The organism is Mucilaginibacter sp. (assembly GCF_028288225.1).
GTDB lineage: Bacteria > Bacteroidota > Bacteroidia > Sphingobacteriales > Sphingobacteriaceae > Mucilaginibacter.
In genome coordinates this window covers 1-57,671 of the sequence record NZ_JAQBOC010000039.1, presented here as the reverse complement: position 1 = coordinate 57,671, position 57,671 = coordinate 1, and the positions used below count along the sequence as shown (strand labels likewise).

The 57,671-nt window shown below is 40.5% G+C and carries 50 protein-coding genes and 2 pseudogenes (1 of these 52 running past the window's edge); 29 read left to right on the top strand and 23 right to left on the bottom strand.

The features are described from left to right. The 3 genes from JWQ54_RS12070 to JWQ54_RS12060 form a co-directional block, all read right to left on the bottom strand. Positions 1 to 353 carry the beginning of a TolC family protein gene (locus tag JWQ54_RS12070; RefSeq protein ID WP_299584981.1) on the bottom strand. The gene continues 880 nt to the left of window position 1, outside the view, so the window shows 353 of its 1,233 coding nt (coding positions 1-353); the start codon lies at positions 351 to 353; the stop codon falls past the left edge of the window. 148 nt (positions 354 to 501) lie between these two features. Beyond that, positions 502 to 1,800 (bottom strand): HAMP domain-containing sensor histidine kinase, encoded by a 1,299-nt coding sequence (locus JWQ54_RS12065; RefSeq protein ID WP_299584979.1) that lies wholly within the window; start codon positions 1,798 to 1,800, stop codon positions 502 to 504. Further along, positions 1,800 to 2,474: a response regulator transcription factor gene (locus JWQ54_RS12060; protein WP_299584977.1), complete on the bottom strand. Its 675-nt coding sequence runs from the start codon at positions 2,472 to 2,474 to the stop codon at positions 1,800 to 1,802. The genes JWQ54_RS12065 and JWQ54_RS12060 overlap by 1 nt, the downstream gene beginning before the upstream one ends. 195 nt (positions 2,475 to 2,669) lie before the next feature. On the opposite strand from JWQ54_RS12060, the gene JWQ54_RS12055 reads away from it, so the two are divergent. From JWQ54_RS12055 to JWQ54_RS12010, 10 genes are all read left to right on the top strand, one after another. After that, a complete protein-coding gene (locus JWQ54_RS12055) occupies positions 2,670 to 3,086 on the top strand; it encodes an EamA family transporter (RefSeq protein WP_299584975.1) in 417 nt (138 codons plus the stop codon). Positions 3,087 to 3,277: 191 nt separating this feature from the next. Next, entirely contained in the window at positions 3,278 to 3,868 is a 591-nt protein-coding gene (locus tag JWQ54_RS12050) for a C40 family peptidase (RefSeq protein WP_299584973.1), read from the top strand. 152 nt (positions 3,869 to 4,020) lie between these two features. After that, on the top strand, positions 4,021 to 6,486 hold the full coding sequence (locus JWQ54_RS12045; protein WP_299584971.1) for an outer membrane beta-barrel family protein: 2,466 nt from the start codon (positions 4,021 to 4,023) through the stop codon (positions 6,484 to 6,486). A 68-nt stretch (positions 6,487 to 6,554) separates the two neighbouring features. Beyond that, positions 6,555 to 7,589 carry a YncE family protein gene (locus tag JWQ54_RS12040; protein WP_299584970.1) on the top strand — a complete coding sequence of 345 codons (1,035 nt, stop codon included), beginning with the start codon at positions 6,555 to 6,557 and terminating at the stop codon, positions 7,587 to 7,589. Positions 7,590 to 7,857: 268 nt separating this feature from the next. After that, a complete protein-coding gene (locus JWQ54_RS12035) occupies positions 7,858 to 9,054 on the top strand; it encodes an MFS transporter (protein WP_299584969.1) in 1,197 nt (398 codons plus the stop codon). A 47-nt stretch (positions 9,055 to 9,101) separates the two neighbouring features. Continuing rightward, positions 9,102 to 9,404 (top strand): hypothetical protein, encoded by a 303-nt coding sequence (locus tag JWQ54_RS12030; protein ID WP_299584967.1) that lies wholly within the window; start codon positions 9,102 to 9,104, stop codon positions 9,402 to 9,404. Between the two features lie 122 nt (positions 9,405 to 9,526). Then, the gene (locus tag JWQ54_RS12025; RefSeq protein WP_299584965.1) at positions 9,527 to 10,189 is read left to right on the top strand and encodes an ATP-binding cassette domain-containing protein; all 663 of its coding nucleotides are present in this window, start codon (positions 9,527 to 9,529) and stop codon (positions 10,187 to 10,189) included. 182 nt (positions 10,190 to 10,371) lie between these two features. Then, entirely contained in the window at positions 10,372 to 11,961 is a 1,590-nt protein-coding gene (locus JWQ54_RS12020) for a vitamin K epoxide reductase family protein (protein WP_299584964.1), read from the top strand. Between the two features lie 103 nt (positions 11,962 to 12,064). Further along, on the top strand, positions 12,065 to 12,271 hold the full coding sequence (locus JWQ54_RS12015; RefSeq protein ID WP_299584962.1) for a hypothetical protein: 207 nt from the start codon (positions 12,065 to 12,067) through the stop codon (positions 12,269 to 12,271). Positions 12,272 to 12,611: 340 nt separating this feature from the next. Continuing rightward, positions 12,612 to 15,071, top strand: coding sequence for a carboxypeptidase regulatory-like domain-containing protein (locus JWQ54_RS12010; protein ID WP_299584960.1), 2,460 nt, complete (start codon positions 12,612 to 12,614; stop codon positions 15,069 to 15,071). A 3-nt stretch (positions 15,072 to 15,074) separates the two neighbouring features. Here the strand turns inward: JWQ54_RS12010 and JWQ54_RS12005 are convergent, their stop codons facing one another. Next, positions 15,075 to 16,748, bottom strand: coding sequence for a glycosyltransferase family 39 protein (locus JWQ54_RS12005; protein ID WP_299584958.1), 1,674 nt, complete (start codon positions 16,746 to 16,748; stop codon positions 15,075 to 15,077). Positions 16,749 to 17,300: 552 nt separating this feature from the next. On the opposite strand from JWQ54_RS12005, the gene JWQ54_RS12000 reads away from it, so the two are divergent. After that, positions 17,301 to 17,819, top strand: a complete 519-nt coding sequence (locus JWQ54_RS12000; protein ID WP_299584956.1) for a DUF2911 domain-containing protein — start codon at positions 17,301 to 17,303, stop codon at positions 17,817 to 17,819. Positions 17,820 to 17,915: 96 nt separating this feature from the next. Then, complete coding sequence (locus JWQ54_RS11995; RefSeq protein ID WP_299584954.1) at positions 17,916 to 19,013, top strand: DUF3810 domain-containing protein; 1,098 nt, start codon at positions 17,916 to 17,918, stop codon at positions 19,011 to 19,013. A 55-nt stretch (positions 19,014 to 19,068) separates the two neighbouring features. On the opposite strand, the gene JWQ54_RS11990 is transcribed toward JWQ54_RS11995, so the two are convergent. Continuing rightward, a complete protein-coding gene (locus tag JWQ54_RS11990) occupies positions 19,069 to 19,590 on the bottom strand; it encodes a hypothetical protein (RefSeq protein ID WP_299584952.1) in 522 nt (173 codons plus the stop codon). 456 nt (positions 19,591 to 20,046) lie between these two features. Between JWQ54_RS11990 and JWQ54_RS11985 the strand changes: the two genes are divergently transcribed. Both JWQ54_RS11985 and JWQ54_RS11980 read left to right on the top strand, forming a co-directional pair. Continuing rightward, positions 20,047 to 22,230 (top strand): penicillin acylase family protein, encoded by a 2,184-nt coding sequence (locus JWQ54_RS11985; RefSeq protein ID WP_299584950.1) that lies wholly within the window; start codon positions 20,047 to 20,049, stop codon positions 22,228 to 22,230. Between the two features lie 185 nt (positions 22,231 to 22,415). Then, positions 22,416 to 22,907 (top strand): hypothetical protein, encoded by a 492-nt coding sequence (locus tag JWQ54_RS11980; RefSeq protein WP_299584948.1) that lies wholly within the window; start codon positions 22,416 to 22,418, stop codon positions 22,905 to 22,907. Between the two features lie 236 nt (positions 22,908 to 23,143). Here JWQ54_RS11980 and JWQ54_RS11975 read toward each other — a convergent pair whose 3' ends face one another. The 3 genes from JWQ54_RS11975 to JWQ54_RS11965 all read right to left on the bottom strand — a co-directional run bounded on the left by JWQ54_RS11975 (position 23,144) and on the right by JWQ54_RS11965 (position 25,047). After that, on the bottom strand, positions 23,144 to 23,602 hold the full coding sequence (locus JWQ54_RS11975) for a nuclear transport factor 2 family protein (RefSeq protein ID WP_299584945.1): 459 nt from the start codon (positions 23,600 to 23,602) through the stop codon (positions 23,144 to 23,146). 65 nt (positions 23,603 to 23,667) lie between these two features. Then, entirely contained in the window at positions 23,668 to 24,009 is a 342-nt protein-coding gene (locus JWQ54_RS11970; protein WP_299584943.1) for a TfoX/Sxy family protein, read from the bottom strand. Between the two features lie 126 nt (positions 24,010 to 24,135). Beyond that, positions 24,136 to 25,047, bottom strand: a complete 912-nt coding sequence (locus tag JWQ54_RS11965; RefSeq protein WP_299584941.1) for a hypothetical protein — start codon at positions 25,045 to 25,047, stop codon at positions 24,136 to 24,138. A gap of 113 nt (positions 25,048 to 25,160) precedes the next feature. Here JWQ54_RS11965 and JWQ54_RS11960 point away from each other — a divergent pair, with 113 nt between their 5' ends. The 4 genes from JWQ54_RS11960 to JWQ54_RS11945 all read left to right on the top strand — a co-directional run bounded on the left by JWQ54_RS11960 (position 25,161) and on the right by JWQ54_RS11945 (position 26,762). Continuing rightward, a complete protein-coding gene (locus tag JWQ54_RS11960) occupies positions 25,161 to 25,742 on the top strand; it encodes an RNA polymerase sigma factor (RefSeq protein WP_299584939.1) in 582 nt (193 codons plus the stop codon). Positions 25,743 to 25,753: 11 nt separating this feature from the next. Then, positions 25,754 to 26,140, top strand: coding sequence for a hypothetical protein (locus tag JWQ54_RS11955; RefSeq protein ID WP_299584937.1), 387 nt, complete (start codon positions 25,754 to 25,756; stop codon positions 26,138 to 26,140). A gap of 194 nt (positions 26,141 to 26,334) precedes the next feature. Continuing rightward, positions 26,335 to 26,553, top strand: coding sequence for a hypothetical protein (locus JWQ54_RS11950; RefSeq protein WP_299584935.1), 219 nt, complete (start codon positions 26,335 to 26,337; stop codon positions 26,551 to 26,553). 11 nt (positions 26,554 to 26,564) lie between these two features. Beyond that, positions 26,565 to 26,762, top strand: coding sequence for a hypothetical protein (locus JWQ54_RS11945; RefSeq protein WP_299584933.1), 198 nt, complete (start codon positions 26,565 to 26,567; stop codon positions 26,760 to 26,762). Between the two features lie 203 nt (positions 26,763 to 26,965). Here JWQ54_RS11945 and JWQ54_RS11940 read toward each other — a convergent pair whose 3' ends face one another. Continuing rightward, the gene (locus JWQ54_RS11940; protein WP_299584931.1) at positions 26,966 to 27,406 is read right to left on the bottom strand and encodes a DUF1572 family protein; all 441 of its coding nucleotides are present in this window, start codon (positions 27,404 to 27,406) and stop codon (positions 26,966 to 26,968) included. Between the two features lie 290 nt (positions 27,407 to 27,696). Here JWQ54_RS11940 and JWQ54_RS11935 point away from each other — a divergent pair, with 290 nt between their 5' ends. Continuing rightward, positions 27,697 to 30,102: an ABC transporter permease gene (locus JWQ54_RS11935; protein ID WP_299584929.1), complete on the top strand. Its 2,406-nt coding sequence runs from the start codon at positions 27,697 to 27,699 to the stop codon at positions 30,100 to 30,102. Positions 30,103 to 30,216: 114 nt separating this feature from the next. Here JWQ54_RS11935 and JWQ54_RS11930 read toward each other — a convergent pair. Both JWQ54_RS11930 and JWQ54_RS11925 read right to left on the bottom strand, forming a co-directional pair. Beyond that, positions 30,217 to 31,305: pseudogene (locus JWQ54_RS11930) on the bottom strand (serpin family protein). Positions 31,306 to 31,632: 327 nt separating this feature from the next. Next, the gene (locus JWQ54_RS11925; protein WP_299584927.1) at positions 31,633 to 33,300 is read right to left on the bottom strand and encodes a glycosyltransferase family 39 protein; all 1,668 of its coding nucleotides are present in this window, start codon (positions 33,298 to 33,300) and stop codon (positions 31,633 to 31,635) included. Between the two features lie 304 nt (positions 33,301 to 33,604). On the opposite strand from JWQ54_RS11925, the gene JWQ54_RS11920 reads away from it, so the two are divergent. From JWQ54_RS11920 to JWQ54_RS11910, 3 genes are all read left to right on the top strand, one after another. Next, positions 33,605 to 34,471, top strand: a complete 867-nt coding sequence (locus JWQ54_RS11920) for an alpha/beta hydrolase-fold protein (RefSeq protein ID WP_299584925.1) — start codon at positions 33,605 to 33,607, stop codon at positions 34,469 to 34,471. Between the two features lie 106 nt (positions 34,472 to 34,577). Beyond that, positions 34,578 to 35,477, top strand: a complete 900-nt coding sequence (locus JWQ54_RS11915; RefSeq protein ID WP_299584923.1) for an MBL fold metallo-hydrolase — start codon at positions 34,578 to 34,580, stop codon at positions 35,475 to 35,477. Positions 35,478 to 35,758: 281 nt separating this feature from the next. Beyond that, positions 35,759 to 36,475: a hypothetical protein gene (locus JWQ54_RS11910; RefSeq protein WP_299584921.1), complete on the top strand. Its 717-nt coding sequence runs from the start codon at positions 35,759 to 35,761 to the stop codon at positions 36,473 to 36,475. A gap of 103 nt (positions 36,476 to 36,578) precedes the next feature. On the opposite strand, the gene JWQ54_RS11905 is transcribed toward JWQ54_RS11910, so the two are convergent. After that, positions 36,579 to 37,826 carry an alkaline phosphatase family protein gene (locus JWQ54_RS11905; protein ID WP_299584919.1) on the bottom strand — a complete coding sequence of 416 codons (1,248 nt, stop codon included), beginning with the start codon at positions 37,824 to 37,826 and terminating at the stop codon, positions 36,579 to 36,581. Between the two features lie 371 nt (positions 37,827 to 38,197). On the opposite strand from JWQ54_RS11905, the gene JWQ54_RS11900 reads away from it, so the two are divergent. Further along, entirely contained in the window at positions 38,198 to 38,557 is a 360-nt protein-coding gene (locus tag JWQ54_RS11900) for a hypothetical protein (RefSeq protein WP_299584917.1), read from the top strand. A gap of 152 nt (positions 38,558 to 38,709) precedes the next feature. Here JWQ54_RS11900 and JWQ54_RS11895 read toward each other — a convergent pair whose 3' ends face one another. From JWQ54_RS11895 to JWQ54_RS11875, 5 genes are all read right to left on the bottom strand, one after another. Beyond that, on the bottom strand, positions 38,710 to 40,116 hold the full coding sequence (locus JWQ54_RS11895; protein WP_299584915.1) for an efflux transporter outer membrane subunit: 1,407 nt from the start codon (positions 40,114 to 40,116) through the stop codon (positions 38,710 to 38,712). A 211-nt stretch (positions 40,117 to 40,327) separates the two neighbouring features. Continuing rightward, the gene (locus JWQ54_RS11890) at positions 40,328 to 43,489 is read right to left on the bottom strand and encodes an efflux RND transporter permease subunit (protein ID WP_299584913.1); all 3,162 of its coding nucleotides are present in this window, start codon (positions 43,487 to 43,489) and stop codon (positions 40,328 to 40,330) included. Positions 43,490 to 43,600: 111 nt separating this feature from the next. Further along, a complete protein-coding gene (locus JWQ54_RS11885) occupies positions 43,601 to 44,806 on the bottom strand; it encodes an efflux RND transporter periplasmic adaptor subunit (RefSeq protein WP_299584911.1) in 1,206 nt (401 codons plus the stop codon). Between the two features lie 451 nt (positions 44,807 to 45,257). Then, positions 45,258 to 46,016, bottom strand: a complete 759-nt coding sequence (locus JWQ54_RS11880) for a LytTR family DNA-binding domain-containing protein (RefSeq protein ID WP_299584909.1) — start codon at positions 46,014 to 46,016, stop codon at positions 45,258 to 45,260. After that, complete coding sequence (locus tag JWQ54_RS11875) at positions 46,013 to 47,086, bottom strand: sensor histidine kinase (protein WP_299584907.1); 1,074 nt, start codon at positions 47,084 to 47,086, stop codon at positions 46,013 to 46,015. Before JWQ54_RS11875 ends, JWQ54_RS11880 begins: the two co-directional genes overlap by 4 nt. Positions 47,087 to 47,369: 283 nt before the next feature. On the opposite strand from JWQ54_RS11875, the gene JWQ54_RS11870 reads away from it, so the two are divergent. Together JWQ54_RS11870 and JWQ54_RS11865 are read left to right on the top strand one after the other, a co-directional pair. Beyond that, positions 47,370 to 50,222: an outer membrane beta-barrel protein gene (locus JWQ54_RS11870; protein WP_299584905.1), complete on the top strand. Its 2,853-nt coding sequence runs from the start codon at positions 47,370 to 47,372 to the stop codon at positions 50,220 to 50,222. A 95-nt stretch (positions 50,223 to 50,317) separates the two neighbouring features. Beyond that, entirely contained in the window at positions 50,318 to 50,887 is a 570-nt protein-coding gene (locus tag JWQ54_RS11865) for a YceI family protein (protein WP_299584903.1), read from the top strand. A 311-nt stretch (positions 50,888 to 51,198) separates the two neighbouring features. On the opposite strand, the gene JWQ54_RS11860 is transcribed toward JWQ54_RS11865, so the two are convergent. Next, positions 51,199 to 51,483 carry a DUF1905 domain-containing protein gene (locus JWQ54_RS11860; RefSeq protein WP_299584901.1) on the bottom strand — a complete coding sequence of 95 codons (285 nt, stop codon included), beginning with the start codon at positions 51,481 to 51,483 and terminating at the stop codon, positions 51,199 to 51,201. A gap of 34 nt (positions 51,484 to 51,517) precedes the next feature. On the opposite strand from JWQ54_RS11860, the gene JWQ54_RS11855 reads away from it, so the two are divergent. After that, complete coding sequence (locus JWQ54_RS11855; RefSeq protein WP_299584899.1) at positions 51,518 to 51,676, top strand: hypothetical protein; 159 nt, start codon at positions 51,518 to 51,520, stop codon at positions 51,674 to 51,676. A 167-nt stretch (positions 51,677 to 51,843) separates the two neighbouring features. Here the strand turns inward: JWQ54_RS11855 and JWQ54_RS11850 are convergent, their stop codons facing one another. Then, the gene (locus tag JWQ54_RS11850) at positions 51,844 to 53,244 is read right to left on the bottom strand and encodes an ATP-binding protein (protein WP_299584897.1); all 1,401 of its coding nucleotides are present in this window, start codon (positions 53,242 to 53,244) and stop codon (positions 51,844 to 51,846) included. A 167-nt stretch (positions 53,245 to 53,411) separates the two neighbouring features. Here JWQ54_RS11850 and JWQ54_RS11845 point away from each other — a divergent pair, with 167 nt between their 5' ends. Both JWQ54_RS11845 and JWQ54_RS11840 read left to right on the top strand, forming a co-directional pair. Then, a complete protein-coding gene (locus tag JWQ54_RS11845) occupies positions 53,412 to 53,693 on the top strand; it encodes a GNAT family N-acetyltransferase (protein ID WP_299584895.1) in 282 nt (93 codons plus the stop codon). 81 nt (positions 53,694 to 53,774) lie between these two features. Next, on the top strand, positions 53,775 to 54,413 hold the full coding sequence (locus JWQ54_RS11840) for a (4Fe-4S)-binding protein (RefSeq protein WP_299584893.1): 639 nt from the start codon (positions 53,775 to 53,777) through the stop codon (positions 54,411 to 54,413). Positions 54,414 to 54,456: 43 nt separating this feature from the next. Here the strand turns inward: JWQ54_RS11840 and JWQ54_RS11835 are convergent, their stop codons facing one another. The 3 genes from JWQ54_RS11835 to JWQ54_RS11825 all read right to left on the bottom strand — a co-directional run bounded on the left by JWQ54_RS11835 (position 54,457) and on the right by JWQ54_RS11825 (position 55,400). Beyond that, the gene (locus JWQ54_RS11835) at positions 54,457 to 54,618 is read right to left on the bottom strand and encodes a hypothetical protein (RefSeq protein ID WP_299584891.1); all 162 of its coding nucleotides are present in this window, start codon (positions 54,616 to 54,618) and stop codon (positions 54,457 to 54,459) included. An 89-nt stretch (positions 54,619 to 54,707) separates the two neighbouring features. Beyond that, positions 54,708 to 55,085: a hypothetical protein gene (locus tag JWQ54_RS11830; RefSeq protein WP_299584889.1), complete on the bottom strand. Its 378-nt coding sequence runs from the start codon at positions 55,083 to 55,085 to the stop codon at positions 54,708 to 54,710. Next, positions 55,086 to 55,400, bottom strand: coding sequence for a hypothetical protein (locus JWQ54_RS11825; protein ID WP_299584887.1), 315 nt, complete (start codon positions 55,398 to 55,400; stop codon positions 55,086 to 55,088). 69 nt (positions 55,401 to 55,469) lie between these two features. Here JWQ54_RS11825 and JWQ54_RS11820 point away from each other — a divergent pair, with 69 nt between their 5' ends. Beyond that, a complete protein-coding gene (locus JWQ54_RS11820; RefSeq protein WP_299584885.1) occupies positions 55,470 to 55,805 on the top strand; it encodes a hypothetical protein in 336 nt (111 codons plus the stop codon). Positions 55,806 to 56,477: 672 nt separating this feature from the next. Here the strand turns inward: JWQ54_RS11820 and JWQ54_RS11815 are convergent. Beyond that, positions 56,478 to 57,602, bottom strand: a pseudogene (locus JWQ54_RS11815) (translational GTPase TypA); the annotation flags it as partial. Positions 57,603 to 57,671 lie beyond the last annotated feature (69 nt).

Here is a 57,671-nt window from a genome sequence, read left to right as displayed (position 1 = left end):
TCGCGCTGAAAAGCTATTGATGCCAGTTGGGCATTAAGATAACCTTTGCCTATAATTTGTTGATTAACACCTAACAGCGCGTTAAAAGTTTGAACGTTAGTTATGGCCCCGGCATAGCCAAATCCTTTAACAACGGGTGCAAAATAACCGCCGCTGTTCAAGTTTACCTGAGGCTTATAACCAGCGCGCAATCTAAGACTATCGAGCTGCCCTGATGATACCTGGTTTTTCAGATCTTTTAACAACGGGCTATTACTTTTCGCGGTTTCCAGAAAATGATCAAGCGTGTAGGTTTGCGCAAACGAAACAGAACAAATAAATACGAATAAAACAATGCTGAAAAATAATCTCATCCGGTAGTTTAATAATGCCTTTAAGGTAGCTAAATTATGACATAATTCTGAATTAATTTGGGATGCAACAACAGTGATACATACTATCACGAAGGGTTTTATATAGTGTGTGCTCAATAATTACCTTACTTCAGGCCCATCGGCATGATTAAACAAAATGTACAATGAAAGCGTGATACCGGTCTCTAAATTCGTAATCCAATGTAAATCCAAAATTCTCACAGATCTGCCTTGAAATGGTTAATCCCAAACCGCTGCCTTCCGAGCCGGACGACTTATGAAAGCGGGTAAAGATCTTTTCATCGGGCAGGGGTTCATTATCACTCGTGTTTTGAATGGTAAGGCTTTCAGCATTTAAATTAATAATCACCTCGCCCCCATGCTTATTGTGCCTGATAGCATTACTGATGAGGTTGCTTAATAAGATCTCAACCAAATACCGGCTTGCATAAATTTCTTTATCATCAAGCTCATAGGTTAGCTTTAAGTCCTTATCATTAAAGATCTCTTCAAACTGAATGATCATCTCATCAACAAGTTCTCTTAGGTTTATCTGCTGCTTATCATGTAAGAGCTTATTCTCAATTTTTACCAATAATAACAGCGATTGATTTAAACGGTTCAGTCTTGAAACTGCGCTGTACAGGTCGTTTAATAATTTACTTTGCCTGTCGCTAAAATTTTCGGTTTGGATCAGGGTATCAAGCTTTGAGTTGATAACGGCAATAGGGGTAAGCAGTTCGTGCGAGGCATTTTCAGTAAATACTTTAAGATCCTGGTAGTCATTTTTAGCCCTTGCAGCCATATCAATTACCACATTGTTCAACTCCTTAAACTCATCAATGTTATTACCCAGTTTTGGAATTTGCTTGCTGTCAGCAATATTAAAAAGCCGCAATTCGCTCATTATATTATAAAAAGGTTGCCACAGCCTGTTTAAAATCAAGCGGTTTATTACTACTAAAATCAATAATAAAAGCAGGATAACACCTATAGTAATCGCGAAGATAATCCGGATCAGGTCCTCTGTTTCAACCTTCGACTCTATGATCAGTATTTTATAATATTTATTACCAGCGGTAACCGAACTTATTAATCCCCTGGCCGATTCATATTCTCCTTCGAGCCTGTGTTTGTGCTTTTTAAATTTATATTTATCGTCCTGCCCCCACTTTTTAAAATATATTGTATTTATAAACTCTCTTTTTACCGAGCCGGGACTGGCCGGTGTAAAAGAGATCTGCTGATCGTTTGATTCAAATGTTTGCGGTAAATGGTGGTTTAGTTTTACGTAGTCAAAAATCTCCTGCTCTTCTACCACGAGGTCCTTATCATTTTGGCCGGTTAAGATATAGCTGATAGCCTGGTAATAAATAATGCCGGTTATCAGCATTACTATTATTATGGTAATAAGGTTTACCCGGTTATATTTGGTTAAAAGTTTCATTAAGCGGTAAACTTATATCCCATACCATAAGCAGCCTGGATGTAATCATTACAACCGGCTTCCATCAATTTTTTACGGATATTTTTAATGTGCGAGTAAATAAAATCAAAGTTATTGGCCATATCAATCCCATCGCCCCATAAATGCTCGGCAATAGCATTTTTTGAAACCACTTTACCTTTGTTGGCTATAAAATAAAGCAGCAGGGCATATTCTTTACGGGTTAATTTTACAGGCGTTGTTCCAACCTTTACATCTTTTGCCAGCAAGTCAATTGTAATCTCGTTAAATACAAGCAGGTTACTGCCATTAAAGCTTTTACGCCTGATGATAGCAGATACCCGCGCTTTTAATTCTGATAAATGAAATGGTTTTACCAGGTAATCATCGGCGCCAATGTTTAATCCTTCCAGGCGGTCATCCAGCGAGTTTTTGGCGGAGATGATCAGCACCCCATCGGGATGATTGTTTTCCTTTAAGCTTTTCAGAATATCGAGACCATTACCGCCGGGCAGCGTGATATCCAGCAGGATACAATCATATCTGTAAAGGCTTACCTTGCCTAATGCATTTTGATAGCTATTTGCAGTTTCGCAAATATTGCCCGCTTCTGTAAAATATTCTTCAATACTTTCACGCAGGCCTTCTTCATCTTCAATTACCAGTATTTTCAAAACTTTTTTTTGTTAAAGTTAACCCGTGATTTTGGATGATTGTTGGATTTTGTTGATTTTTTTTGCCGCAAGTCAATTTTTGTACAGGTTTGGTAATTAGTTTCGCATTAATCAGGCTTGATAGTTGTGGTTTCGTTGATGCAATTATATTAACGAACTTTAATCCTGATAATTGAAATTCTTAAATTGTGTTATATGTGGTGGATCTATGCATTACTTTCAGCATTTTTTGCGGCCTTAACTGCAATATTTGCAAAGGTTGGTATTAAAGGGGTTGATACTGACCTGGCAACAGCAATACGTACAGTTGTAATTTTGTTAATTGCCTGGGCAATTGTAATTTTTAAAGGTGGCGCAAGTTCAATCGGCGGCTTAACCCGCCAAAACTGGACCTTCCTGGTGCTTTCGGGCTGTGCCACCGGTTTATCATGGATCTGTTATTTTAAGGCTTTACAATTAGGCAAAGTTTCACAGGTTGCACCTATTGATAAGCTGAGCGTAGCGCTGGCTATTATACTCGCGGTTGTTTTTTTAAAAGAAACAGTGAGCATTGCACAGGCTATTGGCGCTTTAATGATCATAGGCGGAAGTGTAGTTTTGATATTTGCCTGAATGTGAAGTCAGCAGTCTTGAGTCGAAAGTCTTAAGTCAAGTTTTGTCTTTTTCTGACTTAGGACTTTCGACTCAAGACTTAGCCACTACACTGGTTAAAAGGTTTTTGCACAGAAATTTAAAACTATTGTTTTACATTTCTGACAAAAGATTGACATATGTAAATAAAAACGATAAATTGCGACTTGTAAATGAGGAAAAATTTATCAACCCTAATTATCCTTTTATCACTAACTGCAGCATTGCCTTGTACTGCGCGCGCCAAAAAATCCGGCAAAAGCCATAAGGCAAATCACCATAAAATAGCTCACGAAATATTCTATAAACCGGTTTATCAAACTTCTTTTGATACTGATAGCGTTACAGCAGATACCCTTTTAAATTTTGCTCAAAGTTTAATAGGAACACGTTACCGCTCCGCAACATCCGACCCTTCACGCGGTTTTGATTGCTCCGGTTTTGTAAGTTATGTTTTTAAAAATTTTAATTTTAATGTACCCCGGTCATCCTGCGAATTTATAAATGCAGGCGAAAAAGTAAGCCTTGAAGATGCCCGGCCCGGCGATATCATATTGTTCACCAGCCCTACAAAACGCAGCCGCCGAATTGGGCATATTGGCATTGTGTTTAGCAATACGGGCGATGAATTTAAATTTATCCATTCAACCTCCGGTAAAGAATATGGCGTTACCATAACAGCCATGGATGCCACCTATAAACGTCGTTTTGTTCAGGTAGTTCGCCTGCTGAAACAAAATGATGTGATGCTGGCAAGCCAATAATTATTTCTTAATTCTTTTTATTGAATATAATAGTGCTGAAATTGCAATACGTTTCATTTCTTATTGTAACAATTATACAGTCTTTTTCAAAATTCAGTATTAATACAAAGTTAACATACAATTTTACCAATATTAATTATTGAATGCGCTTAATGAAGAACACCGGACTATTTTTACTACTGATTATTTGCTCTTTATATGTTAATGCTCAAAGTGGCAGCTCAACTGATAAAGGTAAAATAAGCGGCAAGGTTACTGATGCCGTTACAAAAGCCGCGGTTGATTATGCAACTGTGAGTATTTACAAACAAGGCAATACATCGCCATTTAACGGAGCAAGTACAGATACTAAAGGGAACTTTAAAATTGATAATATCGCACCCGGTGAGTATACAATTACAGTTGATTTTTTAGGGTATAAACGGCTTACAACTGAACATCTTGTTATTAGCAATACTGTTAAGAGTTTAACACTAGGTAACATTGTTCTGTCACCGGTTCAAAGCCAATTAAAAGGCGTGGTTATTACTGCCAGTGCCCCTGCGGTTGAAAATAAAATAGATAAGCTGGTTTATAATCCTGCAAATGACCTTACTGCACAGGGTGGAGCTGCTATAGATGTATTAAGAAAAGTACCAATGGTAACCGTTGATATTGACGGTAATGTAGAGTTGCAGGGAAATGCAAATATCCGTTTTTTAATTAACGGGAAGCCATCAAGCGTGTTTGGAGCAAGTTTAACAGATGCACTGCAAACGATCCCGGCCAGCGAGATTAAAAGCATAGAAGTGGTTACCAGTCCGGGTGCAAAGTACGATGCTAATGGTACAGGAGGAATTATCAACATTATTTTAAAGGACAGTAAAGTACAGGGTGTAAATGGAACTGTTAATCTTTCAGCAGGAACCCGCCGTGAGAATGGTTCAGTTAATTTAAACATCCGTAAGGGTAATTTTGGTGTGAACGCGTCTTTTAGCGGCAACGACCAGATCAATAGTACTACAATTAATACTAATGATAACCTATCCTATAATAATACCCGTGATACTTCAAATCATTTAATTCAAAAAGGTAGGAGCGCTTTTACAAGGGGAGGCTACAGAACGGGCTTAAGCTTTAACTGGAGCATTACCAAAAAAGATGAATTAACCGCCTCATTCGGGTATAATCATTTTGCTAACCATAATAGCGGGATTACCAACCAGGACCAAACCATAACCGCGCTGGGTACCAACAGCGTAGTATCTGATCTTCTTAGCACCCGGAACTCTGATAGCCGTTTTAGCGGGAAATATTTTGATTATAGTGTTGATTATAAAAAAACCTTTAATAAAGAAAACCAGGAACTGGATATATTATACACATCAAGTTATGGAAATAACAATTCAACGTTTTTTCAAAGACAGGATTTCCAGGGCGGGCAGCCTTCATCAGGATCCCTTGGAAATAACCCCGGGAAAGATCATGAAACAGATATCTCTATTGATTACACACAGCCTGTGAGCAAAGATTTTACAATTGAAACCGGAGCAAAAGCCGTGTTGGAAAATATTAATAATACGGTGGTGACAGATACGCTTTCAAACGGGGTTTTTGTACCGAATGCAAACCAAACCTATGGTTTTAACTATAACCGTAAAGTTTATGCCTATTACCTTTCAGCATCCTTCTCTTTATTCAATAAGTTTATTGACGGTAAAGCTGGCCTTAGGGATGAGTATACTTCAACTACTGCAGACTTTCCGGGTGCTAAAATCCCGGGCTATAATATTCTTGCGCCTTCGGCTGTGCTGTCTCATAAAATTGATGAAACACAATCTATTAAGCTAAGCTACACCTATCGCATCGAACGGCCGGATTACGGTGATCTGAATCCATTTTATAATATAAGTGACCCTCACAACATAAGTACCGGAAATCCTAACTTAAGGCCCGAGGTTGGCCATAATTATGAGCTTGGCTATAATAAATCATTTACAAAGGGAGGCAGTTTGTATGTAGCTGCATTCTATCGTTACAATACCAATGATCTGCAATCCTACACTACTTATTATGATACCTTGACCATACAGGGTACCAAATATTCAAATGTTTATTTAAACCAGCGTTTTAACATCGGAACAGAGGTTACTGAAGGTGTTAGCCTGTTCGGTTCAATACCTATTACCAAAGAACTAAACCTTCGTTCAAATGTAATGCTGGGCGACAGAATAACTACTAACCCGGGTAATCCCACGGTCAGTGGCTTTACTTACCGTATTAATTTAAATGCTTCTTACGAATTCGGTAATGACTTTACAGCTGAAGCATTTGGAAACTACAATTCTTCACAACGAACTATACAGGGTACCAGGCCTGCATTTGTATTTTATAACCTGGCTGTGCGTAAACAATTTATGGATAAAAAGATAAGCTTAGGCTTAACTGCTGCCGATCCCTTTACCCCATATGTTAACTTAACTTCAACAACCTCGGGCACTTTATTTAACCAGACAAGTATCAGGCAAGTTCCGTTCCGTTCGTTCGGTATTACCTTTAGTTATAAATTTGGTAAACTTGAATTTAAAAAGGATAAAGAAAGAGATGATAATAATGTACCTACCGATAACGGCGGATAATTAGGATAATGAATATTTATACAACATATTTACAGAATCTTAGTGTAACTATATAAAAAATTATAGCCATGAAACCAATTTTGAGATCGCTTTGCATTGTACTGATCAGTACAGTTTTTATTGCTCCGGCACATCTATTTGCCCAAAAGAAAACCGGGTTTAAAGTTTTAAATGATTTTCCCATCAAAAGCACCGGCGGCTGGGATTATATTACTGTTGATGGTGTAAACAAGCTCATTTATACATCGCATGGTAACCAGGTAAATATTTTAAATGTGGCAACAGGCGATTCAGTCGGCATAATTCCTGATACCAAAGGCGTACACGGTATAGCTTTGGCTTCAGATTTGAATAAAGGCTATACAAGCAACGGCAGAGCAAATTCTGTGACAGTTTTTGATTTGAAAACCAACCAGGTTTTAAAGCAGATTGCTGTAGGTACTAATCCCGATGCTATTTTTTATGACGAATTTTCTAAAAAAGTTTACGCATTTAACGGCCGCAGTAAAGATGCTACTGTAATTGACGCAGCAAATGATATGGTGGTTGCAACTATCCCATTGGGCGGTAAACCAGAAACAGGTGTATCTGACGGTAAAGGGAAGGTATTTGTTAATATTGAAGATACCAATGAAGAGGTTGAAATTGATGCCACAACCTTTAAAATATTGAACAGGTGGAAACTGGATGGCGGTGAGGAGCCTTCAGGCCTGGCCATCGACCGCACAACAAACCGTCTTTTTATAGGCTGCGGCGGTAATAAAACCATGGTAGTAATGGATGCATCAAATGGTAAAGTGCTGGGAAAATTCCCAATTGGCGGTTGTGACGGCGTTGCCTTTGACCCGGAGTTAAAACAGGCTTACGCCTCAAACGGCGAGGGCACTATTTCTGTGATACGGGAGTTAAGCGCTGATAAATTTGAATTTGTTGAGAATATTCCAACCGAAAGAGGAGCTAGAACAATTGGTATTGATGTGCTTACACATAAACTATACTTGCCTACAGCCCAAATGAAACCTGTTGAGCCAACAGCTGATAATGCGCACCCAAGGCCTCAGCAAATTCCGGGTACTTTTCATATAGTTGTAGTCGGAAAATAGCCCTTAAAAAAGGTCCCCCGCGGGCTGTGAGGACACAGCCCGCCGCAGGACAAGTAACCGCCGGATTTAAACTCCGGGTATCAACTGACTTTGCTTCTTTTTAATAATCTACCCCCGCGGGCTGTCCTCACAGCCCGCCACCGGACAGGGAGTCTGTTAATTGCCTGATTTAAACTCCGGATAATTATAGGGTTTATCGCATTTTAATAACCTGTTTCTGATCATCTATTAAACCAAACTTGTATTTTAGCGCTTGCTAAATATTTAAGTGGACGAACAAGCTATCAACATAAAAACATCCCTGCAGTATCGTATAGCTTGTGCCATATTTTATTTTATTTCAGGGTTTGGCTACTCAACCTGGGCATCACGCATCCCAACCATAAAACACCAGTTGAATTTAAATGAGGCGCAGTTAGGTACCGTACTGTTTGCTTTACCTGTTGGACTAATGTTAACCATGCCTGTTACTAATGTTTTGTTAAGTAAGTACACCAGCAGAAGCGTTATGCTTTTTGGTTCGGTATTTTTATGCGTGCTGCTGGTTTTGATAGGTATTACAAGCAATATGTGGCAGTTGATAGTGGTGCTGTTTTTCTTTGGCTCGGCACGTAACCTCATGACGCTTTCAATAAATACACAGGGCGTTGCTGTGCAGCAGCTTTACAGTAAATCAATCATGGCTACCTTTCATGGCATCTGGAGTTTAGCGGGGTTTGCCGGTGCGGCTGTTGGCTATTTAATGGTGTCCTTTAATGTGGGTGTGCAGTATCACTTTTTGTTTGTGGGTATTGCCCTTTTTGTGATGACGTTTTATTTTATTAAAGATACCATTGATCAAAAACCGATCCCGCAAAGCCGTAAGCCCATATTCTCCTTACCCGATAAATACCTCATTAAATTCTCGCTGATCTGCTTTGCCAGCATGGCCTGTGAAAATGCTATGTACGACTGGAGCGCTATTTACTTTCAAAAGGCAGTTCATGCCGAGAAAGCAACTGCAACAGCCGCCTTTGTAGTTTACATGGTAGCCATGACAACCGGACGCTTTGTGGGCGACAGGCTGGTAACCCGCCTTGGCATAAAAACGGTGCTAAGGTTTAGCGGTATTTTTATTTTTTGCGGATTGCTGCTTGCTGTAATGCTGCCATACCCGATTACGGCCATGCTTGGATTTATTTTGGTAGGGCTTGGTGTATCATGCGTTGTGCCAATGATATTCAGCCTTGCTGGCAAATCAAAAACAATGAGCAGCTCATCTGCCCTGGCATCAATCTCAACTATTGGTTATACCGGCTTTTTGCTGGTGCCGCCGTTTGTGGGCTACATTGCACATGCCTCAAGTATCCGCTGGTCCTTTGGCATAATTGCTTTGTTTGGCGCTATGATAGTGTTGCTGGTATCAAAAATAAAAGAGGATAGCAGGCAACAGGAAGAAGCAACAGTAGTTTTGCCCGAAAATTAGTTTAACTAAATTATAAGTTATTCAAATTTATTGCGTTATCACAACTTATGCGCACTCTTAAGCTTATCACAAGATTTTACGCGGGAATATTTTTAGCCAACTTTTTGGTTACGCTCAGCTGCATAGGCATTATTGGTTTTTATGGCCCTTATGCCCATAAATTAATGGGGGTGTTGTTTTGGTTTAAGGTTGTTACCATAGGCATGATATTTTCTACCGCTATCTATTATCAAAAGAAAGAAATGTATTACTACCAAAACCTGGGTGTACCAAAACTGATGCTGGGCATAGCAACTTCAGTATTTGATTTTTTGATATGGCTTGTATTAATTGTGATAGCCTACAAATAATAATTGTTAATAAAAAAAATAATAATGAACACCGGATTTCGAATAATGAATATTGAAGTGTCCGGATTTTATTACTTTATTATTCAAAATTCAGCATTCGATGTTCGACATTCAAAAAACTAATGATCCACACCCTTGAAGCAGATGGCATCCAGCTTGATTTTGGCGTAAGGCGCATCCTGTCTGATGTTTATTTAAAGTGCGAAACCGGTAAAATATCCGGTCTGCTGGGCCGCAACGGGCAGGGTAAAACCTGTTTAATGAACATTATACTCGGCACATTAAATGCCTCCATTAATTCCATCAGGTTTGATGGGAATGTTACCCATAAAGTAAACAAGCGGCCCGATCTGTTATTGTACCTGCCCCAGTTTAATTTTATACCTAAAAGCCTTACCGTAAAAAAAGTTTTGGGTGATTTTGAGTTATCTGTAGCAGATTTGGAAAATCGTTTCCCTGAATTTAAATCAAGATACGATCTGAAAGTAAACCAGCTCTCCGGCGGCCAATGGCGTACCCTTGAACTATACATTGTTGTAAAAGCCCCGTCGCTGTTTGCCATGCTTGATGAGCCTTTTACGCATTTGAATCCCATCCAGATAGAGAACATCAAAGAGTTTTTGCTGGAAGAAAAAGCTAACAAAGGCTTTTTAATAACCGACCACATGTACACTCACCTGCTTGATATAAGTGATACGGTATATTTATTGAAGGATGGCCGCACACACCTAACTAAAACTGTTGAAGATTTGGAGGAATTAGGATATATTAGGATTGGGTATTGATGCGGATGGTAATTTAGGGCGGCAGGTGTTTAGATATAAGGTGGAGTAGCGTTAAACGAAAAATATTATTCTGAAAATTGTCCTTGTTGCATTATTAAATACAAACAATTTATTCACTATCTTTATTTATTGCTTTAAGAGATATACCTTTAATGCAATAAAAAAATAATAAACCTGGCCTTATGCTCTCATTTACTAACTATCAAAACCCCGACGCGGCTGTTAACAAATTATTAAAGGGCTTATCAATTAATATTGAGCCCGAAACTATCATCGCCGAATTAGAAAAGCATCCCGATTACCCAAGTCTGCTGGCAATTAGCGATGTACTAAACGCATTTAATATTGAAAATGCTGCTTACCGTGTAGACCAGGAAAACCTGCTCAATGTACCCTGTCCGTTTATAGCTCATACTAATATTAACAGTGGTGATTTTTTAGTGGTAAATAAAATTGATGGAGATAAGGTAAGGGTATCAAGCGAAAAATGGAACAACCATAAGCTAAGTCTTGATGAATTTAAAAAGCTATTCAAAGGCATTGTTTTAACTGCCGAACCTTCTGCAGGTTTTATAACCACTAAAACACTTTCATCAACTTTATCTGCAATAAAAGCTCCGGCAATAGCGGCAGGGTTACTAATGATCCTGGGATCAGCGCTTTTTAGTAATGGTTATTTTATTAACGTAAACTGGCAAACAGCTTTATTAACCATTTTTAAAACTGCTGGATTAATTACATCTATATTATTACTGGTACAATCAATAGACAGTAATAACCCGCTGGTGCAAAAGCTTTGTCAAGGTGGTACCAAAACCAATTGTAACGCTATATTATCGTCGAAAGCAGCAAAAGTATTTGAGGGGCTTACCTGGAGCGAGGTAGGCTTTTTTTATTTTGCAGGCACCTGGCTGCTGTTATTGTTTGGCGGCGGCTCAGCAATAATTTGGTGGACATTGGCAATTTTAAATATTGTTAGCTTGCCATATACTTTTTATTCTGTTTACTACCAGGCCCGCGTAGCAAAACAATGGTGCGTGTTATGTTGCACAGTACAGGCATTGTTATGGCTGGAGTTTATTTCATTGGTTACTAATATTCAAACCTTCTCTATTGCTTTTAGAAAGGGTCAGAGCTTGGCAACCATTATTATTTGCCTCCTTATCCCCGTTATTTTATGGCTACTATTGAAACCCCTGTTCTTAAAGCTTCAGCAAATGCTGCCTTTAAAACAGCAGCTGCGTAAATTTAAATACAATACCGACCTGTTTAATAATACATTAACGGCGCAACCCAAGTATGCCCAGCCTGATGATGCGTGGAGTATTGTTTTAGGTAATGTAGGGGCTAATAATATTATTACAATGGTAAGTAATCCTTATTGCGGGCCTTGTGCCAAAGCCCATAATCAATTAACTGAATTGCTTGAGCAGCGTGACGATATACAGGCCCGAATAGTTTTTACCGCCAATAATACTGATGAAGATATAAAAACCCCCGTAAGCCGCCACCTGATGGCTCTGAATCAGCAACCCGATAAAACAATTGTAAAACAAGCCCTGCATGATTGGTACGAACAAAAACAAAAGAGTTACGAAGCCTGGGCAAAGGTTTATCCCGTACAATTAATTGAGGCTGATTTTCAGAAGCTTGATAAACAAAAAGTATGGTGTGAAATGGCAGAGGTTACCGCTACGCCAACAATGCTGCTTAACGGTTACCGCCTGCCTGATCTATACCAGCTGCCCGATTTAAAATACATGCTTGAATAAAGCATATAAAGATACTTTGTGCACAAAAGTAAAGGAGTATGTACTTTAAAATGCATGCCACCAGCCGGGGTGTTACCGGTAAAAAACTAAAAAATACCCTTATATGAAAAAGCAACAAAAATTAAGCAGAGATGAAATGAAGAATGTTACAGGCGGGATCGGGCAAAACCAGGTTTGGCTTATCTGTAATGTAAATGGTACTCAAACCCAGGAATTAAGCCCATGTACTCCATGCCCTTATTGCACAACAGGTACATTTGTAAGATATGCCTATTCAGGAGATGAAACCCGTTGTCCTTGTTTGGCATAATGTAACTTTTCTTATTAATGCCTGGTAGTTAATTACTAACTACCAGGCATTTGATAAACGCTTCTGACTTTTTCTTGCATCTTAACTTCTTGATTCCTGACTCTCTTTTTCCTCTTCCTCAAATAAATATTTTTTCTTTTTAAAAAGATAAGTATATTTAAGCACCCAATATAAACCACCGGTATAGTTTCTTATCAATGCCTTGTTCTACACTTAGTTAGTCTTTATTTTAATAAAGGATTAATATTATAAGTATTGTATTAATTAACTTATTGGTTGCATCTAATCATAATTATCTTCAACTGGAATTAATAATATCGTTCATAAATAAATTACTCCGATGAAAAAAATACTTTTTACTATTGCGCTGTTTGTTTCCATTCAGGCAATGGCTTTTTGCCAGGGCAGCAGCCCGGTGTTAGAAAACGCGGTTTCAAAAATACAAAGTACAATTACCGACCATATTATTGAAAAAGCATATTTGCATTTCGATAGGCCGTACTCTTTTTATGTAGCCGGTGATGTAGTGTATTTTAAAGCTTATGTTACGATGGGCGAGTTGCATGAGCCATCGCGGATAAGCGGAATATTGCACGTTGACCTTATAGGTAAAAGCGATGCTTTATTACAATCAAAAACTATTCAACTTACTAATGGCATAGGCTGGGGCGATTTTTCATTGCCGGATACTTTGCAAAAAGGCAGCTACCGCATAAGGGCCTATACCAACTGGATGCGCAATGGTGATCATGCTTATTATTTTGATCAGCATATTTCCGTAAGCTCAATTAATAATGTTGACAGGATTGCCGCGGACGTAAAACTATCTGCACAGCCCATAATTGAGTTTTTCCCCGAAGGTGGTAATTTGGTGTCAGATATCCATTCAAAAGTAGCATTTAAGGCAATTGGAACCGATGGGTTAGGTATAAACGTAAAAGGAGTTATTTTAGATAATGAAAATAAGGAAGTAGCAAAAATTGCTTCAACTCATTTAGGGATGGGCGTATTTGACTTTATACCCGAAGAGGGTAAAAAGTATAAGGCGAAAGTAACTTATAACGATGGTTCACAAAGCACGGTTAATTTACCGGGGGCTGAATCAAAGGGAGTTACTTTAGCGGTTAACAGCGACGATCCGGCAAAAATCTCAATTGAAATAAAAGCTAACCGCGCTTATTTTAAAGAAAACTTAAATAAAGAGTTGAACTTGCTGGTATATTGGGGTGGCTCGGTAAAAAAAATAAGCACTAGGCTGGATAACGCTATATTAGGCCTCGATCTGCCCACAGGTACGCTCAGAACCGGGGTTTTACAGGTTACTTTATTTGCGCAAACGGGCGAACCACTGAATGAGCGCCTTGCCTTTGTTCAAAACGAGGATTTGCTAAACCTGTCACTTAAAACTGATAAGCCGTCGTTTGCAAAACGCGAAAGCATTACGTTGAACTTTAATGCCAAAAATAAAGAAGGCACCCCTGTAAACGGATCGTTCTCGGTATCAGTTATTGATGAAAGCAAAATTTTGGTTGATGAAAACGCCGGGAATTCAATATTGACACATCTGCTGCTAACTACTGATTTAAAGGGTTACGTTGAAAAGCCGAACTATTATTTTGCAAACATAACTAAAGACACCCGTGCCGATCTTGATGTTTTAATGCTTACCCATGGATATCGCCGCTTTGTGTGGAAACAACTGCTGAATGATAGCTCTCCGGCTGCGGCAGCCACTTACAAGCCAGAACGCACCATTGATATTACCGGTAAAGTGAAAAATAAAGCCGGCGCTCCTATAGTAAATGCCCAGGTTACCATGTTGCCAAACTCAGGCGGCCCGGTTAAAACATCGGCAACAGATGCAACAGGGAGCTTTAAATTTGCAGATCTGACATTTGAAACAGGCGAAAGATTTGTTTTTAAAACGCAATCATCATCGGGAAAAAAAGCCGCAATTATTACTTTTGATCCGCCTACACCGGGGGCTGCTATAGATGCTGAGAACGCAATTGATGCCAAATACAATTCAAATGCTGATATACTTGCCTCCCTGCAAAATAGTCAGAAAACAGGTGCAATAACAGCGAGTAATGATTCGAGGGTGTATTTAAAAGGCGACAAGGTTGTAAGCCCTAAACGGAATGATAATTACAGATCATCAAATTTAGGAGGTGCAGGCCATGCCGACCAGGTTATCCATGGGGATGATATTGCAGATGCGCCTACACTTGTAACCGCTTTGAATGGCATTGCGCGCGGTGTTGATTTTGCAAACGGTGTGCCATATTTAAAAACTTCGCAGATAACTACATCAGGTGGCGGTATGACCGAACCAATGTTGATTATAATTGACGGCACTAAGGGTGCACGCAATGATGGTATTGATGCAATTGCACCGCGGGCAGTTGAAACCGTTGAAATTTTAAAAGGAAATAATGCAGCTATTTATGGCCTGGAAGGCGGTGCCGGTGCTATAGTTATTACTACCAGGCAAGGATCGTCCACCCGTGCAATAGTGAGCAAGGAAATGGCACCAGGTGTTTATTCACTTACGCCAAATGGGTTTTATAAAGCAAAAGAATTTTACTCACCACGTTATGACGTTAAACTGCCGGCAACAAAACTACCTGATACGCGCACCACAATATTCTGGAAACCCGATGTAGTTACCGGTGCGGATGGAAGTGTTGCATTTAATTTCTTTAATGCTGATGGTGCCGGGACCTACAGGGTTGAGATTGAAGGTATTGACAGCAAAGGCAACTTGGGCAGGCTGGTTTATAAATATAAGGTTGAATAGTTGTTAAAAATGCCTGCTAGGTTTGGTAATTAAATATACATAGCCCAAAACATCGTGTCTGCTGGTTTTATTTATAAAAGCAAGCATGATGTTTTCCTGCGGATAATTTATAAATGAACGTATTACAGTAAACTGAGCATGGTTTTGAACCAGGTAATCCATTGAGCGCTGGTTTACATAAAATATAGATGCTTTGTTTGGTACAAACTTGTCGAATTGTTCTATCGGCACAAAATTAACCGGCCGTTTACAGTAAAATTGGAATATATTGTTTTCAGTTTTTAATGTGTAGATCCGAAAGCTGTTAAAAGGTTTTTGGTTAATGTATGCTGCCGCAGTAATTTCACCTTGGTAGGCAACAATCTCCTTAAAAAAAACAGTGTTAAGGTAAAAGCCAACAAATAGGGCAGCAGCGCAGCCAAAAAAGAAAATCCTGTTGTGAGCTTCTTTAATATTTATTGAAACCAGCAATATCACTATACCGAAAAGGATGCAATCGGCAATAAGGAATAAATTGTTAGCTGGTTTTAAAAAATAGTTTAGCAATATTACAACAGCCGGCAGTGCCACCACAAATACCCATTGCGAAATAAGCCTGAACCTGGTTCCAAACCGGCTTAATTGGTTAAAGCAAATTGGCGCCGTAACAATTGCAAATAGCGGAAAAACTGCGTTGGTATAAAACGGCAGCTGAAAGCCTGAAAGCGAAAAAAGTAATAACAACAGCAAGCCCCCACTCAAAGAATAGTACTCCGCTAATTTTTTATGCTGAAAGATGTTCTTTATATTTTTTAATAGCGCATAATAAAACAACAGGCACCAGGGAGCAAAGGCCCATAGTAAAGTATGCACATAAAAAAATATACTGCCTGATGCTGCCTTACGGTTAATTGGCCCGCTATTTATAAAACGCCCAAACTGGCTATCCCATAAAAACCATTTGATGCCTGAAACATGGTGCATGCCAAAAACTATTTTTTCGGGATGCAGATCAAACTGAATGTATAAAGCATAAAGCTCGGGCAAGGTGAATATAAAAGTAAGTATTGCCAGTGCTAACCACTTAAATTTAAACAAATCAGAAAACTTTTTTTGAAAGATGAGCTGCCCAAGCAGCGCACCGCCAATAGCAACTATTACAAACAGCCCCTTGGTCATAATGGCGCACGCGGTAAGCAGGGCTGCTAATACAAGATCAGCAAAAGTATAGCGTTCCTGTAGTTGCGAGATATGATAAATGGCGCCAATTATGAGGCCCATAAGATAAGGTTCTGCCCGCAAATCAGTGTTTGATAGTAGTACGTGCTGGGCTGTCATTAGTATCAGTACAGCAATAAAAGCCATCTCCCGGTTATAATATTTCCGGGTAAATAAATAAGTGTATAACAGGCTGATAAGGAAGAAGATCAATGCTGGTAAACGATAGGCCCATGTACTTATGCCAAATATTTTAAAGCTTAACAATATTACCCAAAAGGGAAAATGTGGTTTATCAAGCCAATCGACACTATTGTAGGTAAAAAGTTCAAAAAAATCTTTTTTGTATAGCAGGTTTTTCGCCAATGAAGCATAGAGACCAGGATCGTCGGTAAAAAATTTAACATTTATGCCGGCCATGTTAACGGCAAGCGCTAATACAAATAATAAAAGGTAGAATGTTTTATTTGTATCCTTCATTTAATGGTGTAAGCAGTTTTATAAATATACCGGCAAATATAGCTTAAGCGGTCAAATAAATTTGCAACCATAGAAGAAGGATGGTTTTTAACTTTCTTTATGTGGAAGAACTATTTTAACACGGGCCGGTGCGATTCCCCTCTCGAGAGGGGTGGAGGGGTGTGTTCGCCATTGCTTTCACTAACTCCTGGTTAGCAGGCTGTGAGGACACAGCCTGCGGGAATGATAGGATGGATTTTAAACATAAAAAAACCTCACACCTTGCGGCATGAGGCCAAAAATCACAACAATTGTTTAACCTTTCGGTCAATTCCTAACTGTAATATGATTCTGTATTTAAAACGCTACAATATTGTATTTGTTTTATAGTAAGTGCTGGATATTTAAATTATTCTAACAGCGCATCTGCAGTTAGCAGCACAAAGTTACAGGGTAATTAGCCGGGTTTCTATGTTAAAATCACTAAAAAATAATTTAAGAAAGTTAGGAGCTGAAAATCCAAATTTCGGTTTATCTTTATGTCATAATTATAACTAATAAAAAACATTTATTATGAAAGCATTATTCCAATTCAAAACATTATCAGTTTTTGTATGCGCGCTTTTTATGTCGACCATGATAATGGCGCAGGATAAAAAACCGGCAAGCCCGCACTTAGGCGTAAAAGGTACAGTAGCAGGTGCAAATATCAGCATCCGTTACGGGAGCCCTTATGTAAAAGGCCGCAAAATATGGGGCGGTTTAGAGCCTTATGGTAAAGTTTACCGCGCAGGCGCTGATTCTGCAACTACTTTTACTACTGATAAAGCAATTACAGTTGAAGGTAAAGCACTACCGGCCGGCAAATATTCATTTTTTGTTATCCCGACTAAAAAAGGACAATGGACCGTTATTTTTAACAAAACTGCTGAGCAATGGGGTGCTTATAAATATGATCAGGCTCAGGACCAGCTGCGCGTAATGGTAACTCCTAAAGCACATCCAATGAGCGAATCACTTACCTATGCAATTACAAAAAATGGTTTCAGCATGAACTGGGATAAAATAAGCATCCCGGTTTCTATAAAATAATAACCCTAACTTATACCTGATTACAATTAGAGCCTTCTGTATTTACGGAAGGCTTTTTTATTTGCCAACACCTGCATATTGCTATATTTACCACCGATGGTAAACAAAGTAAATAGAAGAGCATTAATAGAAAAAGCTATAACTATAGCAGTACTTGCTGTTTTTATTTGTTTACTGATGATATTTGCCGGCTATCCGCAAGCAATAGAGCATTATTTTTCCAAAGGTTTTTACCCGGTTATTTGTTACCTGCTGCATCCCGTTCTTAATATTTTTCCATTTAGCATTGGCGATATACTTTACATCCTTGCTATTATTTACCTAATTTATGCATTTGCCAGGTTTATAAAACTGCTTTTTAAAAAGGAGTTTATGCAGGCCGTTTTTTTATTGGGCGGCATGATTGTAAAAGTGCAGGTGGCTATATTGTTTTTTTATTTGTTTTGGGGGATGAATTACTTCCGCCCATCAGCCGGCGAAAGATTAAATCTTAGGGATACCAACTATACTACGACCAATCTTAAAGCGGTTACTGCTATGCTTATTGATAGCGCCAATGCCTGCCGTGCCCGTTTAATCCCCGCCGACCTGGCGCAGAATAACAGCACAATATACCAAACAGCTGTGCAGGCAGTAAGTAATTTATCAAGTGATTCTATTAATTTTCGTACTTTTCATCCGGGTGTTAAGCCATCCATATTAACGCCTTTGCTCAATTATATTGGCACATCCGGGTATTTTAATCCATTTACCGGCGAAGCACAAATAAATTACCAGATGCCGGTTTTTAACAGGCCGGTAGTTGCCTGTCATGAAATGTCGCACCAGATGGGATACGGGCCAGAGGACGAGGCCGATTTTACAGGTTTCCTGGCGGGAATCGGCTCCCGTGACAGATTACTTCGTTATTCAGCCTACCATCTCGCTGTTGACGAATTTATGCGCGCCTTATATTATCGCGATAGCTTATCAAACAAACAACTAAAACCCCGCATTTCAAGGGCGGTTCATCGGGATTTTGTAACAGAACGGGCTTACTGGATAGCTTACCAAAACAAGGCTGAAATTATAACCGGTATTTTTTATGACCGTTTTTTAAAAGTTAATAACCAACCCAATGGCCTTGACACCTATAACAGGATGATTTTATTAGTGATGGCGAAATATGGGAAGTCCATGGTCCATAGTCAATAATTATTAAAATACTCTCTGCGAACCAAACTGCCCACTGCCAACTCTCAACTGCCCACTACAAAAGAACCCCCGCTTCTGTAAATTTCAAATCGCTGTGGCCAACCATTGCTGAACTGGCATAACCGTTATCATTGATCAGGAGCTTTTCGTTTTCAGCCCGGATATGCAGGCGGTCTACAAAAGACTCACCAGTTACCCTTATTACTACAACGGGGGCCTGTACATCAAGCTCCGCCGAAATATTATGCTCCAGGCTCATTGCCGATTCATCATCAAGCTGGTGCACGTGGATAATTGGCGTTCCGTCAAGCCGTAATACTTTTACACTGTCACGGTCTGTTTTAATGGTATACGGAGCTCCGGTTATCGGCTTGTTTGATAATATGGTAACCGGTGTGCCGTCAGTATCCTTAATGTCAAGGTCAACATCCAGGTAAGTGTTTTCTGCAGGGGCTGATGTGTCGTGATAAATGGCATTTATCCTTAAAAAATATTTCCAGTTCCCTTGTGTGCCGGAGCTTATTGTTTTGCCCGGAACAATAAAAGCACTCGAGCCTATTACAAATGCGTATTTCATAGTTGTGGGTTTATCCCATAGTAATACTACAAGCATCAAAAATGTTTCCGTTATTTTTAAGGAAATTGCGGATTTTGATAAAAAAAGAAATGTAAAGCAGAATGCGGCTTGAAATTGGTATAAAAATCCATCCCAAAAAAATGCGTTCGGTATCTCACCCCCGAACGCACACAACATCATTCAAATAATGTTGATCAACTAAATCTCAGATGTCATATTTTATGAAAATCCAAGCTCTTTATGTAACTGACGATCAGATCAGTAAAGTGAATTTTTAATTATTGTATAGCCATATCAAATCCTATACCTAATTATACAATTTTGAGCTATATTAGATACAATATTATGCCAACGCGATACATTAAGCTTTATTATATTTTAATAACTGTAATAACAACGCTAATTTATAATATCGCACAAAAATGACACATTTATTATAAATTTCTCAGCAAAATTATGGTTACAATAAAAAAACAATTATTTATCGCGTTAATACTATCACCACTATTTACCATTGCCCAAAAATATTCATCAGCACAAATAAAACACTTTAAACAAGAGGCTGCCGCAGTAACCATAATACGCGATAACTGGGGAATACCTCATATTTATGGCAAAACCGATGCTGACGTTGTTTTTGGGCTGATGTATACCCAATGCGAAGATAATTTTAAGGGGATTGAACGAAACTATTTATACCAGATGGGCAGGCAAAGCGAGGTTGACGGCAAAAAAAAACTTTATACTGATGTGCAATTGCAATTAATTGCAGATACTGCCGATGCCATTAAAGATTACAAAGCTGCTGCCCCATGGTTTAGGAAGTTAATGGATGTTTTTGCCGACGGTGTGAACTATTATTTATACAAACATCCGGAGGTTAAACCTGCTGTTTTTCAACACTTTGAGCCATGGTATGCTTTGATGTTTACTGATGGCAGTGTATCGGCAACAGTTACAGGTGGCATAAATTTAAACGAGACTCAAACATTTTATGGTGACACTTCCGAAAAATTGGGAGCAGTTTATAAACCCGCTGTTGATGACAGGGAAACCGGCTCCAACGGGTTTGCGATTGCGCCATCAAGATCGGCATCAGGGCATGCCATGCTGTACATTAATCCGCATGTTCCGTTTTACTTTCGGAGCGAGGTGCAATTGGTAAGTGAGGAAGGGTTAAATGTTTACGGCGCGGTTACCTGGGGCCAGTTTTTTGTTTACCAGGGGTTTAATCCGCACTGCGGCTGGATGCATACAAGCAGCAATGCTGATGTTGGCGACCTGTATGCCGAAAAGGTAATGAAAAAAGACGGGCAATGGTATTACGAGTATGATGGAAAGCAAAAACCTGTTACTACCCGTAAGCTGGTAATGAACATTAAAAATGAAGCGGGAGTGGAGCATAAAACCATAACGGGCTTTTACACCCAACATGGCCCCGTGCTTGCCAGCCGCGACGGCAAATGGCTGGCGCTAAAGGCCAACAACCGCTCATACAATGCCCTGCTTGAATCGTGGCTGATAACCAGGGCCAATACTTTTGCCGAATATAAAAAGGCAATGAGCCTGCTATCGAATGCTACCAACAATACGGTTTATGCGGACGACCAGGGCAACATTGCTTTTTGGTACGGCAACTTTATGCCCAAACGCAACCCGGCTTATGATTGGCGCCTGCCTGTTGATGGCAGCACTCCGGCAACCGAATGGCAGGGCCTGCACAACGTTGACGAAATTGTGCATGTGTATAACCCTGCAAACGGCTGGATCCAGAATTGTAACTCAACGCCGTTTGCATCATCAGGCAGGTACAGTCCGGATAAAAATAAATACCCGGCATACATGGCGCCCGATGGACAAAACTTTAGAGCGGTAAATGCTATTAAGCTGTTGAGTGATATAAAAAACCTTACGCTTGATGAGCTGATTGACAAAGGCTATAATCATTACCTGGCGGCCTTTGATGTATTGCTGCCGCCGCTGTATAAAGCCTATGATACCGCGCCCGATTCGGTTAAGCAATCGCTTGCCAGGCCGGTAAAAAGTATGCGTGAATGGGATAAATATTCGGCAATTAACTCCACACCAACTACACTGGCTGTTGAATGGGGCACATTACTGCTGCGCAAATTGCCAGGTGCAAAAACTGAAGAGGAAGGAACCTATCAAACCGAACGCATAGACACTTTAATACAAACGCTAACTGCCAAAGAGCAGCTTGACATCTTCGCCGAAGCCGTAAATAACCTTAAAACCCGTTATGGCAGCTGGAAAATTAAATGGGGCGACATTAACCGTTACCAGCGCCCGGCGGATGGGATAACGTTTAATGATGATGCGCCGAGTCTGCCTGTTGGCGGGGTTTCATCGGCATTTGGGCAGTTGCCATCATTCCAGAGCCGAACAATGAATACTAAAAAGAGGTATGGATATTCGGGCAACAGCTTTATTGCTGCTGTGGAATTTGGTACCCGGATTAAGGCGAAAACTATTATTACCGGCGGTCAGTCATTCAATCCGGCTTCAAAACATTATACAGACCAGGCTGGCATGTATATTGAAGGTAAGTTTAAGGATGTTTTGTTTTATAAAGCCGATGTGCTTAAGCATGCTGAAAAAACCTATCATCCGGGAGAGTGAGGCGAAAGAAGCAAGAATTCAAGACACAAGAATCAAGAAACGGAAGGTATGCTTTATTCTTTTTTCATTCTTGATTCCTGACTCTTGTTATCTTGATTCTGAATTAATCAAAGTATATTTGGTAATTGCACAGTTAGCCTGTGCCTTTTAAAAAAATAACATATTGAGTAAACAATTACTGTTGTATGAAAAAATACCTGTTCCTTTTGCCGGCAATGCTTTTGGCAACCTTAAATATGTACGGGCAAAGCACAAAGTTTAGTGATCTGATTTATTTTACCAGTTTAAGTAACGGCGACGTGCACAATACTTTATTGCAGGGAAAATCCTTCAGGCAGGATTACAGTGTAGATGTGAACGGGCGCCAGCTTGAGTATTTTAAAAATATAGGAACTAAACCCAATACCGAAAAAATTATGGTAGGCGATTATACCAGGCTTTATGATGGTACAATACTGCATACTGTTAACTATACGTCTACCGATCCGCAGCACATTATAAACATGATAGCCCAGGCTAAACGCTTCGGCCTGGAAATGAAATTTCACGGTGCCGACGAAGCAAATAACATTTACCTGTTCGACAGCAGCTTTTACCAAGTAAGCATTTACCTGCGCCGCGATCAAACATCTGGCCTGGTTGAGATAAAGCAGAAAGAGTATTTGGGACTGGAGTAGGTTCAGGAAAAGTTTGCAGTTTGTAGTAGGCAGTTGGCAGTAAAATAAAATATCATGTCGAAACAAAATCTAACGTAATGTGAAGGAGTGCGAATAAAAAGGGTGTCATGCTGAGGTACTCGAAGCATGTGCGCATGGGCCTCAGCGCCATGCTTAGCAAGCGGACAGGCCACTGCGCTCACCCTTCGAGTACCTCAGGCTGACACCCTCTTTTACATGGTTTATGTTTTTGCCTCTTAGCTCGAATGATCGTGCAGGATTTTCCATCCATCCTTAGTATGTTGCAACACTAATGAATACCTGCCTGAGCGTTCGGGTAAATTGTTACCGTACAAAGTGAAGCCGCCTGTTAAAAGTGCATAGTCGGCACCCAGCATGCGTACCTGCATATCGGTGTACTTCAGGTTTTGTTTGGGCATTCCATCTTTAAAATACTTTGTTTCATACAAACCCTTTATCCCACCCATCCCGACTGGTCCGGTAGGCATCATCATGGTGGCCGATGGATCATACAGGCTCATAAAAGCGTCAAGATGTCCCTTGTTCCATTCATTTGCCGAATTATTCATGGCATCGGTAATTTCTTTGGAGGCCGTGCCTTGCTGTATTGTTTGAGCATGCATACCAACTGCTGCCAACAAAAAGCATAATATTATTGCTGATTGTTTAAAAATAGCTTTATTAAATATATTCATAACGATGTGTTTAATTTAAATTCAATTGATGAATAAGATCTGGCAACCCTTACAACAACTACAACCTATTTCTTCTTCTTCGATGCCTTAGCTCTCGGATTAAAATCCAATGCAAGCTTTATCCAGTGGTCAAAATCTTTTTGGGTATGAAAAGCCTCTTCGCTTACATAAACATAATCATTCATCACTTTTTCCCGCATTATCATCTGGCGAACGCCGTTTTGCTCCAATACTTTTTCTGTTGCATCTGCACCAATGCGGCACATCATTTCTTCGCCGCTAACACAAACACACATCTTTCCATCAACCATAAAACACACCCCGCGAAACATTTCTTTTTCTTCCACATCAGGCAGGTGGGCCAGGGCTTCTCTTATTCTGTCGGCAAGTTTGGTATTGTAAGCCATTTTATTTAATCATTAGTCATTGTGTCATTAGTTGCTCATGACAACTTATTATTTCATCAACCTAAATTAATAATAAATTTAATAGCTTGTAATGGTTGAGTATTATCAAAAACCTTACCTCATTCACTAATGACCAATGACATAATGACCAATGACCTTCCCTATCCCCGCGAAACTCCTGTAATTCAACGGAAACTCCAATACAACATGTGCCAGGCTCAGTAAAAACAGCCATTTAATACCCAGGTGATAATTATAAAAATAAATGCCCACAGATGCTATCCATACCAGTGTAATTACTATCGCCCATTTTACCGGGATGCGGTGCCAGTTTATTACTCTTGTTTTGCTGAACCAATTGATATAATGATAGGTGTAGGCAAAGGCTATCAGCCGGGTTAAAATAATGCTGGCCGGGTTGGTGTAAATATCAATTGCCTGGCTGCGAAGGCTGGTAGTATTTAAACTTTTAAAATGCCCGTAATTGCTGATGGCCCATTGTGTTGGCACCGTATGCATCCTGGTAAACAAAACACACAACAGCAGCGGGCATAACAGGAATGTAAAAAAAGCAACATAGCCTGAAACATTTTTGTGTTTTAATGCTCCAAACAAAAGGAACGCACCGGTAAACACGTACACATGGATAAGCGTGGGGATGTAAAGACCGAATATTGTTCTTAGTAAATTGTTGGTAAGCAAAAAATAACCCGAGGCAATAAGCAACGTAAAAGCCAGCAAACGGTTAATATTACCTTTAACTGCAAGTAATATGAACGACAGGCCAAAGGTGTAAAAAATAAGATTGGCTGATGGCAGCCTGAACAGCAGGCAAGCAATGGTTATGGCTGCAATATAAAGATAGTCGTATTTTTTTAGGGTGAAGAAGTGCCGGCCCTTAAGCCACGAGATCTCGGTAAGGTAATGTGCCGGGCCGAGAATGGCATAAGACAACAGCACCAGCTCGAACGGAATGAACATGGCCAAACATGCCGAAGCAAGCATGAGGATGGCGTTGAGATAGTTGAGTTTGTTCATTTGTTCACTGGTGTATGACAATATTGGTTTTTAGGTTGATTAACATCTTCCGGACTTTTTAAAAATAACTTAAAATGTTTTCAAAACACAATCGTCTGCTATATTAAATAACGTTGAAGAAATTGATAACCGCCGTAATGCCAGAGGAAAACCACAAGACTATCATACAAGCTATAGGAGCGTATGGTAAAAACTTGCTGGGCTTTATCAGGCGCAGGGTTAAAAACGATGCCGACGCCGAAGACATTCTGCAGGATGTTTGGTACCAGTTTAGCTCGGTTATTAATTCGGAGCCTATTGAGCAAACCGGGGCCTGGCTTTACCGGGTAGCCCGTAATAAAATACTTGACAAGCATAAAAAGCATACTGAAGTTTTGATGGATGATATGCTTGCAGGGGATGAGGATGACGATGAAGCACCGGACTTTAAAGCCATCCTGATGACGGAAGCAACCACGCCCGAAACGGAGTATGTGCGCAACCTTTTTTGGGAGCAGTTATTTATTGCGCTTGATGAGTTGCCACCGCAGCAAAGGCAGGTATTTATGTGGCACGAGCTGGATGATATCCCTTTTAGCGAAATTGCCGAAAATACCGGCATAAATGTGCAAACACTGGTATCGCGCAAACGGTATGCGGTAGTGCATCTGCGCAAACGGTTAAAACAATTGTACGAGGAAATTACACAATATTAAAAATTAAAGACATGAGATCATTTTTTTATAAAAGGCGGTTTTTATTTATTCCACTGGCAGTAGCCGCCATACTGTCGCTTGTCAGCTTTGTAGTGATGAATTTGTGGAACTATTTACTGCCAGGCATATTGCACGTTGGTGTAATTACCTTTTGGCAGGCTATGGGCATATTTATTTTATGCAAAATCCTTTTCGGTTTTGGCAAGGGCGGCGGTCCCGGCAGGGGCAACTGGATGCGCCACCGTATGGAAGAACGCTTTAAAAACATGACGCCCGACGAACGTGAAAAGTTTAAAGAAAAGATGCAAAACTGCGGTCACGGCCGTTGGGGCAGGCACGGCGGTCATCCCTATGAAAAATATTGGGATGATGTTAAAAGTGAGGAGAAGGAGTCCTGAGTTCCGAGTCCTGAGTCTATAGTCCAGAGTCGGAAAATGTTTGACTCAGGACTATCGACTCAAGACTTAGAACTATAAGCCGAGACTATCGGCTAAAAAATAAAACAAGGCTTTTGTCCAATATCTTAATTCTCAATAGTTATTAAGTGATGAATACCAATAATTAATGACCACTGACTAATAACCACTGACCAATGACTGACATATTGATATTTATAACAAGCGTTGAAAAACCCGAACAGGTTAGCGAGGTAAAGCCCCTGCTAACCGCTGTTCCGGCAATTACCGGCTGGAATTTCGACCTGGAAGATTGTGACAACATCTTGCGGATAGAGGCCAGCAATATTTCGCCCCGGTATATCGAAACACTGCTGCAAACGGCAGGCTACGATTGCCGCGAGCTGGAGTATTAAGTTACTTGCCTATGAAAGCATCAACCGAAAGAAAAGTGATCCGCTGGCTGCATATTCTGTTGAGTATCCCGGTTATCGGCTATATCTACGGTCCGGTTGCACAGCTGCATTATGCCGCCATAGCGGTACGATGGGTGTTTTTCCCTGTCATTATATTATCAGGCTTCTGGCTGTGGAAAGGGCATTGGTTTAAGGGGCTGTGGCGATAGAACCGCAGCAAAAAGCTGTCATGCTGGCACCCGAAGCATGTGGGCAAAGGCTTCTGCGCCTACCCTTCCCTTCGATAAACTCAGGGCACGCTTGTGCCTGCCAATGACACATTGTATAAAATACTGATTATAAACAATTTATAATATGTCATTTTCAATGCGATTGTTTGCACGCAAAAATAGTTTACTTAGGGTGACTCCGCTTACCCCTCCAGCATCCGCCTCAAATAATTCACCTGCCCTAAATGGTAGTTTAAATGGCCGTGAAAATAAACAAGATAATAAGCGGTGCTTTTTTGCCCGTTAACTTCAAGCGGATAGGTTTCGTCAAGCTTTTGCTGACTGATGTTGGTTAAACTGGTTTTTACCACCTCAATTAAATTATCAATGCCGGTAATAAGCTCCTGGCGTGGTACATCCGTTACCGAAAATTCACGCTCGCGGTTCCGTACATAGCCGGTATTCCCTATTTTGGTGCCGATGCAAAAATTAAGGTTGCCCGTTAAATGTAGCACCAGCGTACCCGCAGAGTTGCTTATGCCATCGGTTTTACGCCAGATGTTATAATCATCTTTAAAGTTTTTTATCTCGTCGCGCAGTTTTAAAAGATCGCGTTCATAAAGTTCGGCCAAATAGTTTTCCATCACTTTGTTGTTTAACTTGGTGCGGTGCAATATAATAACCTATTATTTATCTGAATGTAATTTTATTTAAGCCTCAGTGTACTTTGTGCCTTCTTAGCGGCCTCAGTGTTTAAAATTTAACCGCAAAGGTCACGGAGCAGGCACAGAGATGCAGAGAGCTTTTTAATTCAAACATAGAGAGGGTGGTTTTAACATTTGAGTTAAAAATTGTTAATGTTTTTATGCTGATAAGTTTATTACCTAATTTTGGTCTGCATCTGGTTATACCTTAACACAAAAAATCACGAAATATGCTGCAAAATTACTTCACAATGGCATGGCGGAGTCTCTGGAAAAACAAGGGCTTCTCTATTATCAATATTTTAGGGCTCTCAGCCGGCATTGCCTTTGCCCTGCTAACAGGCGCCTATGTTTGGAGTGAATTACAGGTAAATCATGACCTTAAAAATGCAGATAATCAATACATTATTAAAAGCAAATGGAAAGACCCAAGTATGGGCCCCGAGTTTACTACCATTGCACAGTTGCCCAAAACATTAAAGGAGATGTATCCTACCCTGGTTGCCAATTACTTCCATTGGGATGGTGTAGGGTCTATTGTTTCAAAAGGCGAAAAGCATTTCAGAGAAAGTATCCAGGTTTGCGACAGTACAATGTTAAACATGTATGGCTTTGGTTTATTACACGGCGATGCACAAAAGGCCTTTACTGATCCGTTTTCGGCAGTGGTAACAGAAAAGCTGGCAATTAAGTATTTCGGTAAAACTGATGTTGTAGGCCAAACCATCACTATTGAAAGTTTTAAGGGCGAAAAGCATGATTTCACCATCTCGGGGGTGTTAAACAAAATCCCCAAAAACTCGGTAACTAACATTAACGATGATAATAAAAACGATATTTTTTTGCCGGCCAAGGCAGCTGATTTTTTAGGCCGGAATATGGATGGCTGGAACAATACTATCCTGGTTGGATACATCGAGTTAAAAAAAGGAGTTACCCCGGCGGATCTTGAGCAACCTATGCGACACCTGGTAAAAGAAAATGCGCCACAGCAAATAAGTGATAATCTTACACCTTACCTGGTGCCTTTAAAATCGTATTATTTGGATGCCAATAACGGGGTGGTAAAAAAAATGCTTTATACATTAACCATAATAGCGGTTTTTATATTGTTGATGGCCGTTATTAACTTTATAAACATTTGTATAGGCCGTTCATCATTCCGGATGAAAGAAATGGGAATTCGAAAAGTACTTGGGGGGCTAAAAAAGCAGTTGGTGTGGCAGTTTTTGATAGAGTCGACCATTTTGGTAATGCTGGCTACAGTAATAGCAATGGCAATTTATCTGCTTGCCCGCCCATATTTCAGCGATGTTTTGGGTAAAGAAATAACCGGGCTTTTCTCGTTTCCTTTATACATGTATTGTATACTACTTGTGTTTGCACTCTTTTTAGGCATTCTTTCGGGTATTTATCCAGCATTGGTACTTTCGTCATTAAAATCAGTGGAGTCATTAAAGGGGAAATTAAGCTCAGTAAAAGAAAGTGTATTATTTCGCAAAGTATTGGTTGGGTTTCAATTTGGCACGGCCGCCCTTGTTTTTATTGTTGCCATAGTCGTTTCGCAGCAGGTAACACTTTTTCTAAACGGCAACCTTGGCTTTAATAAAGACTACATTGTTTATGCCCAGGTACCTCGTGACTGGTCTGATAAAGGCGTTAAAAAAATGCAAGCCATCCGCCACCAGCTTGCACAAATGCCCCAGGTAAGCAGCCTCTCATTATCATGGGAGATCCCCCAGGAAGGTGGTGGCGGATATCAGTTGTATCGCCAGGGTACAGATCCCCAAAAAGCGATAACTATTGATGGATTGGCAACAGATAACCAATATGCAACTACGTATGGCATTCCACTTTTAGCAGGCATGTTTTTTACACCACAATATACTCCGGGCGATTCAGCCAAAATAGTTATTAATCAAACAGCCTCAAAAGCGTTGGGCTGGATTGATCCTAAAGATGCTGTTGGGCAATTGGTAAATGTGCCGGGCCTGGCTACACCTTTAACAATTTGTGGTGTTACTGCCGATTTTCATTTAGGCTCTATGAAGTGGCAAACCGGGCCAATTAGTTTTACAAATGTTAATTTTACCCATTTTTACCGCTACTTTTCAATTAAGCTAAAACCTGGAAATATACAGGATAACATACAAGCTCTGCAAAAGCAATGGGGCATATTATTGCCCAACGAGCCGTTTGAATATCATTTTATGGATGAAGCCGTAGCAAAACTTTATACTACTGAGATTCAGTTAAAAAAGGCCTCATTTATGGCTACTGTTTTAGCAATAACTATTGTTCTGCTGGGTGTTTTGGGCCTTATATCACTAAGCATTCAAAAACGGACAAAAGAGATCGGCATCCGCAAAGTGCTTGGATCATCCGTACCAGGCATTATCAATCTTTTTTTGAAAGAGTTTTTGGGGATAGTTTTTATAGCGGGGATAGTATCCTGTCCGCTGGCGTATTTAATTATGCACAACTGGCTTAATGGCTATGCATACAGAATAACAATTACCGGCTACCCGTTTATGCTATCAATTTTACTGCTTACTATATTAACCGTTGTATTAATAACGCTGCAAACTATTAAAGCGGCCATAAGTAATCCGGTAAAAAGTTTGAGGACGGAGTAACCCTCCGCCCCCTGAAGGGGAGTTTCGCCTCGGATTTTTCCGGGGTGGAAAAATATTAGTTGGGGAGGCAAGAAGCTATTCAAAAAAAACTCCCCTTTCAGGAGGGCTATAGGGCTATTTCGTTGGATCATTAACTGTACCCGCAAACAAGATGAGCCCGCTGCTCATTTCTCTTATTGCAAATGCAAATGGATGATCAATAGTAACAGTTTTAGGTATTAAAACACTGGTTGGCACTATACCTACAGATGTCGCCGCTGCTGCTGTAGTACCGCTTTCATCAATATCAACAAAAGCTTTGTGTTTTACCTCGCTTATTTTAAGGTTGCCGCCTGCATTTATTAATGAAAAATCGGCGTTATCAGTAAAGGCAATTCCCATACCCAAATTTATTAACGCATTATTTAATGTAACATTGTAACTAAACTTAAATTTTGGCAATGAAAGTTCGCTGTTAAGCGCTGTTAATCTTTTAGTTAAGCTTTGCCATTTAGCCGGGTCCAGGCTATTTACAACATCTTTAAGCGGTGCTCCGTCTGTTGGCATTATAATAACCATGCTATACTTTTTATCAGAATAAGGTAACTCAAATATAGTTATATTTCCTTCAGCGTTATAACTGTAATCTTTGGTTCCAGTCATAAAACTGGCCTGCACCTGGCTGCCATCTGTTTTATAAAATGGTTTTGGCCTGGTCTTAGCCGGATCGAATTTTTGATTCCAGCTGCTTTTAAAATAAATGGCATTAACCAGGTACATAACAGCCTGCGGATCTAACTGATCAATAATATCCGGTATTTTTCCACCGGTATTGTCTTTTACCCAATTGTTTACAGTATTTATCGATGACTGATTGTTAAAATCAAGAGCTTGTATCCGCGCATTAAAATCATCATTATTGGTTTTCAGGAAAGCCGGCAGTACATCAAAACCTTGTTTGTACCAAATGGAGTTAGCAATTTTAAGCGTAGTATTAGGATTAAGCAGCGGCAGGTTGGTGATGAGGTTATTGTAATAATTGTTTACCTGCTACTGTGTAAGGCCTGCAAAATTCAAAGTATTCCGGATCGCATCAAGCGTTTGGCCGTTAGCCCCATTGCTGGTCATCCCAAGGGCAAAACTCACACTCAGGGTCGATACAAACAAGTTGGCATTTGAAGTATTTGCGCTGCTTAAGTTTTTAAACAGGTTTAGGGAAAACACATTGTCCGCTGTAACTTTTTGTTCCTCAAAAGATAAAAGTACCAGGTTCTTTCCCTTAGGAAGGGGTGTTACATTGTTTTTTTGCAGGAAGCAATAACAATTAGCAAAAAGCTTAATACTAACAACGGAGTTTTGTGTTTTACCATCATAAAACAATAAGGAATAACTAATTTATTTTCACCTGGTATTAACATTACGGGGATGGAGGGGGAAATGATACAGGGGGTGAAAAAATGTTCGGTCAAAAAAGTTGATTGTTGCATGGCGACGAGTTCACTCCCGACGAGCAACAACCACCTGCGGCGGAAAGAGGAAGAAATAACTTGACTAATCCACCTTAACAACCACCATCTGCTCTAATTCCTTATCTCTTGTTTTTTTGTTTAAAAAAGATAGGTTCAGCCTCGTAACCCAATATCGCTGAAAACTATCCAGTGTTTGGGTGTGTATGCCCCTGGCATTTAATCCCTTTATCTTACCAGCTGTAGTGTATAACAAAAATGGTTTTGCCGGTAGCCCCTGTTTCGTATCGTTAAAATTAATAACCGGCTTATTATTGTAAAACTCAAAGGGCGTAGCGTTATCATCTATAACTGCGGCAACGGGCAGGTTACGTGGGTTATGATTATTTATCCACACGGCAGCTTCGCTACTAGTTTGGTAGCGCATTAATGACGGGTAAAAGGAAAGGTTAAGGTACAGGTTAACAATAAATGAAACCAGCAGCGTGCGGAGCGCAATTTTTTGATAGCCGTGGATCCTGATAAACTTCGAAAAAAACACAAGCATTATAAAAAGTATCAGTAGTGTTAAAGCGGTGAACCAGCTAAATATTTCGGGTCTGAAAAAGTAGTGGAGGGCGGTTATTAGCAGCAGCATAAGACTAATAACAACAGCCTGTACAATTGCAATGGCCCGAATAGTTTTTTTGTTGGATAAATAGCTTAGATATTGAGCCGTAATAATGGCAAAAAACGGGAACACAATGTTTAAATAATGCGGCAGTTGAAACCCTGATGCTGAAAAAAGCAGGAAAGTAAGCAACGCCCCGCTAATGCAATACCACTCCATAGTCTTCGCATATTTGAAACCTTTTTTTATAAATTGAAAAACAGCTGCAAACATTATAAGCGACCATGGTAAAAATGCCCAAAGAGCGGTATGTACAAAAAACAAAGGGTCGCCGTGGCCTTTTATGGGGCCGGTGTTAAAGAAACGGCCAAACTGGCTGTCCCAAAAGAAAAACCGGATCCCTGATACGCCCTTTTGCCCAAAAATCACCTTCTCCGGATGGAGGTCAAATTGCCGGTACAGGCACCAAAGCTCGGGCAGGATAAATATTGCAATCAATACAGCTGCTATAAGCCAGCGTAAATTGAAGAGGGAGCGCCATTGCCGGGTAATGATAAAGTGCCCTGCTACTGCACCGCCAATAGGTACCAGGGCAAACATACCCTTCGTCATGATAGCGCAGGCGGTAAAAACGCAACCTGCGAGCAGCTGCCAAAAACTATTGCTGGTATGGGCTTTATAAAAATGATAAACAGCGGCAACAATTAGTCCGGTTAAATAAGGTTCGGCACGCACATCGTTATTTGATAGTACAATGTGCTGGGCGGTAAGCAATATCAGCACGCTCCATAAAGCAACTTGTTTATTGTACAACTCTTTAGCAAACAGCCAGGTATAAAATGCACCCATCATTAAAAACATGATGCCCGGTAATTTATAAGCCCAGGTAGTAAAGCCGAACAGTTTAAATGAAAGTGCCGTTACCCAAAAAGGAAAATGAGGCTTATCAAGCCAGTCGGTACCATGATAGATAAGCTGTGCAAAATCATTCCGCTGAACCATCGTTTTTGAAATAAGCGCATAAATGGCCGCATCCGGACTTTGAACAGGAATAAATAACCCGCTGAAATTTATCAAAACAGCCAGCCCGGTAAAAAGGTAGAGTAACTTGTTTTGAGCAGATATTGGGTTTTTGTCCGTCATAGTTAAGGGTGGATAAAGGTAACGAGATTTTGGGTAAATGTTTTCTTCTTCATTTTCTTTGCAAACATTTAGTCTCAGTGATCTTTGTGCCTCCTTAGCGGCCTTTGCGGTTATTTTTTTACCGCAGAGTTTACAGAGGAGGCACAGAGCACACGGAGGTTTAGAAACATTATATTATTAATCAATCTTACAATTGCACTTTTGAGATAACACCGAAGCGGGGTATATCAACATTTTTACACTAAATTTATAAGGTTAAACAATATATCCCCGATATTGAAACACAAACCAATCAACCTTAATTATGGAAAGATCCTTCAAACTGCTGGCCCTTGTATTGCTGCTTTGTCCGGCACTGTTATCGGCACAAACAGGTAAGGTTTACGACAACCTTTCAGTACAAAGCAAAATATTAAAAAGCGACCGTAAATACGCAGTTTACCTGCCTGCGGGCTATGAAACATCCGACCGCAGCTACCCCATCCTGTACCTGCTGCATGGCAGTGGCGACGACCAAACCGGCTGGGTACAGTTTGGCGAGGTATTAAACATAACTGATAAAGCGATTGCCGATGGCATTGCTACCCCCATGATAATTGTTATGCCTGATGCCAATACAGGTCGCAAAGGGTATTTTAATGATATTAAAGGCGACTGGAACTATGAGGATTTCTTTTTTAAAGAACTGGTGCCGTTTGTTGAAAAGAAATACCGGGTAAAAAGCGATAAGCGCTTTCGGGCAATAGCCGGCCTGTCAATGGGTGGTGGCGGCTCCTTTATGTACGCACTGCATCATCCGGAAATGTTTTCGTCTGCCTGTCCGCTCAGTGCATCGGTTGGGCCGCTAACTTTGGAGGATGCCCGCACATTCATCACCAAAAATAATCCCGGCATTGCTGACTCACTGATAGTGAAGTATTATAACCAGCATAGTGCAATAGCGTTGGTTAATAATATGCCCGACAGTCAGAAGAAAGCCGTGCGCTGGTATATTGATGATGGCGACGATGATTTTTTGTATGAGGGAAATTGCCTGGTGCATATTGCCATGCGTAAGAAAGACATCCCGCACGAGTTCCGGATCCGCGATGGCGCCCATACCTGGACGTACTGGCGCGCATCATTGCCAAACGTGCTGGAGTTTGTATCGCAGGCATTTCACCAGTATTAATCGACAAACAGGCAACCGTAATAGAAAGAATATCGTCATAACTAATAATTATTTATGTCTAATTTTAACTAATCTCTAATCAACCAACCTCTAATCTCTAACTACCATGGAACGCCGTCAATTTTTAAGAAACACCGCATTAACAGCAGGTTCGCTTGCATTATTAGGAAGAAAAAGCTTTGCAGCAATGCTGGCCGACCCAGCTTACCAGTTTAAACCCCTGCGCCATAATGTAGGCATGTTTGCCGAGCAGGGCGGAACTATTGCCTGGCTGGTAAATAAAGAAGGTATTGTAGTTGTAGATGCTGAATTTCCTGATCCGGCAAAGCACCTCATCGCCGAATTAAAAAAACAATCAGATCTGCCTTTTGAGTGGCTGATAAATACCCATCACCACGGCGACCATACCGGTGGTAATATCTCGTTTAAAGGCATTGCAAAAAATGTGGCTGCCCATGCCAATTCGCTGACCAATCAAAAAGCGGTAGCGGTAAAAAATAATAAAGAAGACCAGCAACTGTATCCGGATACAACTTTTACCGATACCTGGAAGGTTAAAGTAGGGGATGAGCATATTACTGCGTATTACTTTGGCACCGGCCACACCAATGGCGATGCCATGATCCACTTTGAAAATGCCAATATTGTGCACACCGGCGATTTGGTATTTAACCGTCGCTATCCCTTTGTGGATAATAGCGCAGGGGCATCAGTAAAACATTGGCCGGTAGCTTTGGAGCAGGCAACAAAAAAGTTTGATAAGAATACCATGTTTGTGTTCGGCCATGCTTTTGATCCGCAGAAAGTTACCGGTACCATGGAAGATGTTAAAGCTATGCAGGATTTTATGGAGAAGCTGGAGGCCTACGTATCAGGCGCGGTTAAAGCAGGCAAAACTAAAGACGAGATAATGGCCGCTACCTCCATTCCCGGTGTAACCGAATGGCAGGGCGATGGGATTCAGCGCGGGATCACAGCTGCTTATGAGGAATTAACAACAACATAAACACTAATTTCACGAATTGAATCGAATTTCACGAATTAAGCGCGCTTGATGGCTAAAACTTCATGTCCTCGCAGGTCTGCCAGAGGCGACCCTGCGGTGTATGAATTTCATGTTGACCAAATAGCCGGCGGCATTGTAATGAATTTTTGGTAACCACATACACAGAGGGTAGAGTAGCATCTAAATCTACGGAAACGAAAGGAGCAGTTTTTCAATAAAGTAACTTTCACACATTTCTAAAAATTGATTAGCTTTAGCTTTCGGCCTTATTAACAAATAATATGATGAAATTCCTACCAGCTCTATTGCTTCTTGCCTTTTTTATCCCGACAAATAAAAACTCCACTTCAAAAGAAGTACTAACCCGCATGTATAAAAAATACCATGGTACCTGGCATAAATCGCTAAAGTTTAACCAAACTACTAAGCGTTTCAGGAATGATAGTTTGATAAAAACTGATACATGGTACGAAACCATTGTGTACCCTGACCTGCTTCGGATTGATATCGGCTCGGCAAAAAGCGCCAATGGCATCCTGTTCAGACATGATTCAACCTACGTGTTTCGTAACAATAAAATAGTGCGGAGTGCAAAGGACGAAAATGAGCTGATATTTTTCCTGGGCGGGATGTATTTTAAAACGTTCGACCAGGTGCTGTCGCATTTTGCTGAGCTGCATTATGATCTTTCAAAATTCCATACCTCAACCTGGAAAGGTAAACCGGTTTATGTTTTAGGGGCTGATAAAGATGACGATAAGGTAAACCAGCTTTGGATTGATCAGGAAAAGATGGTAGCCGTACGGTTTTTAAAGTACGATAAGGATACCAAAGAGGAGGGAACCTTTGAAGATCAGATTCCGCTTAAAGGCGCGTGGAGCGAAACCAAATGCAAGTTTTTCATAAACGATAAGCTGCTGCAAACCGAAACCTATCATGATGTGGTTGCCGGTGAGCCTGTTGATATGAGCATTTTTGAACCGGGGTTGCTGAAGTAAAACCGGTGATTTTTTTGAAAGAATTGCGCTGATTAAAAACACGTCATTGCGAGTAGCCTTCAGGGATCCCCCTGATAGTTCCTTGCAATAACGTGATGGGGAACTACTTAGTCTCCTTACCCCCAATAATAACCCATCTGTTCACTATATTACCTGGTGCTTCAATACAAACTTTATAAAATGCCGATGACAGATCTTTAACTGATACCAGTGCATGTTGCGCATTTACCGGTACTTCAGCTAATAGCTTATAATCATCCGGCTTGCCATCTTTAAAATTGTTGGAAGCAGCAACCCAGATCTTTGCATTGCCTTTTTGATCAAGGGCTTTCCATGATACATCAATATTACCCTGAACATAAGTTGCCTGCGGAATGGCTACTGACACCGGGCCAATAAGGGATGTGCCGTCAGCCTCGCGTAATTGCGCAACAGGTATTTTGATGTTCATGAATTTTATGATAGACGGTGTAATATCAATAATACCCGGTGTGTAGTATTGTGCATAATTATTAAGCGGATGATAGCTGGTTACCATCCATGTATTACGCTGTCTTGCCGACTGCCCGCCATGGTCCTTCCCGTTTTGCTCACTACGGCCATGATCAGTAGTTACAAATATTACCCAATCCTCGTTAAAATGCTTTTGACGATACTGGATGGCTTGCCAGATGCGGCCAATCTGGCTGTCCATTTTCTCAATGGCATTATAATATTGCGGACTATCGCCATATCCATGGCCCATATCATCAGTATATTCCAAATAAACCCAGCTCAGGTCGGGGCCTTTATCCTTAACGCATGCCGCGGCTGCATTGGCTACCTGCTCGTCTATAAGGTGCATGTAGTTGCCGGCCTTATCATGCGGAAACTTTACGGTATCCAGTTCATAGCCGTCAAAAGCATAATCAATTTTATAGCTGCCGGTTTCAGGGCCTTCGCCAACAAGTTTGGTTCGGTTGTCAGTCCAGCTCGAAAATATGGCTGTCTTTTTTGCCGGATCAGCATTTTTAACCATCCGGAATATGGTCCAGTAGTTATAATCGGGCGCTTTTATATCATTGCCCCAAACGTTGTGTTTATTTACCCACGTGCTTGTAAGCAGGCTATTATAGCCATTGGCCGATATGGTAGGTGTTTGTGAATAACCACCCTTCTCGCCGCCAACATAAGCCCGAAGGTATTGGCCCTGTGCGGCTATTGTTTTCAAATTTGGCGTGTTTAATTTTTCTATCACATCGGCAGGGATCCCGTCGGCAATTATAAATAAGGCCTTCTTGGTTCTGTTCTGTGAAAATCCGCTGATGGCGATCATTAATAATGGTAATAACAACCATTTTACTTTATTCATACTATACAATGTTTAATGCGGCTAAATTAAGACCTTTAAGCAAATGTAAATATTAACGGTGTGTTATTTTATTAAGAGGTAGGGGTGAAATTTGAAGTAGATTTTTTAATCCCTCTCTCTGCGTAAATAGGGCAAAAAAAGCGCCCATCCTACAAGCAACCGAAATACACCGATAAACAGCGGTAATCAATCGATAAAATCGTATTATTCACATTATTAGTACTTTACAAGCGTTTGTAGGATGAAATATCCCTTTTGTCTATTTATAAAAGGTGCTGGTCTATTAAGTTTTTTTAGTGTTTAAAGTTGTTGTTCCTTTGAATTGTAAAACGATAACAAAAACATTCACATACATTAAAAAAATTAAGATCATGAAAAATTCAATCAAATTAACAGCACTATTTTTACTGGCAACAACAGGCTTATTTGCAGCAGTACCAGCAAAAGCTTTAAAGACAGATGTGCCATCAGTAATTATTTCTCCACTGGCTTTACATAAAGGGATTGCAGTAAAAGCTGCCGGTTCAAAATCAATCGTAATGATTTACGACCAGGATAAAAACGTACTGCGTAAAGATGTATTGGCAAGCAACACCTCAAAAGGCTATGTTTTAAATGCACTTGAAAACGGCGATTATACCATGGAAATTACTTCAAACAAAAAAACCGTTAAAAAGAACATCCATGTTTATAACGAAGGTAAAACCAAAACATTTATTGTTCAGCAATAATAATTGATAACCCCTTATACTATAAAGCATCGCTTCTTTTGAGGCGATGCTTTTTTTGACTAAGATTTGTAGGATTAGTAAGATTATAAGATTAAGATATGCAGAAGATGTTTGCGGATACGAATCCTAAAATCTTACTAATCCTATAAATCTTAGTTCCACCCTCCGCCAAGTGCCCTATACAAATTAACAACAGCCTGCAATTGCTGCAACCTGTCATTAACTCCATCCAATTGAGCGGCTAACAGGTTTTGTTCAGAAGTTAACACATCGGTGTAGTTGGTTGCCGAACTGTAGCGTAAAAGCTCCTGTGTATAATCAACCGCTTTAGTAAGGGCGGCTATTTGTTTGCTGCGGGCTCCACCTTTTTCGCTAGCAGTTTGGTAGGCATAAAGAGCATTTGACACTTCCTGCCCTGCTACCAACAGGCTTTGCTGAAAATTGTACAATGATTCCAGTTGTTGCGCCTGGGCAGTTTTTAACCTTGCTTTGTTAATGCCCTGGTTAAATATAGGCTGGGTTAAACCTGCCGCCAGGTTGTAAAATACCGATCCTACAAAAAAGTCTTTCAACTGTAAATTCGACCATCCGCCGCTGGCAGTAATGGTTAACGATGGGTAAAAATAAGTACGTGCCAGGTTGGTGTTTTCAAAAGCGCTGTGAAAAGCATATTCAGCTTGCTGCACATCGGGACGATTTTTTAATAATTGAGATGGGATGCCGGTTTGCAGGCTGTCAATTTGTTTCTGGGCCTCAAGTTTCGATCTGTTTAATGCACCGGGAGGACGGCCAACCAGTATATCAATAGCATTTTCCGTTTCGCGGATGCTTCTTTTTATATCGGGAATAGCAACTTCTGCAGCATAGCGGTTGGCTTCGCTTTGTACAACTGCTGCTCCGTTCACTACTGCTCCTTCCTTAAGCGACTTCATGGTTTCAACATCCTTTATCCGGTTTTGCAAAGTGCGGGATGTAATTTCAAGTTCTTTATCAAGCGCGAGCAGAATGTAATAGTTATTGGCAATATCTGCTATCAGCTGGGTTTGTACGGCTCTTTTAGCGGCGTCGGTTTGTAAAAGTGTGTTGAATGCCGCTCTTTTGGCGCTGCTCAGCTTTCCCCAAATATCCGCCTCCCATGATGAGTTAAGCCCCAATTGGTACGAAGTAGTTAAAGTGCTGACAGTAGTTCCGGGAGGATAATTCAAACTTGCCGCTGATAGCTTTGACCGTGTTGCATTTGCACCGGCGCTCAGGTTGGGTAGCAAAGCCGCTTTGCTTTGTCCTAATGTCGCCTGTGCCTCATAAATCTTTTGTACTGCTATCTTTAAGTTAAGATTATTGTAAAGTCCTTCGTGGATCAACGCTTTCAAAACAGTATCAGTAAACATACTTTCCCATGGCATGGCGGCAATGGTTGTGGTATCGGTAGTTTGCTGGTTACGATAAAGGTCGGCAGTATTAAGGTCGGGCCGCTGGTAAGTCTTAGTTATCTTACAGGAGAGTGCCGTACTCAATAAAGCGAACGTTAAAAAAGTATATTTTATGTAGATTCTGTTCATTGTTTAAATCTCTTAACTGGTCTCCATTCAGGGGACTCCGCTGGAGTCCGTAAACTATTTTGTTTTTTTTATAAATAGGAGGCTCCGACGGAGCCGCTGATACGATCAATTTATATTTTTTTGCTCCATCGGAGCATCCTGTTTATAGCTAAACCGTAGCCCATTGCCAGGCTCCATGGGAGCCTCCTTCTGGTACAGGACATACCGTTAATTATTTAGCCGGTATAACTGCATCATCGTCCTCATCCTCTTCAAGGTTCCGTAAATGGCGCGCGCCGCTTACTTTTTCCTGTAAATGCTGAAAAACGATAAACAGTACCGGTATGGCAAATACTCCTAATAAAGTACCTATAAACATCCCGCCTACAGCACCTGTACCTATTGAACGGTTGCCTATAGCACCTGCTCCGGTTGAGAACATTAAAGGCATTATACCAAAGATGAAAGCAAATGAGGTCATTAATATCGGCCTTAAACGGGCTTCAGCGCCTTCAATGGCAGCCCGTAAAATTGGCATCCCGGCGCGCCTGCGTTCGAGCGCGAACTCCACTATCAGGATAGCATTCTTTGACAATAAGCCGATAAGCATAATCAGCGAGATCTGTACATAAATATTACTGTCAATACCCGCAATTCTTGCAAATACATAAGTGCCTGTTAAACCTATTGGCAATGAAAGTAATACAGCAAATGGCAAAATATAACTTTCATATTGGGCGCTCAATAAAAAGTAAACAAATACCAGGCAAAGCAAAAATATGTAAACAGATTGGGTACCGCTTGAGATCTCCTCACGGGTTAACCCCGAAAATTCATAACCATAACCGGCAGGCAGCTTCTCGGCAGCAACAGCTTTTATGACATTAATTGCATCTCCCGAGCTATACCCGGCGTTTGGCTGCCCCTGAACAGATATTGCTGTAAATAAGTTAAAGCGGGATATAGATTCAGGGCCGAACACTTTGCTAAGCGTAATAAACGCTGTTATAGGTGCCATGGTACCATTGCTGTTCCGCACAAAAATCTTATTCAAACCTTCCGGGTTGTTCCGGTATGCATAATCGGCCTGTACCATTACCCTGTATTGTTTACCAAACTGGTTAAAGTTTGAAGCATACAAACCGCCATAATAGCCTTGCAGGGTATTTATAATAGAAGTTACTTCAATCCCTGCTTCCTTACACTTGGCTACATTTACATCAACCTGGTATTGCGGAAAATTGGGATTAAACGGTGTATTTGCATTTTGAATTTCCTTACGTTTATTTAAGGCTTCTAAAAAATCAGTGCTTACTTTGTACATCTCGGCAGATGTGTGGCCGCCTTTATCCTGCAGCTCGAACGAAAAACCGTTTCCAGATCCAAATCCCTGGATAGTGGGTGGTGAAAAAATGAAAATGCTGGCCCCATGAATGTCGCCGATCTTTCCATAAAGCTGCTGGATAACCTTTTGTATCCCATCATTTTTTCGCTGGTCCCATTTTTTTAGCTTAATGATATCCATACTGTAGGCGCTCCCGCTGCCTGCAGTAAAGCTAAACCCAATTATTTGCAGCGTGTTACTTACTGATGAAAATGTATGGGCAATGCTGTCAATATGGTTGGTTATAGCACTGGTGCGCTGCATGCCTGATGCAGGGGGCAGGCTGATACTTACAAAAATAGTACCCTGGTCTTCACTTGGCACAAAGCTGGACGGCGTGGTTTTTATAAGGATGGTGAGCGACACGGCAAATATCACAATTGCAGTTACCACTATCCATTTTTTTGCAGCTAACCAGGTTACCGACTTTTCATATTTTTTGGTTACTGTGTAAAAAGCCTTATCAAACCGGGTATAAAACCAGTTGAAAAATCGTTTCTTTTTGTGCTCTTCAGAATGCGGCTTTAGAAATATAGCACATAACGCGGGACTAAGTGTTAAAGCGTTTACTGCCGAAAGAAGGATAGCCACTGCCAGTGTAATACCAAATTGTTTGTAAAATACACCGGTTGAACCGGTGATGAAAGTTACCGGTAAAAACACCGCCGACATTACCAGCGTAATAGAAATAATGGCCCCTGAGATTTCTTTCATGGCATCAACTGATGCTTTGCGGGCAGATCTATAGCCTTTATCAAGCTTGGCATGCACGGCCTCCACAACCACTATGGCATCATCAACCACAATGCCTATGGCCAAAACCAGTGCAAATAGCGTAAGCAGGTTAATGGTAAAGCCAAACAGGTTTAAAAAGAAGAAGGTTCCTACAATTGCAACCGGAACCGCGATAGCAGGGATAAGTGTTGACCGAAAATCCTGCAGAAAAACAAACACAACAATAAAAACCAATATAAAGGCCTCAATAAGGGTGCTGATCACTTTTTCGATAGAAGCGTTCAGGTATTCATTGGCATCAACCAGGTAGGTGAGCTTTATGCCTTTTGGAAACGATTCAGAAGCTGTTTCCAATATTTTTTTTGTATTGTTGATCACATCGCGGGCATTGGACCCTGATGCCTGGGTAATACCAACACCGATGGAGGGCATGCCGTTAGTTTTCAAAACAGCAGAATAATCTAATGCACCCAGTTCAATGCGGGCAACATCTTTTAAATGCAGTAGCTGGCCTTTACCAACTGACTTAATAATTATGTCGCCAAATTGTTGGGCAGTTTTAAGCCTGCCTGTATACTTTATTACATATTGAAAAGACTCGTTACTGTTTTCTCCAAATTTTCCGGGAGCAGCTTCAATGTTCTGCTCGTTTAAAGCATTTGTAATATCATCGGGCACAAGGCTGTAGCTTGCCATAACATCCGGTTTTAGCCAGATCCTCATAGAGTAATCTTTTGATGTAAAGATCTGCGTATTACCAACACCGTTAACCCGCTGTATTGCAGGGACAAGATTTATCTGGCAATAGTTCTGCAAAAATGTGTCGTCATAATCCTTATTCTCGCTGTATAACGAGAAGATCAGCAGGTTGCTGTTCTGGCTTTTCGCAACGGTAACCCCCGCCTGGGTTACAACCTGTGGCAGCAGGCTTACTGCCCTTGATACCCGGTTCTGAACGTTTACCGCTGCAAGATCGGGGTTTGTGCCTACTTTAAAGAAAATGGTTATCTGGGCCGAGCCGTCATTGCCTGCGCTGGAGGTCATATACGTCATGTTCTCCACTCCATTTATTTGCTCCTCAAGCGGTACAATAACACTTTTAAGTACAACATCGGCATTTGCGCCGCTGTAGTTAGCTGATACGAATACGGTTGGCGGTGCAATATCAGGATATTGTGAAATAGGTAGATTTATCAATCCTATAATACCCAATATAACCAGCAGTACTGAAATAACCGTTGAAAGTACAGGACGCTCGATGAATTTTTTTAACATATTATTTTAGTCTTGAGTCTTAAGTCTGTAGTCTTAAGTCAGAAAATGTATTTGCTTTTACATCCGGATCCAAGACTACAGACTTAGTGCTCCGGACTTTAGACTAAAAACTTATTTCAAATCTTTATAAATAGCATCCACGCTAACCTCTGCAGGCTTAATCTCTGTTCCGTCTTTTAAATTATTTACGCTTTCGGCAATAACCTTATCGCCGCTTTTTATGCCTCCTGTTACAATATAAAATTGGCCCGGGGTATTTTCCATAGTTGTTATTGCAACGTTCTTAATCTTGTTCTGTGCATCTACCACATAAACAAAGCGCTTATCCTGCAGCTCATAAGTGATGTTTTGGGGAACCAGGATGGCCGACTTTACCCTGTTAGGGACACGGACCGTAGCACTGCCGCCACTTCGCAGCAAACCTTTAGGATTGACAAATGCTGCCCTGAAATTTGCAGAACCGGTATTGGTGTTGATAAGGCCGTTAACGGTTTCTACCTTGCCGGCGTGCTCATAAGTTGTTCCGTCAGACAGGATCAACGAAACTTTCGGGATGTTATTTAATTTGGATTTGATTGATTTACTTGTACTGTCCCGGCTAAAATCAAGCAGGAGCTTTTCGTTCATGGCAAAATAGGCGTAAACAGTGGCAGTATTATAAACCGTTGTTAAAGGCTCGGTAGTGGTGCTGGTTACCAGGCTGCCTAGTTTATAGGGTAATGAACCAATAACCCCATTAACCGGACTGGTAATGGTTGTATAGCCCAGGTTAACTTTGGCGTTAACCAGTGCAGCTTTGGCCTGCGCCAATGCAGCTTGCTTTGTTTGTAAAGTATTCTGTGCCGATTCGAGCTCGTAATGGCTGATAATATCCTTTTCAACCAGTGGCTTAATCTTATTAACCTGCAGGGTGGCGGTATTTACATCGGCCTGTGCAGTTTGGATCCCTGCTTCGGCGGTGCGTACATCCTGTTCATATTGCGGAGCTTTTATTTTAAAAAGCAGCTGCCGTTTTTTTACCAATGTACCTTCATCTACGTAAATACCTTCAACAAAGCCATCAACTTTTGGTCTTATCTCTATGTTTTGAAGTCCCTGGATACTGGCGGGGTAATCGGCATTTAAAGTAGCCGAACGCGGTTGTAAAGTAAGTACTTTGTAGGCGGGTATTGCCGCAGGGCCCTGTGCGCTTTGGTTCCCTTTACTGCCGCAACCGAACATTAACAGTGAAACAGGGAGAGCCAGCAACGCTGTTTTTAGCAATTGATTAAAAGGGCGGACAGTTAAGGGTTTGTATAAATTGTTGTTATTGTTCATTTTGTGACAGAAATAATAGGATTGCTTTTAAGGCGCGCAAATATAATAGCATTAATTAAGAGTCAAGAATCAAGAGTCAAGAAACAAGACAGATAAATCCCGAATATTAACTTGTATAATTAAATTTATTCTCAAACGTTCATTTCTATGTTACAGGTTTATATAAAAATTAGCCGCTTTTCTTCCTATCTCTTGATTCTTGTTTTTTGAATCTCACTTAATAAGCTGTAAACATTGTTTTTATTAGGGGGGAGAGAAAATTATTTCAATCCAATAGGTTTTATTTTAAACAGTTTGCCCTGTTATTTAAATGAACCCGGATAGGTATGACGCACGAAGAGCCGATGTGTTACAAACCTTTTATCCTTTTTGCAACCTTATCTTAGGTTTTATGAATAATTAACAATAAGAAACCTTTCAACTTTCCAACATTTCAACCTTGCAACTCTTCCTACACCCACTTACTTAAAAACTGGCTGAACGCTTCTTTATACTGATCGCCAACGGTAATGTTGATCTTGCCGATCTGCAGCGCATTGCGGGTGATCGAATTGATCTTATCCAGCGAAACAATGAATGACCGGTGTACCCGCATAAAGCGTTTGGATGGCAATTTTTCTTCCAGTGATTTTAAGCTGGTGAGCGATAATATTGGCTTTTCTGTATTTTTTAGCCACACCTTCACATAATCTTTTAACCCCTCAATGTACAGGATATCATTAAGCGCCAGGCGTACCAACTGGTACTCAACCTTTAAAAACAGGTATTCATCCTCAATTCTTTCTTCGGCAACAACCGGTGCAGAAGCCGCAGCAGGGGTAGCATTTGATTTTTCAACCAGCTGGTTATAAGCTAAAGCTTTGTGGGCTGCATGCAAAAACTCCTCGTAATTAAAGGGCTTAAGCAGATAATCGAGCGCATCAACGCGGTAACCTTCAAGTGCAAACTGATTGTAGGCGGTAGTGAAAATTATGCGGGGTTTATTGGTTTTACTGTTATCAAGCACGCGGGCCAGCTCAATTCCGTTCAGATCAGGCATCTGGATATCTAAAAACAGCACATCCACCTTTTGCGCATGTATCGCTCTTAATGCTTCAACCGCGCTGGAATACCGACCCACCAAATTCAAAAATGGCGTTTGCTCAATAAACGAGCATACCAGGCCAAGCGCCAGGGGTTCATCATCAACAGCTATACAATTAATTATCATGATAAATTGAGCGTTAAGTGAACTAAATAAATATTTTCAGCAGTGCTTTCATTTATAACTAAAGTATGTTTGCCGGGGTACAACAGATCGAGCCGGCGTTTGGTATTATTAAGGCCTATGCCGCTGCCTTCCTCTAAGTTATTACTTTGTTCCTTAATTATGGAATTAATCACATTTAATTCAATCACAGTATCCTTCTGGCTTACAGTTATACTAATGTTACTTGGCTGTGTAGCGCTAACGCCGTGTTTAAAAGCATTTTCAATAAACGGTAAAAATATCATAGGTGCAATTGCCATGTCCTTTAACGCGGCCGGCGCAGTAAACTCTATTTTAACCACATCGGTTAAGCGCAGCTCCATCAGACTGATATAATCTTTTATAAAAGCAATTTCCTGGCTTAGCAGGGTGGTGCTATTTTGCGTATCATACAATACATAACGCATCATGCGCGAGAGCTGGTGAATGGCCTTGCGCGATACTTCAGCATTTACGTGGGTTAAGGCATAGATATTATTAAGCGTATTAAAAAAGAAATGCGGGTTGATCTGCGCTTTAAGGAATGATAACTCGGAACTTACCCTGTCCTGTTCCATATCCTGGTGCATTTGCTTGTCTTTCTGCCATTTTTGTATAGTTGTGATGCTGGTGCTGATGCCTAAAACCAGGGCAATGTTAGCTAGCATAATAAAGTCCCAGCTATGGTCTCTGCCACGACGGTGTTTTGGCGGCCCGCTTTTATGAAAAGCCGCGTCCATTAATTTATGAATATTAAACCATTCATCCATGTAAATATTCAGCAGCACAACAACTATAACAATACCGACAATTATCAAAAAGTAAATGCCGGTATTATTTTTCAACAGGAATTTTGGAACCAATACAAACGAATTAAGATAAAAGGCAACAGCCAGTGAGCCTAAAATGATGATCTCCTTTATCCATAGTTGATAAGGCACCACTATGTTCCAATTAAGCGGCGGAGAAAAATAGATGAGCCCGAATACGCCCCATATTAATATGTGGATGACTATAGTTATCAGCTTACTTTTTGATTTTGGTATTATCATTTCCTAAATAATTTATAATCAAACGCTTATGGCATTGATTTATAACAACAATATTACAATGCAAATCAACATAAACCCAATCAAAATCTATGAGCAGTCAAAGTTTACCGACGGACAGATAAAAAACATCTTTATAAACTGCATTTGGTTTACTGCTGCAAAAATTAAGCTTTTATAGGTTAAAATTGAGGCTTGATCTACTTTTAATAAGTCCCTGTCTATTCTGTTTTTGGGTGATGTTGCTTTGATATTTATTTGCAGCATCTAAAACAGAACACAAGATATGAAACTAATATACTTTTTTATTGCCGCACTGCTTTTAACAAGCCTTAACAGCTTTGCACAAGCAGGGCGCGATGTACGGGGAACCGTCATTGATACCACAAAAGCAACCTTGGCCGGATCGAGCGTTAAGCTAATAACCGACAAGGACAGCGTAACAACCATAACCGACTCAAAAGGCGCTTTTATTTTTAACGGGATAAAAGCCACACAGTTTAGCCTGGTGGTGCAATCAATAGGTTATGAGCCCATAAGGCGCCGTATGGGTTTGGATAATACAAACAATACGGTGTTTTTAAAGCCTATTACCCTAAAACCATCAACCATTGTGTTAAATGGGGTTACTATTACCGATGTGGTGCCGGTTAAAATAAAAGAGGACACGGTTGAATTTAGTGCCGCCGCTTATAAGGTTAGAGATGGCGCACCTGTTGAGGATGTAATAAAAAAGATTCCCGGTGCTGATGTTGATAAGGATGGTAATATCACCTTCCGCGGAAAAAGTGTAACTAAAGTAAGGGTAAACGGGAAAGATTTTTTTGGCGGTGATTTAAAAACAGCCACACAAAACCTGCCCGCAGATGCTGTGCAAAATGTACAGATGGTAAATGACTACGGCGACCAGGCCAACCTTACAGGCATAAAGACCGGCGACCCCGAAACTATTTTAAACATCAACATAAAACCCAGCCGTAACCATGGCTATTTTGGGCAGGCCAGCGCAGGCGAGGGGCGTGACGCCATTCCGCAGGTTGCCGGCACGAAGGAGGGTAACCGCTTTTTAGTACAGGCCAACGTGTTTAATTTTAATGATAATCAGCAAATAGCCATATTGGGCAACCTTAATAATACCAATACCAATTTGTTTAATTTTGGCGGCCCCGGCGGCAGGCAGGGTGGCGGTGGAGGCCCGCGGGGCGGCAACAACGCAACCAATGGGATCACTACTGCCCGTTCACTGGGCTTTAACTATCGCGATTCGTGGGGGAAAAAGATCACTGTTTATGGAAGCTACAGCTTTTCTAATAACTCTACCAATACCATCAGTTCAACGCTGCAAAACAATATCTCGCTGATGAACCCAAGCACCAACTCGCAGAGCAGTACTCAAATGGACGAAACGAAGAACCACCGGATTAACTTCAACATGGAGTACAAGCCCGACACTATTAATTATTTAAAGGTAAGCCCGTCATATTCATTTGCCGGTGTTAACACTACGCAAAATGGTTCAAACCTGCTTACAAATGATTCCACCACCATATCAAACTATAACTTTAAATCGTTAAGCCATTCATCGGCGCCAAACTATGGTATTAATGCTTTGTATAACCATCGTTTTAATGGCCATGGCCGTAATTTTAGTATTAATTTAGGCGCAGGCAGATCAACCAGCAACCAGTATCAAAACCCGGTTTACACTTATCTTGATAGCGCCGCCCATGCCCCGCTAAACCAGTTCATCAACACAAACAGCCATACCGATACTGTCGGTACGTCACTTTCATATATTGAGCCTTTAGCCAAAAGATCATACCTGGAGGTTAACCACAACTTTCGCCGCTCATATACAACTGCCGATAAAGAAACCGATACGCTTGCGAGCAACGGGACTAATATTAACAACTATGCTTTGCTGAGCAACAACTATAATTTCACTTTTATAACCAATCGTTTTGGGCTAAACTACCGCTTTGTTGAAAAGAAATACAATTACGTATTGGGCGTTACTGCACAACCATCCGTTTTAAACGGGTACTCGCCAAGCACCGGGCAAAGCACACATGTAACTTCGTTTAACTTTTCCCCCAATGCACACTTTATCTATAATTTCTCGCGTACACAATCCATAAGTGCTAATTATAGCGGTGGCAGCAGTCAGCCAACGTTTTCTGAATTGCAGCCTGTTACTGATTTCTCAAATGCATCGTACCCTATAACGGGTAACCCTGATTTGAAGCCGGAGTACAACAACAAGTTCGATTTTAGGTACAACAAATTTGATTTTGCATCAGGCAATGTGTTTTTTAGCAATTTTAGCTTTACGCAAACCAACAATAAAATTGTATCAAACACGATAACTTACCCATCAAACTATACCCCAAACAGCAAACTGGCGGGTACCATTGCTACCGGATATTTAAATGCCGATGGTTATTATTCTGCACAAGGCTTTTATGTATTTGCCAAGCCATGGCAAAAACGCAGGTATAACCTGTTCTTTATAGGAAACCTGTCATACAGCAATAATATTTCATATATCTCTAATGCCGACGCTTCAACTTTTGACATAACTACCGAAAAAAATATAGCTAAAACCATTGTTGCCTCGCAAGGCGTGCGTTTCAGGGTTGATATTACTGATATAATTGATGCTGAAGCCAGTACCACCTATAGTGTTAATTCATCAAAAAACTCTATTGATCAGCCGGGTATAAATGATAACTTCCGGAGCTGGCAGTTAGGTTTGAACGGTAAAAACTACTTTTGGAAAAACTGGACACTTAGCTACGATTATACTAAGACGCTTTACTATGGTTACAAAGGCGCCACTAACCCTAATTTACTGAACACTTATGTTGAGCGCCGATTTCTGAAAAACAATATGGCTGCCATCAGGGCAGGTGTTTATGATGTATTTAATGAAAATACAGGCTATACCAGCACACAAAACGGCAACTACATTACGCAAACTAACGCAAACAGGTTAGGCAGGTATTACCTGTTAACATTTACCTACAGGTTCACTAAAATGGCGGGTAAGGCTCCTGCCATGGGTCCTGGTGGTCCTGGCAGGGGCTTTGGCGGCCCTCCTCCAGGTGGTGGCGGTCCGGGTGGCCCCGGAGGTGATTAAACTTTAACCGGGTTATGTTGTTAAACATATTTATTAGCCATAGCTTAATCAATTATAGATAATATTAATTATAAACTAATTTAAATTCCACAAAAATGAAAAAGATCAATTTATTAATTGCTGTTTTACTAACAAGCAGCACACTATTTGCGCAAACGAAATGGAATGTTGACAAAGCCCATGCAAAGGTTGGTTTCACCGTAACACACATGATGATATCAGACGTTGACGGTAATTTTAAAAGTTTTGATGCCAGTATTACTTCGTCAAAACCGGATTTCAGTGATGCTGTTTTTGATTTGTCTGTTGATGCCTCTTCAATAAGCACCGATAACGATATGCGCGATAATGATTTGAAGAGCGATCATTTTTTTGATGTAGCAAAATATCCTAAAATCACTTTCAAAAGTACAGCAATAAGTACAGTTGGGGATAAAACTTATAAGTTAACCGGCAATTTAACCATGCACGGCGTAACAAAGCCAGTTGTTTTAGACCTTACATTAAAAGGCATAGGACAAAACATGAGGACGCACAAACCAGTAGCAGGCTTTAAGGTTTCAGGAACAATTGACAGAACGGACTTTGGCGTAGGTACTGCACCGGCTACAGTTGTTAGCAATAAAATAGAACTCAGGGCAAACGGCGAATTCGGGCAGGAATAAAAAAATGCTCAATTGACGCTGATAAGACGCTTTTATTTGTAACACTGTTGCATTTGAAGCGTCATATACGTATTGTTATTGAAAATAAATTAAATACTTAAAAAGAGCTTATAGATCTTAAATGATCATGAGAAAAGGCACGGACGTGAGATACCCGGCCTGGATTTAGTTGATTGTTATTGATTTTATTGGTAACAAAGCGTCCCGGGGTGAAATACGGGACGCTTTTTTTGTTTTTTAATGAAGTTCAAGAAGGATTTTGTTTTTCTGAATTCAGGACTACAGGATGAAGAATTAGTGCGTTATAAAACCTATTCTTTTCCATCAATCCTCTCTTCCAACCTCACAATAACATTGTCTCCTTCTTCTTTGTCAATAATCTTTCGCATTTCCGCTTTTATGGGAAGCTTATGCGTGCCATTGCCCAATGCCATAAAAGAGCTCCGGAAGGGATGGCCATCAACTGTGCCCTGTACCTTTACTAATCCGCGGGTTTTAAAAAACTCAACAGATTCTGGCCATATTATGTAGGTCCACCCGCCTTTATTGGGGCTTTTTTGCAGGGTTGCTGTAAATTGTTTGTTTAAAGTGCTCATGTCAATATAGATTAAATTTAATTCCTATTTCCAAATGCTGATGATAACTGTGATCAGTATGATCCCTACCAATCCGTCTCCAGCGTGGATAGCGGCAAGCTTCCATGGTACTTTGTCATGTATTACAGAACAAATATACTTCCAGGAAAAAAGAAAAGGAGGTGTCGTTAATGACAATGTAAGGGGGGGATAGTGACATGGATCTCACCTAAATCCTCCCAAAAGGAGGGGATTGGAAAAATAAGATCATTGCGAAATCGGCATTCCGGCTTCCGCATTCAAACAAATCCGAAATGGAACACCCGGCTTCCGCGTTCAAATAAATCCGAAATTGAACATCCGACTTCCGAAATTAAAAACTCACCCATTAATAGGAAAACATACGATAAACTCCGTATGCCCCGGAACTGATTTTATTTTAATTGAGCCCTTATGCTGGTTTACAATACGTTGTACCACTTCAAGCCCCATGCCGGTGCCTTTGCCCATTTCTTTGGTGGTAAAAAACGGATCAAACACTCTTGATCTGATATCTTCGGGGATGCCGGGCCCATCATCAATAATGGATACCTGCACAAACTCTTTATCCTTTTCGGTTTTTATGGTTAATGTGCCCTTGCCGTTCAATTCCATCGCATCAAAGGCATTATCAATAAGATTGGTCCATACCTGGTTAAGCTCACCTATCAGCGCTTTTACCGGTGGCAGGTTAAGGTCATAATCTTCTACAAGTGTTATATTGCCTTTCTTTTTCCTGTAGCCAAGCATAGTAAGTGTATTGCGGATGCCAATATGGATGTCGGCATATTCCTTATCTGCTCCGCGGTCCATGTGGGTAAAGGTTTTAACAGATTTTACCAGCTCAGCTATCCGGCGCGATGATTCCTGGATATCTTCCACCATTTTTTCGGTTACCAGCAATGTGTTTATCCAACCAAAAACGGGTGATAAAAAAGCATCAGGAATATGCTTTTTAAAGTTTTCAAGGTCGGCAACTTTAAAATTAAAATCCACAAAGTTTTCAGCCAGGTCATAAGCGTCTTCAACTTCCAAATCATTAAACCAGTCACCAAGTTCTTCTTCGCGTTTGGTTTTTTCTTTTAAAGATAGCTTTGGTCTCTCAGTTTCGGCCAATACACGAAATAGCTCGTCATTAACGGCATCAACCTGTGTGCAGTCCATTTGAATGGCAATTATCTTTTTAAAGGTCTCCGGCTCAAGGCGCAGGTGTTCGCGCAGCGAAACAGAATCGCGCACAATGGCCGATGCGGGATTATTTAGTTCATGTGTTAAGCCTGCTGATAGCTTTCCCAGTGCCATCATCTTTTCATTTTGCTGCTGAAAAGCTGTGAACTCGCGTACGCGGTTACTCATAACATGTACCAGTGCCTGCGTAAGCTCAAACTGATCCTTTATCATTTCCCGTATCCTTTCGGTCGGGAACGTGAGGATGCGCACATCACCCTGGGCTTTCATGTACACGCTTGCAGTTTTGCCCCTCGAAAAGGGCAGGTAACCAGTGATGTTCCCCACGCCAAACGTACCCAGTTCGCGCTTACTGCCGTTTTGCATAATAAATGCATAAAATTCACCGTCAATTATAAAATGCGGCCCAGCCATTGGCTGGTCGGGCTTTATAAAAACAGTACCTTCCGGCAATATGCGTTCTTCGCAATTAGCTATCAGCCATTGCAGCTGTTCGTCGGGAACGCTTTTTAAAGCATCAAAGTTTTTAAGGGTGGCAACTGTTACGGGTTCCATGTTAGTAATTGGAGATTAGAGATCAGTAGTTACTCTGAAAGTCCGAATGTAATTCATTCTTCATAAAAAAACTAATCTCTGACCTCTAACCTCCAATCTCTCTTCAAAATATCGTATTTTTATGACAAAAAACGGAATGTTCCGGCTTTGAACCATGAATGAAACAAATGCAGGTACAAAACAAAAATGATGGCAAACGCGGAGCTTTTTTTATTGAGGATGATGGTAAAGAGGTAGCATTTATGCATTATATTTTTTCGGGGGAGAGTAAGCTTATTATTGACCATACTGTAGTGGATGAGGCTTACGAAGGAAAAGGTCTTGGCCGCCAGCTGGTGAAAGCGGGTGTGGAATATGCCCGTGAGCATAAAATGAAGATCTTGCCTTATTGCCCGTTTGCAAAAAAGATCTTTGCAATTACGCCGGAGTTTGCTGATGTATTGTTTTAGTTCATGATTCATAGTTAGGTTCATAGCAGGAAGATGGCGCAATAGATATTTGAATTGTTGAAAATAGTAAAATAGTGGAGAATGGAATACATATTAGAACAACCGGTAATTACCAGCATTGGCACAGAAAAATATAAGTGCACGGTTGAGTGGCGCAATGGCAAATTTATTTCGGATGAGCCGGCGTTTAATGGCGGAAAAGATGCGGGACCGGATCCTTATACGCTGCTCCTTTCCTCGTTGGGGGCCTGTACTATTACAACGCTGCGCATGTACATTGACCGCAAAGGCTGGGACATCCCGCAGATAGCAATTGCAATTAACATGTTTTTTAAACAGGAAGGCGAAAAAAGGATTACGGTTATTGACCGGGATATTAATTTTTTATCGCCTGTAACTGATGAACAGCGCGAACGTCTGGTACAAATAGCTAAAGTTTGTCCCGTTTCAAAAATAATGGAAGGCGGGATCCAGGTACGCACGTTTGCTTATACAGGCACGGATACAGAAAACACGCACGCCTACACCAATGGGAATGTTACCGTTGAATGGCGCCCCGAACTTTGCAAACACGCTGCAAGATGTGCTACCCAACTGCCGCAGGTATTTAACCCGGCCGCAAAACCATGGATAAATGTGGATGGGGCACCAGGTAAGGAAATTGTCGAGCAGGTGGCTAAATGCCCGACTGGGGCGTTGAGGATGGGGAAGAAGAAGTGATTAGAGGTTAGAGATCGATTCTAAATGTAAAAATAAAAGAAGATCACTCATTTATCCAACGATCAAGATCTTCTTCAGTAATATTTTTCTCTTCAATTGCTTTCTGAATTTTTTTTTGAAGTTTACCAGAAAAATATTTAGCTAATAATTGTTTAATAGCAAGCAGATCTTCTTGCTTTGGTTGAAAAGAATAAATGTTTAACAATTCTAATTGTAAAGCACTTAATTTTTGATTTGCATGGCGATATTGCTTTTAACAAAAATACACATTTTTTGAAATAAATAAATCCGGTATTAAGTTGATTTATCCCTAACCTCTACCACCGGCTCATTCATCACCTTATAAAAAAATACCCCGCCAATAATATAGAGCAGCACGTCAACCCAATCGGCAGTATAGGTTTTGGAGAGCATCGGCAACAATCCTTCAAATACTAATGCCACATAGACGGTTATAAAAACAACGTGCCATATGGATAGCACATAATAGTTGCTTTTAATAATAACTACTCTTTGAAACCACAGGCCGAGGTTGGCAATAATTGGTATGGCAATGGCATCATCAACATAACCATTAATAAAGGGGAGTGGATGGTTTAGCTTTCGCATAATGAATACAACTAGCCAAATAAGACAGCCCGCAATAAACCATTTATTAAGCAGTGTTTTCATTTAGCCGGGGATCAGGCTAATTAACACTATTATTATGGTCACAAATACAAAAAATGCTATTTGCAGGCCTATTACCCACCAGCGGAGGACACCTAAAGTTTTTTTGCATAAGCGCTTAAATGGGCCATCGGTAGGTTTTATAAAAAAGTAGTCGTTTTCCTTTTGTACCTCGCCTCTTATCTTTTTCTCCACCTCGCGCGAAAAGCGCCGCGATTCCAGGAAGCTGTCGCAATAAAGGCACCTGTCGTCAATATCTCCGGCCCATAACGTCCATTTCCCGCACTTCGGGCACTTTATTTCTCTAACCTGGCTCATTTTAAAACAGCTAACCAAATATAAAAAAATAGCGGGGCAATATGAAAGGGTGGGTGCAAATCACGTAAAATGAAAAAGGACAACCACAGAGGCTGTCCTTCAATTTCTATCGCGGTTGTTAAACCTTATTTATTCGCTGTTTTTTTTGCAGGGAACAATGGTAAAATAATAACTGCTAACAAGGCAACAACTTCTAATACAACTAACATGTCTTTGGGATTTAAGTATTTATTTATTAAACGATTAATAGCTTTGAGAAAAGAAAATAATTCTTTTCTGTACCAGGGAGGCGACACAAAACATGCCATTTTTAATAAAATATTTTTTGGTCAAAAAACAGCAAAAACGAAAATTATTAAAAAATTAAATTCACAAAAAAAACGCGTGTATTTTCATTTTTTATAGATATTTTAAATATTCTTAACCCAAAAAAAGTGTAAAAGGAAATATTAGCTGCTTTTTTGGGACGATATTATAAATAAGCACAAAAAATGACTGTTGTAAAGACAGATATTAACTTCAGGATAAAAAATTAATTCACGGAGTTTTTGGCATAGGCATTTGAATAAAACTATCCGCCATGTTTCACCTCCTTTTAAAAAAAAGACATTTAAAATAATATGATTGATGATTACTTAGCTCATAAAAATAAATAATTGACAATTTGTCATTAAGCATGACAAGCGCATGTTTTTTCCAAAATTTTTCCAAAATTTTCCATGACAAGATACTGACAAAGTGACGATTGTGGTTTTGTCAAATAGAATCCTATAATATTTCTATCCTAACAACCTTCGTTTGCTTTTCATCTACCATACAATAGGATGTCGCAATCAGAAAAGTAAACAGCGCGAGGTGTCTCATCAGGCAATAATACGGGTGAACAGGTTTATTATCTCTCCAAAAATAATCAACATACTACTGCGAGCTAACATCATTTAACAGTTGAGTAGGGTGACCGGCCCGTCCGGAAGTGTCACTATATAGTCAATTGCAATTATCGTGATGGTAATAAACAATAAAAGGCTAATGGATTTTACACCATCAGCCTTTTATTTACTTAATTCAGTAGATTAATTACTGATTAACAAACCTTTTAGCATTAATTCTTCTTTCATTTTCATTCAAAAAGATCTTACGTAGGCGGATACTTTGCGGGGTAACCTCAATGTATTCGTCGGCCTGTATGTATTCCATTGATTCTTCAAGCGAGAATTTTATAGCAGGAGCAATACGCACGTTAGTATCGCTGCCTGATGCGCGCATGTTAGTTAATTGCTTGCCTTTTGTAAGGTTAATAACCAAATCGTTATCGCGGATGTGCTCGCCTAAAACCTGCCCTTCGTAAACATCAACTCCCGGATCAATGTGGAAACGACCACGATCCTGTAATTTATCAATTGCAAAGGCAGTGGTTTTACCGGTATCCATTGATACCAATACACCATTTAAACGGCCGGGAATAGTACCCTTCCATGGCTCATAAGCTTTAAAACGGTGTGCCATAATAGCCTCGCCGCCTGTAGCAGTTAATACGTTGTTACGTAAACCGATAATACCACGTGCAGGGATATCAAATTCAAGGTGTTTTAAATCGCCTTTTGGCTCCATTACTAACAGGTCGCCTTTGCGCTGTGTTACCAGCTCAATAACTTTACCTGCTACTTCGCCCGGTACATCAACTATTAAAGTTTCAATAGGCTCGCATTTAACACCGTCAATTTCTTTGATGATAACCTGTGGCTGGCCAACCTGCAGCTCATAACCTTCGCGGCGCATGGTTTCTATCAAAACTGATAAGTGGAGAATACCACGGCCGTATACTAAGTAAGAGTCAGGCGATTCGGTTTCAACAACCTTAAGCGCCAAGTTTTTTTCCATTTCCTTGTATAAACGATCGCGCAGGTGGCGTGAAGTTACAAACTTGCCTTCTTTACCAAAAAACGGTGAAGTGTTAATGGTGAACAGCATGTTCATGGTAGGCTCATCAATTTTAATAACGGCCAATTGTTCTGGTTTTTCAAAATCAGCAATGGTATCACCAATATCAAAACCATCAATACCAACAACAGCACAAATATCGCCCGAGCTAACTTCGGTAGCTTTAACCTTACCTAAGCCTTCAAACGTATATAATTCTTTTATCCTGGTTTTTATGATGGTGCCATCGCGTTTTACCAACGATACCGGCATGTTTTTCTGGTTTGTCAAATTGGGCATTGTTTTCGCCATTATAAAAACCTTCAATACTTACTACAGAACAAATATCGC

Coding starts and splice junctions, on each gene's coding strand:
- JWQ54_RS12065 (WP_299584979.1), bottom strand. CDS start 1,800: ATGAAACTTTTAACCAAATATAACCGGGTAAACCTTATTACCATAATA.
- JWQ54_RS12055 (WP_299584975.1), top strand. CDS start 2,670: ATGTGGTGGATCTATGCATTACTTTCAGCATTTTTTGCGGCCTTAACT.
- JWQ54_RS12050 (WP_299584973.1), top strand. CDS start 3,278: ATGAGGAAAAATTTATCAACCCTAATTATCCTTTTATCACTAACTGCA.
- JWQ54_RS12045 (WP_299584971.1), top strand. CDS start 4,021: ATGAAGAACACCGGACTATTTTTACTACTGATTATTTGCTCTTTATAT.
- JWQ54_RS12040 (WP_299584970.1), top strand. CDS start 6,555: ATGAAACCAATTTTGAGATCGCTTTGCATTGTACTGATCAGTACAGTT.
- JWQ54_RS12030 (WP_299584967.1), top strand. CDS start 9,102: ATGCGCACTCTTAAGCTTATCACAAGATTTTACGCGGGAATATTTTTA.
- JWQ54_RS12025 (WP_299584965.1), top strand. CDS start 9,527: ATGATCCACACCCTTGAAGCAGATGGCATCCAGCTTGATTTTGGCGTA.
- JWQ54_RS12020 (WP_299584964.1), top strand. CDS start 10,372: ATGCTCTCATTTACTAACTATCAAAACCCCGACGCGGCTGTTAACAAA.
- JWQ54_RS12015 (WP_299584962.1), top strand. CDS start 12,065: ATGAAAAAGCAACAAAAATTAAGCAGAGATGAAATGAAGAATGTTACA.
- JWQ54_RS12010 (WP_299584960.1), top strand. CDS start 12,612: ATGAAAAAAATACTTTTTACTATTGCGCTGTTTGTTTCCATTCAGGCA.
- JWQ54_RS12005 (WP_299584958.1), bottom strand. CDS start 16,748: ATGAAGGATACAAATAAAACATTCTACCTTTTATTATTTGTATTAGCG.
- JWQ54_RS12000 (WP_299584956.1), top strand. CDS start 17,301: ATGAAAGCATTATTCCAATTCAAAACATTATCAGTTTTTGTATGCGCG.
- JWQ54_RS11995 (WP_299584954.1), top strand. CDS start 17,916: ATGGTAAACAAAGTAAATAGAAGAGCATTAATAGAAAAAGCTATAACT.
- JWQ54_RS11990 (WP_299584952.1), bottom strand. CDS start 19,590: ATGAAATACGCATTTGTAATAGGCTCGAGTGCTTTTATTGTTCCGGGC.
- JWQ54_RS11985 (WP_299584950.1), top strand. CDS start 20,047: ATGGTTACAATAAAAAAACAATTATTTATCGCGTTAATACTATCACCA.
- JWQ54_RS11980 (WP_299584948.1), top strand. CDS start 22,416: ATGAAAAAATACCTGTTCCTTTTGCCGGCAATGCTTTTGGCAACCTTA.
- JWQ54_RS11975 (WP_299584945.1), bottom strand. CDS start 23,602: ATGAATATATTTAATAAAGCTATTTTTAAACAATCAGCAATAATATTA.
- JWQ54_RS11970 (WP_299584943.1), bottom strand. CDS start 24,009: ATGGCTTACAATACCAAACTTGCCGACAGAATAAGAGAAGCCCTGGCC.
- JWQ54_RS11965 (WP_299584941.1), bottom strand. CDS start 25,047: ATGAACAAACTCAACTATCTCAACGCCATCCTCATGCTTGCTTCGGCA.
- JWQ54_RS11955 (WP_299584937.1), top strand. CDS start 25,754: ATGAGATCATTTTTTTATAAAAGGCGGTTTTTATTTATTCCACTGGCA.
- JWQ54_RS11950 (WP_299584935.1), top strand. CDS start 26,335: ATGACTGACATATTGATATTTATAACAAGCGTTGAAAAACCCGAACAG.
- JWQ54_RS11945 (WP_299584933.1), top strand. CDS start 26,565: ATGAAAGCATCAACCGAAAGAAAAGTGATCCGCTGGCTGCATATTCTG.
- JWQ54_RS11940 (WP_299584931.1), bottom strand. CDS start 27,406: ATGGAAAACTATTTGGCCGAACTTTATGAACGCGATCTTTTAAAACTG.
- JWQ54_RS11935 (WP_299584929.1), top strand. CDS start 27,697: ATGCTGCAAAATTACTTCACAATGGCATGGCGGAGTCTCTGGAAAAAC.
- JWQ54_RS11925 (WP_299584927.1), bottom strand. CDS start 33,300: ATGACGGACAAAAACCCAATATCTGCTCAAAACAAGTTACTCTACCTT.
- JWQ54_RS11920 (WP_299584925.1), top strand. CDS start 33,605: ATGGAAAGATCCTTCAAACTGCTGGCCCTTGTATTGCTGCTTTGTCCG.
- JWQ54_RS11915 (WP_299584923.1), top strand. CDS start 34,578: ATGGAACGCCGTCAATTTTTAAGAAACACCGCATTAACAGCAGGTTCG.
- JWQ54_RS11910 (WP_299584921.1), top strand. CDS start 35,759: ATGATGAAATTCCTACCAGCTCTATTGCTTCTTGCCTTTTTTATCCCG.
- JWQ54_RS11905 (WP_299584919.1), bottom strand. CDS start 37,826: ATGAATAAAGTAAAATGGTTGTTATTACCATTATTAATGATCGCCATC.
- JWQ54_RS11900 (WP_299584917.1), top strand. CDS start 38,198: ATGAAAAATTCAATCAAATTAACAGCACTATTTTTACTGGCAACAACA.
- JWQ54_RS11895 (WP_299584915.1), bottom strand. CDS start 40,116: ATGAACAGAATCTACATAAAATATACTTTTTTAACGTTCGCTTTATTG.
- JWQ54_RS11890 (WP_299584913.1), bottom strand. CDS start 43,489: ATGTTAAAAAAATTCATCGAGCGTCCTGTACTTTCAACGGTTATTTCA.
- JWQ54_RS11885 (WP_299584911.1), bottom strand. CDS start 44,806: ATGAACAATAACAACAATTTATACAAACCCTTAACTGTCCGCCCTTTT.
- JWQ54_RS11880 (WP_299584909.1), bottom strand. CDS start 46,016: ATGATAATTAATTGTATAGCTGTTGATGATGAACCCCTGGCGCTTGGC.
- JWQ54_RS11875 (WP_299584907.1), bottom strand. CDS start 47,086: ATGATAATACCAAAATCAAAAAGTAAGCTGATAACTATAGTCATCCAC.
- JWQ54_RS11870 (WP_299584905.1), top strand. CDS start 47,370: ATGAAACTAATATACTTTTTTATTGCCGCACTGCTTTTAACAAGCCTT.
- JWQ54_RS11865 (WP_299584903.1), top strand. CDS start 50,318: ATGAAAAAGATCAATTTATTAATTGCTGTTTTACTAACAAGCAGCACA.
- JWQ54_RS11860 (WP_299584901.1), bottom strand. CDS start 51,483: ATGAGCACTTTAAACAAACAATTTACAGCAACCCTGCAAAAAAGCCCC.
- JWQ54_RS11855 (WP_299584899.1), top strand. CDS start 51,518: ATGCTGATGATAACTGTGATCAGTATGATCCCTACCAATCCGTCTCCA.
- JWQ54_RS11850 (WP_299584897.1), bottom strand. CDS start 53,244: ATGGAACCCGTAACAGTTGCCACCCTTAAAAACTTTGATGCTTTAAAA.
- JWQ54_RS11845 (WP_299584895.1), top strand. CDS start 53,412: ATGCAGGTACAAAACAAAAATGATGGCAAACGCGGAGCTTTTTTTATT.
- JWQ54_RS11840 (WP_299584893.1), top strand. CDS start 53,775: ATGGAATACATATTAGAACAACCGGTAATTACCAGCATTGGCACAGAA.
- JWQ54_RS11830 (WP_299584889.1), bottom strand. CDS start 55,085: ATGAAAACACTGCTTAATAAATGGTTTATTGCGGGCTGTCTTATTTGG.
- JWQ54_RS11825 (WP_299584887.1), bottom strand. CDS start 55,400: ATGAGCCAGGTTAGAGAAATAAAGTGCCCGAAGTGCGGGAAATGGACG.
- JWQ54_RS11820 (WP_299584885.1), top strand. CDS start 55,470: ATGAAAAAGGACAACCACAGAGGCTGTCCTTCAATTTCTATCGCGGTT.